This window comes from Nocardia concava NBRC 100430 (assembly GCF_000308815.1).
Taxonomy (GTDB): Bacteria; Actinomycetota; Actinomycetes; order Mycobacteriales; family Mycobacteriaceae; genus Nocardia; species Nocardia concava.
In genome coordinates this window covers 1-56647 of sequence record NZ_BAFX01000002.1, presented here as the reverse complement: position 1 = coordinate 56647, position 56647 = coordinate 1, and the positions used below count along the sequence as shown (strand labels likewise).

Sequence of the window (56647 nt, the reverse complement as noted above, 5' to 3'; positions counted from 1 at the left end):
ACGTGCCCAGGGCACTGACCATCCGCTTTCGGTTGATCAGCTCGTTCACCCGCCCCTGCGATATGTCCAGGGCAGTGGCGAGCCGCTGCTGACTTGCGCCGGTGTGTCTCTGGACGAGCGTGAGCAGGGTCGCGACGTCTCGCTCCCGGAGCGCGACTTGAACCACGTCCTGATTCCAGACCTGCGCGGGAACAACTATCGGAGCGAAGGATTCTCCTCGCATCGGCCCCTCCCCGGTTTGGCCCAGCACTCCACGTACGCCAATCTCACCATGAGATCGGCAGGGCGGCAGGTGGTATCACCACGCTGTAATCGAAATCGGATCCACGCTTCGAGTTAATTGAGGGCATGACCAATCCGTATATCGCTCCCGAGGAGTTTTCGAGGCGGGATCGCGAGGGAAGGAAACTGCCGTTGTGGGCCAGACCTGGTGCGGTGGTGTGGTTTCGGATCACCGGTCGGGCGGCTGTCGAATGCCGGATCGAGGGGGCGAACGATCGGGGGATCAGGTTGTCGAACGGAGAGCGGTTTCTCATTGCTCACCTTCGGCGGGGAAGTTCGGACGACACAAGCTATTTCGAGAAGTATGACGCGATTGGACGTATCACGAGGACGGCGCGACCCATATGAACCGAACGGCCTGACCCGGGGCTCCTCCCCGGGCAGGCCGTTTCGGACGTTATTCGGGCTGGGTGCGGCGGGCGGCCTTTTCGGCGGCTTCGGCGGCGTCCATGGCGTTGGCTTCCTCGAGGGTGGGGGCGCTGCCGCCTAGGCGGGCGGGGACCCAGTAGGCGCCGGGCTCGTGGGGGTAGTCCTTTTGGAGGTCCAGGAGCATGGATTCCATGGTTTTGTGGAGTTGGGCGGTGAGGGCGGAGGCGGGTTCGTAGGGGGCGATGGGCTCGCCTACGGCCATGGAGATGGGGGTGTTGGTGCGGCCCAGGCGTTTCGGGAAGCCCTTGGTCCAGACGCGCTGGGCGCCCCAGATGACGATGGGGATGATGGGGACGTTCGCCTCGATGGCCATGCGGGCGGCGCCGGATTTGAATTCTTTGAGTTCGAAGCTGCGGCTGATGGTGGCCTCGGGGTAGACGCCGACCAGTTCGCCGGCCTTCAGGCGCTTGACGGCCTCGTGGTAGGACTCGGCGCCCGCGGACCGGTCGACCGGAATGTGCTTGAGCGCGCGCATGATCGGGCCGGAGATGGAGTTGTCGAAGACTTCCTTCTTGGCCATGAAGCGGATGTAGCGCTTCGTGGTGCGCGCGGGCAGACCCGCGTAGGTGAAGTCCATATAACCGGTGTGGTTGATCGCGATCACCGCACCACCGGTCGCCGGAATGTTTTCGTCACCCTTGACGGTGAACTTCAGGCCCTGCAGCGCGAAAATCGTGCGGGCCAGCCCGATGACGGGGTAGTAGACGGGTTCCACAAGTCCGCTAGCGTAGTCGCTGCCCGCGCGGCATCCAGTGATCCAGGCAACACCTTTCGAATTGATGTGACTTACAGACACTGAAAGAGGTTCGCAGGAGTGGAAAACGACCGGACAGCGCTGCGTGAACACCTCCGCAAGGGGCTGCTCGGGACACTGATATTCGGCGCGGCATGCCTGGGCGCGGGCTGCGATTCGAGGGTCGGCATCGAGGGCACCGATTGGCAGGCCGACTCCGGCAATCCGGCGGAGACCAGCGCGGATACGCAGACAACCACGGCCGCGACCACCGATGGCGTCGGTGCGGTGCCCGGCAAACCCGAGGCCGCGGTGGCCGTCGCGCGGTGGGCGGCCGACCTGCGCGGCAGGGGGCTCGACGAAATCGCGGACCGGTGCTGGACCATGGCGCCGCGCAATGTGCGCAGCATGTACGCCGACCCGCAGCCCATTCTCGACGCGCTCGCGGGGACCGGCGCGCACAACGGCAGCGCCGCCGTCTGGCAGAACGCGGCGGTCACGGTGACCGCACAGGATCGGGACATCGCGACCGGATACGCCTGCCCGCACGTCGTCGCGACCGGCGGCGAGGGCGGATTCAATGACGCGGACGCGCGACACACGGTGCGACGCTTCCTATCCCGTGCGATCGGCAAGCCCCTGGACCCCACCGACCGCGAGGACGCGTACCCGCTGGTCTGCGCCGCGGGCCGCACCTGGGATCCGGAGGGAACCGGGAAACCGGCCAATGTGCCGCTGGCGGTGAACCCGTCGAAGCCGGGCACGGTAAAGACCTTCGTGGACGAGTCCATCAAGTCCGAGTGGCCGCGCGGCGGATACATCACCGTGTCGGTGCCGGTCACCACCGGAACGGGTAATCAGACAAAGCAGATATACACCTTGAAGTCGGGCTCCGAGGGTTACTGCATCGGCGACGTCTCGGGCTAGTCGGTACTCTGGGTGGCTGGTAACGGTCAGGGAGGAATGAAGCTCGTGCAGATCACCAGCGTCGGACACGCCGGATTCCACATCCGAACCGCGGCCGGGACGATCCTCTGCGATCCCTGGGTCAACCCCGCGTATTTCGCCTCGTGGTTCCCCTTCCCCGACAACACCCAGCTGGACTGGGACGAGCTCGGCAACTGCGATTTCCTCTACGTCTCGCATCTGCACCGCGACCACTGGGACGCCAAGCACCTGGCCGACAAGGTGAACAAGGACGCCACCGTCCTGCTCCCCGACTACCCGGTGCCGGACCTCAAGCGGGAGCTGGAGAAACTCGGCTTCACCAAGTTCGTGGAGACCGAGGACTCGGTCAAGACCACGATCACCGGCCCGGGCGGCGACCTGGACATCATGATCATCGCGTTGCGCGCCCCCGCCGACGGCCCGATCGGCGACTCCGCCCTGGTCGTGTCCGACGGGGAAACCGTGTGCTTCAACATGAACGACGCGCGCCCGGTCGACATGGATGTGCTGCACGACAACTTCGGGCATGTGGACATCCACCTGCTGCAGTACTCGGGCGCCATCTGGTACCCGATGGTCTACGACATCCCGACCAAGACCAAGGCCAACTTCGGCAAGCAGAAGCGCCAGCGCGGCATGGACCGCTGCCGCTCCTACATCGAGCAGGTCGGGGCCACCTGGGTGGTGCCGTCGGCCGGCCCGCCGGTCTTCCTCGACGACGAGCTGCGCTACCTCAACGACGATCACGGCGACGAGGGCAATATCTTCCCCGACCAGATCGTGTTCCTGGATCAGATGAAGATCCACGGCAACGAGGGCGGGCTGCTCATGATCCCGGGCTCGACCGCGGATCTGCGTGGCAAGGAACTGAATTCGCTCACCCACCCGGTCGATCCGGACACCATCTACGGCGACAAGGCCGCCTATATCGAGGCCATGGCGCAGCGGATGGCCCCGGTGCTGGCCGCCGAGAAGGCGACCTGGGCCCCGGCCGAGGGCGAGCCGCTGCTGCCCGCGCTCAAGGCCAAGTTCGAGCCGATCATGGCGCAGAGCGACCTCATCTGCGACGGCATCGGCTACCCGGTCGGCCTGGTCATGGGCGACGAGACCGTGGTGCTCGACTTCCCCAAGCGCGTGGTGCGCGCGCCCATCGAGGGAGAGGGCAAGTACCGCTACGGCTTCCGCATCGCGCCGGAACTGGTGCGCACCGTGCTCCGCGACGACGAGCCGGACTGGGTGAACACCATCTTCCTGTCGACGCGCTTCACCACCTGGCGTATCGGCGGCTACAACGAATTCCTCTACACCTTCTTCAAGTGCCTCACCGATGAGCGCATCGCCTACGCGGACGGCTGGTTCGCCGAGGCGCACGACGATTCCGCCTCCACCGAGCTCGACGGCTGGGAAGTCCAGCGCCGCTGCCCGCACCTGAAGGCGGACCTGTCGAAATTCGGTGTGGTGGAAGGCAATACGCTCACCTGCAACCTGCACGGCTGGCAGTGGGATCTGGAGTCGGGCCGGTGCAAGACCTCCAAGGGCCACGAGCTGCGCTCGAAGAAACTGGTCTGACGCCGCGAGTGCGGCCGGTACCCGGGTATCGGCCGCAACCACGCAATTACCTCAGCCCATCCCGACTTCGGACGGCTGCAGCTCGCGGGTGAGCCGCGACGACCACGGACACCAGAAGCAACCGGGCAGGAACGCGCCGCACGCCTCGTCGAGATGTTCCTCGACGTACTCGGTGCTGGCGTCGCAGACTTCGATGGCCACGGTGAAGAACGTGATCGTGTCCGGGTCGAGGTGGAAATCCCAGCCCGGGTTGTACGGCGTCTTCTGCTTCCGAATCCTGCCCATCACGTGGGTGGACATCGTCTCCTCGCCCGACAGGATGCGGCGCGCTTCCTCGATGCGCTGTTGATTCCTGACCTCGAAGACGAATTCCTTGCCGGAGTAATCGGTAAAAGCGAAGTAGGCCATGATTTTTCCCTTCGGCGGAGCGATCGGGGGAGGCAGGACCTGCCTTTCGATGGTAAGGCTCACAAACCGAGTGAATTGCCCAATTCGATTGCTTACCAATAGGTTTAGAGGACCGCCCCGTTTGTTTCCGGTTTCGACTTCCTACCGGTCCGCTTCGCCTGAACAATCAAGTCCCGCACCGCCATCGCTCCGCGTGCCACCGGAGCCGCCACCCGGCCCTGCTCATTGATCAATACCCCCGACGGCGTACCGCGCACCCGATACCGCAGCGCCGCCTCGTTTCCCTGCTGGACCAGTACCGGAATCTCACCCAGCCCCTGCTCCTCGCCCCATTTCGCATGCTCGCCCACATCGCCGTTGCCCAGCACCGCGATGGTCAGCGCATCGCTCGAACGGGCCTGCCAACGCGGCAGCTCACGGGCCAGCGCGGCGCACATCTCGCAGCCGGGATGCACGAAGACCAGCAGCAATGACTTTCCCGGCGACAGCAATTCGTCCAAACCGGTCCGTCCGCCCGCGGTCTTCAGGACCTCGAATTCCGGTGCGATCGCACCCGGCGGCAGCCCCTCCGCACCCAGGGTCGAGAGCACCTGCTCGTCCAGCCGCCGCCGCAATGCCCGCAGCTCACCCCACAGCGAGACCAGCACCGCGCCGAAGCCCGCCGCCACCGCCATGGCGACCGCGTGATCGAGCGGCAGCACGCCCGGCACCTGCGGATCCGCGAGCGTCGCGACGACCGTCAGACCCGCCAGCAGGATCAGCATCACATTGCGCAGCACCGTGCCCCGGCCGATCGGCGCGGCACTGCCCGCCCCGAAACACGAACAGGCCGGCCGCCTTCCTTGCCGCAGCAGCCGCACCACCGCCCCGGTGAACATGCCCAGCAGCAGAATCGCGACCAGCGCCGCCGCGGCCGCGGTCCACGGCGGCAACAGCGCGGCCGCCACCACCGCCTCCACCGCGGGTAGTCCCCACGCCACCGCGGGCACCCAGGCCAGTGGAATACCGAACTCCCCCACCGCCTTCCGAGTGCCGGACCCATCGGCGAATTTCCCCCACGCCGAGATCCCGAAGACGACGGCAAGCACCAGACGCGCGACCCACACCACGTAGTCGATAGCCATGACCGCACCATCGCACACTCATATGGACAGCGAATTACGAATCAGCCGAACAGTTTTCACCGCACGCAGCCGGGTATAAGAGGCGACCGGTCGCTACGCCCCGAAAGGCGGGACCGGGCGCTCAGCCGCGGGAGCGGGCGGCCACCGCGACCGCTACGAAGGTCAGCGCGCAGCCGACCAACGTGGCCGCCGAGACTCGGAAACCGCTCGGTGCGACGGCATCCAGTAGCAGCGACGCGAGCAGCTGGCCGGCCACCGAGGTCAGGCCGAGCAGCAGCACGCCGATCCATCGCACCACCACGACGGCCAGGGCGACGAACGAAATGCCGATCAGGCCACCGAGATACAACCACGGTTCGGTGGGCGGCGGCCCGAATCCGCCATGCCTGATCACCACGATCGTCTCGATGACGACCAGTGCCGCGGTGCCCGTCGCGAAGTTGGCCAGCGTCGCCGACAGCGGTCCGCCGACCACACCCACCCGGCCGTTCACCGCCTGCTGCCAGGCCACCAGCACGCCCGCCACCAGCGGCAGCACCACCAACAGCACCGAGGCCGAGGAAGACCCGGCGAGCCCGGAGCCGCCACCGTTGCGGCCCGCCACTGCGAGCAGCACGGCCACCAGGCCCAAACCCGCGGCACCGATCCGCCACGCCGTCACCCGGGTGCGCCCGCCCGGCCCCCAGCCCAGCCGGTCCACCACCAGACTGCTCGCCAGCTGACCGGCCACCGTCGCCACCGTGAACGCCGTGACCCCGATGGTCGCCACGGTAAGCCCCTGGCAGGCAACGAAATACCCACCCGACAGCCCGCCCAGCAGCTGCCACCACCGCAGCTCCCCCGCGGCCAGCGCGGCCCACACCCGCCCGACCCCGGCCCGCAGGCGAGCGCTCGCCGCGAACACCACGGCGAGCAGCACCAGTCCGCTGCCGAAACTGATGGTCGCCGCCGCGATCCCATCGTCCAGCCGCGCCCCCAGCTCCCCATTGATCCGCGATTGGACGGCAATGGCCGCGCCGATGGAACCCCCGAACACCAACCCCAGCCACCGCCGCACCGCCACCGCCCGATTGTCCACGGCCGCCACCGGCACTCCCAACCGACTGGCCGGATCGCCTACCCGCGTTGCCCGGCGGTCAGCGCGAGCCCGCCTCCGGGGCCGAGGGTTCGCTCACGGGGTCCGGGTCCGGCGCGGGCCGGGGCAGCCAGGTCGGCACCAGTCCCGCGGCGAGCAGCAGCGGAATACCCAGCAGGGCAACCATTACCGGGATGGCGAGCCAGGCCGAGGCCACCGCCGCGACGGCGAAGACCAACAGGGCCATCACCTCGGTGAGGAAACCGGAGACCGAGGTCACGGTGGCCCGGGCCGGACCCGCGATCGCGTCCTGCAGTCGAGCCGAGGCGATCACGTCGGCGTTGTAGTCGATGCCGTAGGCGATGCCCACCGCCGAAAAGCCCACGGCCGTCAGCGCATACAGCGCGGCCGGATGGTGTGCGGCCGATCCGGCCACCAGGGCACCGCCGATGAACAGCACACCGGCCACCGTCAGTGCCACCGCCATGGTCACGGTCCGCATGCCCGCGGTGCGGCCCGCCAGCAGCGAACCCGCCAGCGCGCCCGCCACCGTGACGCCGACCAGAATCGCCGCCAGGGCCGGACCGGCACCGGCGTGGTCGGCCAGCAGGGCGAAGTACTCGTCGAAGGCGGTCATACCGTTCAGCAGGGCGACCACCACCACGCCGCGGCGAATCACGCGGACGCGCATGGCTTCTCGCAGTCCAGCCCGGAGCATGTCGAGGTAGCCGAGCGAATCCGGCTGTGGCGCAGGTGGTTCCGCATCGGCGTCGGCCTCCTCCAAATCCTCGACCTCCGCCGCGGAGACGGATTTCGGGGCACTCGGCAACAGGACAGCCGCGAGCGTGTGCAGCGCCGCCATACCCACACTCGACCAGGCGACGAGGGCGTACCCACCCCAGGCGTACAGCGGTGCCGCGGCGAGAATGCCCGCGAGCGCGGCGGATTCGGAGGCGGCACGGGTGTAGCCCATCAGGCGCGGGTAGGTGCGAGTCGCGGCGCGAGCGGTTAGGTCGTCGTAGATCAGTGCCTCGAACGTGCCGGAACGCAGCGAGCCCGAAGTGCCCCACAGGATGAAGCCCGCGGCGAAGCCCAGGTAGGACGGGTACAGCGTCCAGGCCAGGAACCCGGCCGCCAGCAGCGCACCCGACAGGATCAGCAAGCCTCGTCGCGAAACCGTGTCGGCCCACGCGCCCGACGGGATCTCCAGCACGAACGAGGTCGCGGACCAGATGGCGAACAACGACGAAATCTGCGCCGCATTCAATCCGTGCGCGGCGAAAAGCAGCGCGTAGAGGGCATAGAACGGAATCAGATCCGCGGTGAACGCGAACAGCACCGCCGAAGCGGTGAGCGCACGCGTCGAGCCCGCACTGACGGGGCGGGCTCGGGAGACTCCCCTACGGAGTACGAATCAATAGGCGTAAACGAGCAGACGCATGCGATCAACTCTGCGCGCCGGGCGCACCACCGTCAAGCGGATTATCCAGCGGGATCCAGCCATTGGTGGAGGGCTCGCGCTCCGAGAGCGCCGCGCCGACCAGCCCGTGCCGGTCATTGAGGTCGTTGATGAGCTCGGACACCGGATGCGAATCGCTGTAGTGGTAGCCCTGCGCCAGCGCGAAGCCGAGCTCGGTGAGCACGGCCGCCTGGTACTCGGTCTCCACACCCTCGGCGATGACCTGCAGATCGAGCGACTTGCTCAGCGCCGCGATGACGCCCAGCAGCGGCGGGGCGGGCGAATCGGAGCGGATGGCCGCCACGAAGGACTGATCCACCTTGAGGATGTCCGACGGCAGGGTGGCCAGGCGCGACAGCGAGGAGTAGCCGGTGCCGAAATCGTCGATGGCGATGCGGACGCCGCGCTCGCGCAGCTTGTGCAGGTTCGCGATGGCGGTCTCGGATTCGGCGGCCAGCTCGGACTCGGTCACCTCGAGCACGAGTTGTTCGGCGGGCCAGCCGGTTTCGGTGAGAATGCCGGAAACCCGGTCGGCGTACTCGGTTTCGGCCAGCTCCAGGCCGCTGACATTCACGTTCAGCGTCAGATCCAGCTGGGCGAAAGTCTCCTGCAGCCGGGCGGCGTCGGCGCAGGCGCGGCGCAACACCAGCTCGTCCAGATCGGAGATGAGGTCGTATTCCTCGGCGACGCGGATCAGGCCCTCGGTGGTCACATCCGGTTGCGCGTGAGAAGACCAGCGCAGCAAGGCTTCCACGCCGACCGCGCGGGTCGCGCCGTCGGAGAGCGAGACGATCGGCTGGTACTGCACGTCCAGCGTGCCGCGGTCGATGGCCTCGCGCAGCTCCACCGCCAGCGGCAGCTGCCGCGAGGACTCCAGCACCGTGCGATTGCGGCCCGCCTGCTTGGCCCGATACAGGCCCACATCCGCGCGCGACACCAGCAGCGACCCGGATTCGCCCGGCTGCCAGGACGTCACACCCGCCGAGCAGCCGGTGGTGACGGCGGCGCGCAGCTCCTCGGTCAGCAGGATGGCGGCCTGCTCGGTGGTGCCGGGCAGCAGCAGCGCGAAGGCGTCACCGCCGTAGCGGGCCAGCCGCTGCTCCGGCGCAAGCAGTTTCGACCAGGTGTCGGCCACTCGCTGCAGCACGGCGTCGCCCGCCCGGTGGCCGAGGTGATCGTTGATCTTCTGGAAGCGGTCCAGGTCCACCAGCACCAGGGCCAGACCCTGGCCGGTGCGGGTGGCGTGCGCGATGGCATTACTCAGCGCCCGGTCGAAACCGCGCCGATTCAGCAGACCGGTCAGCACGTCGATATCGGCGTCCGACGCCATGCGCGTCAAAATGCCGACCACGATGCCGATTCCGAAGGTGATACCGGCCGGGATGATGCCCGACCACCACGGCAGCCCGCGCGAGGGCACCACCCACAGGCACATGGCGATGGCGAACGCCAGATGCGCGCCCAGCCAGCGCCAGGAGAAGAAGATGGCGGCATCACAGGCCACGAACACGTAGAACGCCGCCAGGCTGATCGCGCCCACCGTGTTCGGAAACCAGTGCACCGCAACGGTCACCAGCACGGTCGCGGTCGCCACATAGGCGTGATGCACCGAATGCGGCAGGCGCGGACCCCAGATGAGCAGGCTGATACCCAGCAGCAGCGCCACGAACGCCGCCGCGCCCACCAGCGGCCGATTGCCCTCATCCCCCGGGGCGACCGCCGTCAGGATCAAGCCCAGCAGCCCACCCATGACGTAGAACGCCCCGGTGGTCCGAGCCATGACCATTGCCGTCGCCAGCGCCGATGCCGCCCGCACCCGGGTTCGGGTATCGCCGCGAGACCCGATTCCTCGCACGGTGCCTAGCCTAGACATAACCCCTGCCAGCGGTAGACACAACCGAAGGAATAAGCCACGCCGAGTAGCGAATACTCAGCGAGGCTTCAGCACGTCGGTGCCGACGAAAGGCACCAGCGCAGCGGGCACCCGCACCGAACCGTCGGCTTGCTGATGGTTTTCCAGCAACGCGACAATCCACCGGGTTGTCGCCAAAGTGCCGTTCAGCGTGGCGGCGATCTGCGGCTTGCCGTTCTCGTCGCGGTACCGGACATTGAGCCGACGCGCCTGGAAGGTGGTGCAATTCGAGGTCGAGGTGAGTTCGCGGTAGGTCTGCTGCGTGGGAACCCAAGCCTCACAATCGAATTTGCGCGCCGCCGAGGAGCCCAGATCGCCCGCGGCCACATCGATGACGCGGTAGGGCACCTCGATGGCGGCCAGCATGTCCTGCTCCCAGGCCAGCAGCCGCTTGTGCTCGGCATCGGCCTGCTCCGGCGTGGTGTAGACGAACATCTCCACCTTGTCGAACTGGTGCACGCGAATGATGCCGCGGGTGTCCTTGCCGTAGCTGCCCGCCTCGCGGCGGAAGCACGACGACCAGCCCGCGTAGCGCTTGGGGCCCGCGCTCAGATCCAGGATCTCGCCCGAGTGATAGCCCGCCAGCGGCACCTCCGAGGTGCCGACCAGGTACAGGTCGTCCTCCTCCAGGTGATAGACCTCGGCGGCGTGCTGGCCCAGGAAGCCGGTGCCCTGCATGACCTCCGGGCGCACCAGCACCGGCGGGATCATCATGGTGAAGCCGTTGGCGGTGGCCTTCTGCGCGGCCAACTGCAACAGGCCCAGCTGCAGCAGCGCGCCGTAGCCGGTCAGGAAGTAGAAGCGCGAACCCGAGACCTTCGCGCCGCGTTCCATATCGATCAGGGCCAGCGACTCACCCAGGTCCAGGTGGTCCTTGGGCTCGAAGTCGAATTCGCGCGGGGTGCCGACATGCTCGAGCACGATGTAGTCGTCCTCGCCGCCCGCGGGCGCGCCCTCCTGCACGACATTCGACAGCGCGCGCTGGGCGGCGACCATATCGGCGTCGGCGGTGCTCTCGGCGGCCTCGGCCTCCTTCACCTTCGCCGAGAGCTCCTGGCCCTGCTTCAGCAGTTCCGCGCGCTCCTCCGGGGAAGCCTTGCCGACCTTCTTGCCCAGCGCCTTCTGCTCGGCGCGCAGATTGTCGGCCGTCGCGACCGCGGCGCGACGGGCGGCATCCGCCTCGAGCAGGGTGTCCACCAGAGACGGGTCCTCACCGCGAGCACGCTGCGACGCACGAACCGCTTCCGGGTTTTCCCGCAGGAATCGAAGGTCGATCATGCAGCTCAGCCTATCCGGCGGCCGCTACCCGATTTCGGATAGGTCCGGCCATCCGCCCCACGACCGGGCGATTTCCAACCTAGGGTTAGCCGCATGGGACGGCAGGGAGTCCGGCAGCGGCTCCGCCGTGGTCTTTGACGAGGAGTCACCATGCCCCAATACACCCCGCACACGGCCGATTTCATTGTCATCGGAGCCGGATCGGCGGGGGCCGCAGTGGCCGCACGCTTGAGCGAGAGGCCCGGCGTCAGTGTCGTGGTCCTGGAGGCGGGCGGTGAGGACAAGGACAAGTTCGCGCACATCCCGGCCGCGTTCAACCAGCTCTTCCAGGGCCCCAACGACTGGAACTACCGCACCGAACCGCAGCCCGAGCTCAGCGACCGCAAGGTGTACTGGCCGCGCGGCAAGATGCTCGGCGGCTCCTCCTCCATGAACGCCATGATGTGGGTGCGCGGCTTCGCCGCCGACTACGACGAGTGGAGCCGCTACGCCGGACCGGAATGGTCCTTCGAGCAGGTGCTGCCCTACTTCCAGAAGATGGAGGCCGTCGAGGAGACGACCGAACCCGGCGAGGGCCGCAAGGGGCCGCTGCACATCTCCCGCCAGCGCAGCCCGCGCCCGCTCACCCACACCTACCTGCAGGCCGCCGCCGAGGCCGGGTACCCGGTGGAGCGCGCGAATCAGGACCGGCCGCAAGGCTTCTCGCAGACCATGGTGAATCAGAAGCGCGGCGCGCGCTGGAGCACCGCCGACGCCTACCTGCGGCCCGCGCGGCAGGCCGGGCGCAATATCAGCGTCATCACCGACGCCCACGCCACCAAGATCCTGTTCGAGGGCAAGCGGGCGATCGGGGTGGAATTCCGGATCGGCGGGGAGACCAAGCAGATCACCGCCAAGCGGGAGATCGTGCTGTCCGGCGGGGCCATCAACAGCCCGCAGCTGCTGATGCTCTCGGGCATCGGCGACGGACATCGGCTGCAGGAGCTCGGCATTCCGGTGGTGCAGGATCTGCCGGAGGTCGGCCGCGGCCTGCGCGACCATCTGGCCGCGCCCATCGTCTACCGCACCCGCGCGGGCAGCCTCTTCGGCGCGGACAAGAACCTGCTCGAACTCGCCAACTACCTGGTGTTGCGGCGCGGGCAGCTGACCTCGAACATCGGTGAGGCGTACGGATTCACGCGCAGCCGTGAGGAGCTCGAGCTGCCCGACCTCGAACTCATCTTCGGGCCCGCGCCGTATATCGCGGAGGGCCTGGGCGATCCGGACGGGCACGCGCTGACCTTCGCGGCGGTGCTGCTCAAACCGGAATCGATCGGCAGCATCACCCTCACCTCCCCCGACCCGTTCACCGCGCCGCGCATCAACCCGCGCTACTGCGCCGAACCCGCCGACCGCGCAGCCCTGCTCGCGGGCCTGCGCCAGTGTGTCGAACTGGCGCACCAGCCTTCGATGAAGGAGCACATCGGCGAACTCATGCAGCCCGCCGTCCCGTCGGACACCCCGATGGAGGAGGTGCTCCGGCGCTGCCTCGAGGACCATTCGCACACGCTGTACCACCCGGTCGGCACCTGTGCCATGGGCAAGGACGAGACCAGCGTGGTGGATCCGCAACTGCGCGTACGCGGTATCGAAGGGTTGCGCGTCGCCGACACCTCGGTCATGCCGGTGATCACCCGCGGCCACACCCACGCACCCGCGGTGCTGATCGGCGAGAAGGCGGCGGATCTGATCGCCTCGTAAGCGCAGCACCACTCGTCATCCCGGCATGCTTTTGGCCGGGATCCACAGCGGCCAGGGTGGATTCCGGCCAAAAGCGCGCCGGAATGACGGGGGTGGGGGGTGCGAAGATCGGCTGGAAGGGTGGTTGTTCATGGCGGGGGTGGGTGGGCGCTGCAATGATGGACCGCGATGCCTGAGCAAAAGATGCCTCCGCAGTGGCCCGCGCAACCGTCTCCGTCGCGCTCCGGGCCGCCCAACCGTCGCAAGCCGACGGCGCTGGATCGATTGCTGACACCGTTCCGCGCGGTGGAATCCAAGCTGGACCGCAGCGGTCCGCTCTCGGCGTCCACCGTGCGGTGGGGTCTGCTGGCGATGGCGGTCGGCGTCACGCTGGCCGTGCTCATCACCATGTTCGTCTCCAACGGCTTCGACTCCAATCGGGTGAAGGCGCACGCACCGGGGGCCGCACAGCCCACCGGCGCGGTCGCGGGCGCGGCCTTCGGCACCGCCAAGGAGGGCGACTGCCTGAGCTGGTCCAAGGCCAATGCCAGCGACCTCACCAAGGTCGACTGCGCCAGCAAGCACCTGTTCGAGGTCACCGCGGACATCGACCTGAGCAAGTACCCGGGCAAGGAGTTCGGGCCGGGCTCCCGCTTCCCGGATTCGCTGCGCTTCTCCGAACTGCGCGACGAGCACTGCGTCAGCGCGGCCCAGGAATACCTCGGCGGCCGCCTGGACCCGCGCGGCAAATTCGTTGTCGGCCTGATCAATCCGGGTGAGGCGGGCTGGAAGGCGGGCGAGCGCACGCTGCGCTGCGGCCTGCAGGTCTCCGGCAGCCAGGGCATCGCCACCAAACCGATCACCGGCAGCGTGCGCGACATCAACCAGTCGAAGGTCTACGACATCGGCACCTGCATCGGCATCAAGTCGAACCTGCCGACCGATCCGGTCGACTGCACCCAGCCGCACGCCTTCGAGATCGTCTCCACCGTGGACCTGGCCTCGCACTTCAACGGCGGCCCGCCGTCGAAGGACGATCAGGACAAGTTCATGGAAGACCAGTGCGCCAAGGACGCCGCCGACTACCTCGGCTCCCCCGACGCGCTGCGCAACAAGACCCTCACCCTGTTCTGGGACGCCCTCGACACCCGCAGCTGGCTGGCCGGTTCCCGCAGCCTCAACTGCATGGTCGGCAAGGGCGCGGATCAGGAGGGCTTCGCCACCATCACCGGATCGGCCAAGGGCGACATCCAGATCGACGGCCAGGCCCCGGTGCCGCCGCCCAACAGCGGCCGCTACACCCCGCCGCCGCTGCCCGGCGCGAACCCTCCGGCTATCCCCCAGCCACGCTGAGTCGGCGATAGCGAACACACATGTCCGTCTCCATGTCCGATGAGCGCTTCGAGGAACTGGTCGGGGATGCCCTCGACCTGATTCCGCCGAAGTTGTCACAGGCGATCGACAATGTGGTGATTCTCATCGAGCCGCGCAGCGACGAGGATCCTCACCTGCTCGGTCTCTATCACGGCATCGCCCTCACCGATCGGGACTTCAGCCACTACGGGGGCGCATTACCCGACACGATCACCATCTATCGCGAGGCCATCCTCGAGATGTGCCACAGCGAAGAAGAGGTGGTCGAAGAGGTTTCAATCACAGTCGTTCACGAGATCGCGCACTATTTCGGGATTGACGACGACCGCCTCCATCAGCTGGGATGGGGCTGAACAGCGGCGCTGGGAACCGATCAGCAAACCTCTGCGTCCAATCTTCATAACCGGGGTGGAACGTAGAAGGGAGCCCGATCAATGGTTGGCCATGTCCTGGTGCAGCCCGAGGTGATCCTCGCGGCCGCCCTCGAACTCGACCTGCTCGCCGAACGCCTGGCCGCCGCCGCGAGCGCGACCGCCGCGGCGACCCACGTGCTCCCCTCCGGCACCGAAGAGGTGTCCTTCCTGGCCGCAGCGCATTTCAACAACGCGGCCTTCACCCACGACCACTCCGTCGCCCAGGGCATTCTCGAGCTGCATCACGCCGCCGCCACCCTGCGCAGCCAGCTGGCGCAATACCTGGCCCAGGACGCCTTGCGCGCCGCCGGTATCGCCGCCATCCAGGTGTAGAAGGGGAACGCACGCATGACGCTGGGAATCACCGGGGTGTTCTGGCTGCCCCGCATGGCCGAACTGAATTCCGTCTCGCTCAATGCCGGCACGCACGCCATTCCGCTGATGGCCGCCAACACCGCCTGGAGCGCGCTCACCGCCTCCTGGGTCGACGCCACCACCACGGTCGCGCGGGTGATGGCCGAGATCGGCGTCGGGCTCGAGGGCCTGAACGGTCTCAATGTGCTGGCCCGCCTCGGCGTCTTCACCGGCTGGGCCGAACAACAGGCCGTCATGGCCGGCGTGATGGCGGGCAAGGCCGCCGCCAACGCCACCGCCTACACCGTGGCGTCGATCGCCATGCCGAGCCTGCCCGAGATCGCGGCCGTCGACGCCGCGCGCGTGGCGGCCTACTCCACCGGCGGCGCGCTCAACGGCACCGCGGAGGCGGCCGAGGCCGCCAAGGTCGCGCTCGACATCCGGGCCGCCCTGGTGATGGAAACCTATGAGGCCGCAACGAGTTTGATGGTGATGACGCCCGGCCAGTTCCTCATGCCGCCCGCCATCGCCATGGGCGCGGGGTCGGCCAACGCGGGCGGCGACGCCTTCGGCAACAGCAGCGATCCGATTCAGGCGGCGCTCGGCGCGGCCGCGGCACTCGCCCAGAACCCGGCCGTCACCAGTGCCCTCTCGCAGGTCGCGCAGGTGGCGGGGACCGTGGTCACCAGCGGTGTCTCCAGTGCGGGAAACGTTGCGAGCACGGCGGTTACGGCCATCGCGAACGCGGTCACCCAGGCTCCGGCCCTGTCCGGTGCGGGCATGCCGGTGGCGGCGGGCGCGGGCGCCGCGGCCTTCGGCGCGGGCGGTGCGGCGCTGGCCACCCAGGCCGTGTCCTACAACGGCGTCGGCACCTCCGTGAACATCGGCAATGGCGGCGGCACGCTGCGGCTGCCGGACGGCTGGGGCGCGGGTCTCGGAAGTGTCGGAAACGCCGGTGGCGCAACGGCTCCCGTCGCACCCGTGGCCGAACCGGTGACCGTGGCCACCGCTCCCGCCTCCACCAGCCCGGTCCGCTCCTCGGGCACCAGCCCGCTGCTCGGCAGCCAGGGCAGCGACGAGGAGGAGACCCATCGCGGCGCCGATTACGGCCTCTCGGCCGAGGTGTTCGCGGACGGCCGGGTCATCGCACCCGCCGTCATCGGCGGCGATCCGCTGGCCGACCGGTGACCGTCCTCGGCGCGGGGCGCGGGCCCTCGCTGCTGCGTTCGGTGACGCTGTCGCTGGACGAAATGCAGTATCTCCAGGAGACATTGGAGATCGACGAGCTGCCCACCGTGTTGAATGCCATGGGCCGCTACGACACTGCCGCCGAGCACGACGCCGCCATGGCCGCCGCGGCGACGGCGCTGACCGAACGCGAACTGCTCACCGACGATCAGGTGCATCCGGAACTGGCCGAACGGCTTCGGGTGCTCTACCGGCCGCACTGGGTGCTGGCCGTGCGCTGGTATGTCGGGGGCCAGGTCAACCGGTTCTGCCTGGCCAAGGGCGACGACTTCGAAGTGGTGGCGCTGCGCGGCCCGGCCTCCTATGTGATCGACGAGGCGAGCCATGACCTCGCGGGCACCGTGCTGGCCGCGCTGGGTCCGGCCGAACCGCTGGAACTGGCCGGAATGAACGCGCCCACCGAGGATCTGGTCCCGATCTTCGACGATGCGGGCGATGCCGCGACCACGGCCGCGCGGCTGACCAAGGTGTGCAGTCCGGCCCGCGACGCGCAGGCCATCGCCTCCGCTCTGGTGCAGGTGGATTCGCACGCGGAGATCGTCGGCGTGCTCTACGGGGACGGCTCCCGCGACGTCGCCGACAACCATATCGCCGTGTACAACACCCGGCACGGCCGCTTCCTGGCCATCACCACCCGCGCCGACGACGGCACCAGGTGGACGTCGTTCGCGAGCGGCACCCCGGCCCGCTTCCGTTCGGCCCTGCAGCACCTGTTCGAATCCCTGCCGCAGCGAACGGAATTCCCGAATTCCTGATCAGCCCATGGGGTCGTCGCCGGTTGGCTCGATCTCACCGGCGAAGGGCGGGAGATAGCGACCCCAGCGGGTGCACTCCCAGAGATCGTTCTCGAACGGCAGCAACTCGATGGTCTCGGTATTGTCCAAGTGATTGTTGGCCGCGAAAAGCCTTGGCACACCGGTCAGTTCACGCGACACCAGGCGCATGGCGGCGCCGTGGCTGACCAGGATGACATCACCGGCATCCGGATCGGTCAGGTACTCGTCGCGAATGCGGCGCAGCGCGGGGATGTAGCGGGCGAGCACGTCCTCGCCCGATTCCCCGCCCGGCACGCGCAGGTTCAGTTCACCGAAATGCCATGCGTGATAGACCTTCTGGAATTCCTCGTGCGCGGCCTTGGTGTTCAGGCCCTCGAGATCGCCGAGCTGGACCTCCTGCAGGTCCTCGAGCACCTCGAGCGGCGTGCCGGTGGCGGCCTCGATATAGCCGCCCGTCTGTCTCGCACGTAGCGCCGCCGAGGAGAACAACTTCCGCGGGGGCGCGATCAGGTTCGCGCCGAAGGTCTTCGCCTGCGCCGCACCGCGTTCGGTGAGCGGCAGGCCCGGTAGGCGCGTGTCCAGGATCTTGGCGACATTGCCTTCGGTCTCGCCGTGCCGGACCAGGATGAGTTTGCCGGTCACAGGTCGGCCACCCCCTTCTTCAGATCGGCCAGCCAGGCCGCGGCGGGTGCGTCCGGCGGCGGCGGTGTTCCGGTGGCCGAGGTCGCCGGCCAGGAACCGAGGAAGCGGATCCGGGCGGCGGTGCGGTGCAATGCCTTCAGGGCCTCGGCCACCGCGGTGTCGTCGACGTGTCCGACGCAGTCCAGGTAGAAACGGTAGGTGCCCATGCCGGTTCGGGTCGGGCGGGACTCGATGCGGGTGAGATCGATACCGCGGGTGGCGAATTCGGCGAAGGCGCGCATGAGCGAGCCGGGCTCGTTGGCGAGCTCGAGCACGATGGAGGTGCGGTCGGTCCCGGTGCGGGCGGGCGCGGGGCCCGGCGTGGTGACCAGCACGAACCGGGTCACCGCCTGATCCACGTCGGCCACGCCGTCGGCCAGGGTGGCCAGACCGAGGCGCTGCCCCGCCAGCGAGGTGGAGACGGCGGCCTCGGCATGCCCGGCCACGACATCCTCCGCGGCGGCGGCGTTCGAGGTCGAGGTGTACATCTCGGCCAGCGGCATGTTGACCGCCAGCCACATGCGCACCTGCGCGGCCGCGATCGGATACGCCGCGATGCGCCGGACCTCCTCGAGCGCGATGCCGGGGCGGCCCACGATCGTGAAGGCCACATCCAGATCGGTCTCGGCCACGATCTGCAGCCGCGGGCCGATGGCCAGCGCGTCCAGGGTCGGCGCGATCGAGCCCTCGACCGAGCTCTCGATCGGCACCACCGCGCCCTCGGCCTTACCGGCACGCACCAGTTCGATGGCCGCGCCCTGGCTCGGGGCCGGGACACGCTCGACCGGCCCATCGAATACTCCGGTGGGCTCCAGCTTGGCGAGGGCCATCTCAGTGAACGTTCCCGACGGCCCCATGTAGGCGATGCGCGGCACGATTACGACATTACTTGCGTGCGCGCGGTCACCCCCCGCTTTGGCCAACTCCCGGGTAACTTCGCGCCCCCGACCGGGCGATCAACCGCCGAGCACCGCCAGCGCCGCGGTGATCGCCGCGGGGTCCTGGGTTTCGATGGCCAGCAGCACATCTCGGAAGGCCTCGACCGCGGGCGGCTTCAGACCGGTGAGGAACGCGAGATCCGGGGTGGCGAGCGCGGCCCGGATGTCGTCGCCGATCAGCGCGGCGACGGTCGCGGCGATCGCGGCCAGGGCACGGTCACCGGACTCGGCGCGGGCCACGAAACCGCTGTCGCCGTGCACGATTCGCACCAGGAACTCGGAAATGGCCTCGTCGTCGATGCCCATGTCCAGCACCTCGACCCCCGGATCGGCGGTGGCCGGGCGGACCAGGCCCTCGGCGAGGCCGCGCGCCGGGCGCGGCGGAACGGACAGGGTGAGCGCGACCGGCTCGGGCGCGGGGGACGAATCGTGCGGCACGCCTTCACGGTAGCGATCGGCGCGGCGGCTCCCGACCGGCACCCGCGTAGCGCTTGCGCAAGCGATCCCCGTCACTTAGCTTAGGTTTACCTAATTCCAATTCCGGAGGTGTGTATGCCACCCGCGGCCCAGGTCGTCGCACCCACAACCGCCGAACGCGTGCACAGCGCCTGCGCGCACGCCGAGAGCGCGATGCTGGCGCTGCCCGGCCTCGACCCCGTGCCCACCTCGGTGCATCTGCTGCGGCAGTGCGGCGACATCGTGGTCGCGGTGCCGATGAACTCCACCGCTGCCGGACTCGTCCTCGGCTGCGGCACCAACGGATCCCCCGCGGTGCTGGAACTCACCGACCAGGCCCCGCTGAACCTGCGCGAACGCGTCCGCGCCCTGGTCTGGCTGCGCGGCTGGGCACACACCGTCCCCTCACACGCCCAGCGCGCACTGGCCGGCGCGGTCGCCGCGGACCACCCGCACCCGGCGCTGCTCGACGTCGGCCACACCGCGACCCTGCTGCGCCTGGTCATCGACTCCGCGGTGGTCGCCGACACCTCCGGGGCCGACGCGGTCGACCGTGACCGGCTGCGCGACGCCCGGCCCGACCCGTTCTGCGCCATGGAAGCGGGCTGGCTGCAACACCTTCAGGCCGACCACGCCGACGTGGTGGACCGGCTGGCCCGCCGCCTGCCGCACGCGCTGCGCCGCGGCGCGCTCATCCATCCGCTGGCCATCGACCGCTACGGCGTCACCCTCCGGGTCGAGGCCATCGACGCCGACCACGACGTCCGCATCCCCTTCGAGCACCCCGCCGACGACCTCGAATCCCTCAGCCGCGCCGTGCACGCCCTGGCGGGCAATCCCTTCCGCGGTGGCGTGCACCGCATCTGACGAATCTCCGCACGCCCCGCCTAGATTGGCGGGCATGGTTTCGGCTGATCCCGCGCCCGTGTGGCCCGCGCCCGAATCGTCCGAGCGGGGACGACGGGCGATCAAACTCGAGATCGCGGTGGTGCTGGTCGTCACCTTCGGGCTGAGCGGGGCCAATGCCGCGCTGTCCCTGCTGGAGAGCGCGCTCTCGCCCGGCGGCGTGGGCGGGCAGACGGTCGCGCTGAACCCCTCGCGGGCCGCGCAGTCGACCATCGACCTGCTGTTCCAGCTGCTGGGTGTGGCCCGGCTGCTCGGATGGGCGGCGCTGGGGCTGTATCTGTTGTGGCGCAGCGGGATCGGGCCCGCGGCGATCGGGCTGGTGCGGCGGCTGCGGTGGCGCGCCGACGTGCTGCCGGGCCTGGTGCTCGCCGCGGTGATCGGAATCCCCGGGCTCGGACTGTATTTGGTCGCCCACGCGCTGGGGGTCAGCGTCACCATCGTGCCGGCTTCGCTGCAGCACTGGTGGCGACTACCGGTGCTGGTGCTGTCCGCGTGGGCCAACTCGGCGGCGGAGGAGATCCTGGTCGTCGCCTATCTCATCACCCGGCTGCGGGCGCTGGGCTGGACCGAGAATCGCTCGCTGCTGGCCTCGGCGCTGCTGCGTGGCAGCTATCACCTCTACCAGGGTCTGGGCGGCGGGCTCGGAAACCTGGTGATGGGGTTGATCTTCGGCCGGTTCTGGCAGCGCACCAACCGGATCTGGCCGCTGCTGCTGGCGCACGCGCTCATCGACACGATCGCCTACATCGGCTACACCTTCCTGCGCGGACACGTCTCCTGGCTGCCGTAATCCAATCGGAACGAGCCACGCGGACGCTGCGGTCGGTACTGTTTCCCTTGATGAACGGCGACGACCCCCAGCACTTTGCACGGATGCGCCGGGAGCCGCCGCCGGGACGCCCCGGTGAGCCCCCGGCGCACCCGCAGCGACCCATGGCGAATCCCGGGCAACCGCAGAGATCTTCGTCTCACCGGCCGCCCATGGACGGCTCTCCCGTTAACGGCGAGAGACCCGGCGTGGAACCAACCCAGGTGATCCGACGCAATGAATCCGGCGGCCCGGCCCTGGCGTATTCCCAGGTTCCGCCGCCCCGGAACGCCGCGCCGCCGCCTCGGCGACCCGTACCGCCGAATCGGCCGCCGGGCAACCGGGTTCCGCCGCAAGGCAATCGAGTACCGGTCCGGGAACCGGCGGCCGCCGCCATGGGCTACGCGCCCACCCAGGAACCGGAGCCCTTCCACGACGAACCGCCCCGCACTCCCCCGCCGCCGCTGCCTCCGGGTCGGCGCCGGGGCGGCGGTGGCGGTGACCGCCCGCCGCGCGGCTCCCGCCCGCGCAAGAAGCGGCACTGGTTCCGCTGGATCCTGTCGCTGCTGCTGGTGCTGATCCTGCTGCCGATCGCGGCGGCCATCTACGTGGACACCCACCTCACCCGGATCGACGCGCTCGCGAACTATTCGGGCCGGGTCGGCGACACGCCCGGAACGAATTGGCTTCTGGTCGGATCCGACAGCCGCTCCGGACTGTCCAAGGATCAGGAACAGGAGCTGTCCACCGGCGACTCCTCCGATGTCGAGGGCGAGCGCACCGACACCATCATCCTGGTGCACATCCCCAAGTCGGGGCGGCCGACGCTGGTCAGCCTGCCGCGCGACTCCTATGTCAGCATTCCGGGCGTCGGCAAGGACAAGCTCAACGCGGCCTTCGCCAGCGGCGGCCCGCAACTGCTGGTCAAGACCGTGGAGGGCGCGACCGGGCTGCGCATCGACCATTACGCGCAGATCGGATTCGGCGGGTTCGCCAATATCGTCGACGCGGTCGGCGGTATCGAGATGTGCCTGGACACGCCCATGAAGGATCCGCTGGCCGGCATCGACCTGCCCGCGGGTTGCCAGACCCTGACCGGCCCGGAGGCGCTGGGCTTCGTGCGCTCGCGCGCCACCCCGCGCGCCGACCTGGATCGCATGCTCAATCAGCGAAAGTTCCTGAGCGCCTTGCTGAAGAAGGCCGCCAGCCCGGCGACCCTGGCCAACCCGTTCCGGTCCTGGCCGCTGATCCGGGATCTGACCAGCGCGCTCAAGGTCGACGATGGCGCGCACATCTGGAATCTGGTCGGCCTGGGCCGGGCGTTGAACGGCGATCCGATCGCCACCACGGTGCCCATCGGCGGGTTCGAGGATGTCTCCGGCAGCGGCAATGTGCTGCTCTGGGACAAGACCCGCGCGAGCGCGTTCTTCGAGACACTGGCCAAGGATCAACAGCTGCCGCAGGACTTGATCACGACCGTCGGAAGTTAGCTCGAAAGTTGGTCAGGAATTAGGCAATACTTGCCTCAATTAGGCTGTGCTCAATAAGGTTGCACTTGGATGACACGCGGTATGACCAGGATTAATGTCTTCCGCATGTCCACCCGAACCCAGACCAAGCGCAGCAAGTTTCAGGCCCTGCTGCAGGATCAGATCCGCAACGAATTCAGTGCCGAACATCAGTACATCGCGGTGGCGATGTGGTTCGACAATGCCGATCTTCCGGTCCTGGCCAAGTATTTCTACAAGCAGGCCGTCGAAGAGCGCAATCACGCGATGATGATCGCGCAGTATCTGATCGATCAGGACATCGCCGTCGAAATGCCCGGGATCGAGGCCGCCACTTCGCAATTCGCGAACGCCAAGGAGCCCATCGCGCTGGCACTCGCGCAGGAGCAGGCGGTCACCGAGCAGATCATCCAGCTCGCCAAGACCGCCCGGGAAGAGGGCGACTACCAGGGCGAGCAGTTCGTGCAGTGGTTCCTCAAGGAGCAGGTCGAAGAGGTCGCGACCATGAAGACGCTGCTCACCGTCGCCGAGCGGGCGAGCGCGAACCTGTTCGATCTGGAGAATTTCGTGCAGCGCGAAATGAGCGGCCCCAAGGACGCCTCGGGCGCCCCGCACGCCGCGGGTGGCTCGCTCTAAAAGCGATCACGAAAGGCCCGGTCCCTTGCGCTGGACCGGGCCTTTCGCATGTGCTCGGTGTGTTGTCTACCCGCCTTTCCCTTACTTCACCGGCACGTCGAGGTGGCCGGTGGAGTTCGCGGAAATGCTGGCGGACAACGTGCTGAACATCGACTTCACCAGGGACAGAATGGCATCCAAGGTAATTCTCCTCATCTGAACTTCAGGATGAGGAGAACGTAACCGAGCACTCAGACTGAAACAGTCGTTTTCCAGAAAATTCGGGCCGGGAAGTTTCCCGGCCCGATGCTCAGCGCAGGGTGACCTGGCGCGAGCGCAGACCGTCGCGCGAGCGCCGCTCCTCGGAGGTCAGCGGGGCGTCGGTCTTCAGCGCCGCGGCCAGCTTCGCGCCGAATTCGCGTGCGGGAGTCTCCCATTCGCTGGCGTGCTTCTCCGGGTCCAGGTCGAAGACCGGCACCAGCAGGCCGTGCGTGCGGAACGAGCCCGCGAACCGCGAACCCTCGCCCAGGTTCAGGTCACCGGCCGCGTGCAGGCGCGCCAGCGCCAGCATCAGCTGATCCTCGTCCTCGGGCCGCACCCAGCGGATGTGCGCCTTCTCGCCGGCGTCCACCCACCAGGCCGCGCCGATGGCGTCCGCGCCCAGCTCCAGCCGCGCCGACGGCATGATCGCCTGGTTGGCCTGCTCGATGGTCGCGGCCACCTGCGGGTCCGGGGTGACGCCCTCCGGCACCCACCAGTTGAAGTCCTGGTGGACGGTCAGGTCCAGGGCGGCGCCCGGGTCCAGCACCTCCGAAAGTCGCGGCGCGCCTTCGGTCTCCGCGCTGTTCAGCGATTCGCCCGGCGCGGCGGCCTGGGTCCACAGAATGGCGGCGGCCAGATCGGCGGCCGGATCGGCGGACTGGAACTGCACCTGCGTGCCGACGAAGCCGACCGGCTCGTCACCGGCCCGCACCAGCGCGGCGACCGCGCCCGGCAGCACCGTGGCGAGGGTGACCGCGCGCTCGGCGGCGACATTCGGCGACAGCTTCAGCGTCGCGGTCGCCGACGGCACGAACTCCCGCAGCGCGACCAGATCGCATTCGGCGGCCAGGCCCTCGAAGGGCCGCGTCACGGCCTGCGCGGCCGCCTGCTGGGCCTCGCGGCGGGCGGCCAGCTTCTGCGCCCGATTGCTGTCCGGCTTGGGACTGTTGCGCTTGCTCTTACCCATGAGTGGAAAACCTACAGGGTGCGCGATGGCGGCCCGCGACGGCGCGGGGGATTTACGCCGTGGTGAGAACGGCTTTGGTGCGGGCCGGGTAGTTGGTGGCGACCCAGTCCACCCCGAGGTCGGCGCAGAGCTGGACGTCCTCGGGATCGTCGCAGGTCCAGACGTAGGTGGCGCGGCCCGCGGCGGCGGCCTTGTCGACCAGGTCCGGATGCTCGCGCAGGGTGCGGACCGAGGGACCGATGGCGGTCGCGCCGACCGTGCCGGCCGCGCCGCCGGAGAGGTAGAGCGAGGATTCGCCCAGCAGCACCGTGGGCAGCAGCGGGGCCGCGCGGCGGATGCGCCAGACCGCGGTCGCCGCGAACGACATGACCACCGCGCGTGAATGATCCGCCGAGGCGGGCGCGCCGATGCCGAAGCGATTGAGCTCCTCCAGCAGCGCGGCCTCCACCTGCGCGCCGTAGCGGACCGGATGCTTGGTCTCGATGAAGAGCTTGGTGGGACGGCTCTTCCAGTCCAGCACCAGCTCGATGAGCTCGGCCAGGGTGAGCACGCCCTCGGGCTCGGCGTCGGTGCCGAAGTTCAGCGCCTTCAGCTCCTCGAGGGTCAGTTCGCTGACCGCGCCCGTACCGCTCGAGGTGCGGTCCACGGTGCGGTCGTGCACGCAGACCAGCTGCCCGTCGCGGGTCAGGCGGATATCGCATTCGACGCCGTCCGCACCCTCCTGCAGGGCGAGATCGTATGCGGCGAGCGTGTGTTCGGGTCGCGCCGCCGACGCCCCCCGGTGCGCGACCACGAACGGCGCACGACTGGCCCGGCTCACTTCGCCAATACCTCCTGTTGCTCTGCCTCCGGCGTCCCGCCGGGCGCGGTGACCTCATCATTGCCGACCGCGGCCACCGGCGCGCGCTCGGCAGACTGCGCGGTCTGCGGCCGCACCGGCTCGATCACCGGGTGCGCGGGCGCGGTGGCGATCACCCAGCGCCGCATCGGCTTCGGACGGCCCAGCGCGTCCAGGCCCGCGAACGCGCGCACCAGGACCAGCGAGGCGACCGCGACGGCCGCCGCCACCAGATCCGTCCACAGGCTCACCAGCACCCCGTCGGCCTGCACCTGCAGCGAGGACGCGAACCGGTAGCACACCGACACCACCACCAGGACGGCGTCGAGCAGCCAAGCGCCCCACCAGATCCGGACCGCGCGCAGCAGCCGCGGATCCGCGCCCGCCGCGATGCGCAGCCGGGCCGCCTCGGTCAGGAACACCCCGGGCCACACCAGATTCACCACCGGCACAACACAACCCAGCACCAGCGCGCGCAGCGACCGCGGATCGGTCTCCCCCAGGTCCGCGTACGCGGCGCGGCGGGTCTCGGTCAGCCAGCCGACCAGCGCCACCGCGGCCACCAGCGCCAGCGCCATGGCGACGATCGTCGAAACGGTCACGGCGGCATCGGAAATCCACAGCAGCCACGGCTGGATCAGCCGGGTGCGATTGCGTAGCAGGATGCCGTAGCGGCCCAGTTCGGTGAGAGCGGCCAGCACGAAGACACCGGCGGTGCCGAGCAGCAGTACCGAGACCCGATCGCTGAGCGCGGCCAGCGGGCGGCGCGGCGCGGCGGCCTCGACCGGCGGCCGATCGTGCAGGCCCCACTGCGGAATCTGGTGGTAGCGCGGCGTTTCGGCGGGCGGCCGCCGGACGGGCTGCTGCGCGGCAGCCGATTTCCGGCCGGGCGGGCGGGCCACCCAGCGATAGTTGCGGCGGTCGGCGGGCGCGTCGACGGGCGCGGGCGAGAGCAGCACGCCGTGGCAGCGCGGGCACCAGTGCAGCGGTTTGCCCTGGACCGCCCAGCGCGCGCCGCAGCGGGCGCACGGCTGCACGACGGTGGATCGCGATCGCACCTGTCCCCCGTTCATCGCTCCACCTCTCCGCGCCTAGTAGATCTTCGCCTCGGGACCGTCACCGGTGAGCGGCCGTCCGGTCTGCTGCCAGGCCACCATGCCACCCGAGACATTGACGGCCTCGTAGCCGATCTGGTTCAGGTACTGCACCACCGTGATGGATCGGCCGCCCTGCCGGCAGATCACGTAGATCTCGGCGTCGATATCCAATTCGTCGAGCCGGGCGGGCACCTCGGTGATGGGGATGTGCAGGGCGCCGGGCGCGCGGCCGAGCTGCCATTCGTCGTCCTCGCGGACGTCGAGGAGCTGGGCGGGCGCGGGCGCGGTCGAACCCCAGCCGTCCGCGGCGTCGAATTCCGCCGGCACCGCGTCGATCGGCACCGAGGGCACATCGGGGTTGCTCACGGTTTCGATCCTGCCACGCGCGCGCGAGGGCGGTGGAGTTCCGTACCTGCGCAGGGTTGGTTTCGGGAGTTATCCACATAATCCACAACCTGATCCACAGGTTGACAGCCGACCGGTTCGACCGATTTTTCATCCGGTCGGCCGTTCCGGAAGTCCCCTCCCCGTTCCGGAGCGGCCGACCGAGGCCCTCTGTCCCAGAAGGCCCTTACAGTGTGACGCCGCAGGTGAGCCCGCGGTTCCGTTCGGATCGGAAAAAAACGACAACACTACCGAAAAAGGGAAATCCTGGGCTCGGCCAGGCAAGATCGGTAGCCTGGCGCTATGACTGTGAGCAGGGGGCTACTCGACGGCCTGGACATCAAGGGACTCAACCTCGCGCTGTCGGAGGCGACCTGCCTCGGCATCGACGTCGACACGGCGGCCGGCACGCTACGGCTGGAACTCGACGTGCTGACCCTGCCCGAGGACGGTCCGCCACCCGAGGACTGCGACATCTACCTGACCCTCACCGGGGTCAGCCGGGTCGCGTGCTCGCTGCGCCGCCAGCGCTGGGACGACCTCGAGCCGGTTGTGCTGCCGCTCACCCTGGACGGCCTGCACGACGCGGTCAGCAGCTTCGGCGGCGGCGCGCTGCACGGCTGGGACTTCCTCGACCTGAGCGACAGCTCCTGGAGCCAGTGGCGCAAACTGCTCAGCTTCGACACCGAGCTGAGCGACGTCCCCGGCGAGCACATGATGGAGTTCTCCCAGGAGGAGGGCATCGACCCGCGCGAACTCGATGTGCGCGTGTGGTTCAACGGCGTCGAGGTGACCGACAAACAGGGCAATCCGATTCCGTTGCAGCAGTTCATCGACGGCGGTGTCCGCTGGTGGCAGGCGCACGACGCGGGCGACCCGCGCACCCAGCGTCCGGATGTGGTGCCGCCGCTGTAGCGGTCGGCTGACGGCAAGAAGGGGTTCGGGGACTTTGTCCCGGAACCCCTTTCGAATGCGGTGATCGAAGGACCTACGCGCCCAAACCGATCGGGCAGCTGACTCCGGTTCCGTGGTCCGGGCAGTAGCCGCCGGGGTTCTTGGCCAGGTACTGCTGGTGGTAACCCTCGGCGTAGAAGAACGCGGAAAGGTCGGGCAGCGGGGCGATCTCGGTGGTGATCGCACCGAATCCGGCCGCGGTCAACCGTTCCTGGTAGATGCCACGGGTCTCCTCGGCGACCTTCAGCTGCTCGTCGTCGAAGGTGTAGACGGCCGACCGGTATTGCGTGCCGCGGTCGTTGCCCTGTCGCATGCCCTGGGTCGGATCGTGGTTCTCCCAGAACTGCTTCAGGACTCCGGGATAGTCGATGACCTGTGGATCGAAAACCACCAGCACGGATTCGGTGTGCCCGGTGCGGCCCGAGCAGGTTTCCTCGTAGGTCGGATTCGGGGTGTATCCGCCCGCGTAGCCGACCGCGGTGCTGTACACGCCGTCGAGGTCCCAGTACCCCTTCTCCGCGCCCCAGAAGCAGCCCATGGCCACCACCGCGAGCCGCATACCGTCGGGGAACGGCGGTTTGAGGGGATGCCCGTTGAGGTAGTGCTGCTCGGGGACCACCAGGGGCTCGGAGCGGCCGGGCAGGGCTTGCTCGGCGGTCACCATGGTCGGTTCCGGTAGTCGCAAACGTCCAACGAACTCGTCGTACCACGACATGACTCGATGCTACGGGACCCGGCGGAAGCGGCGGCGATGTTGCGATCGCCGGGATTCCAAAGGTTGGGAAAGATATACATCCGCCGGAATGTGGGGGCGCGCAGCCCGGTTGCAGACGAGCGGGTGTACGAATGATGGTTGGGTGCGCCTCGGACCATGCCGAGGGCACACGGCCCCGACACTGAAAGGGACATCGTGGCTGTTTACACGCTGCCTGAACTCGATTACGACTACTCGGCCCTGGAGCCCTTCATCTCCGGGCAGATCAACGAGATCCACCACACCAAGCACCACGCCGCCTACGTGGCCGGCGTCAACGCCGCCCTCGAGAAGCTGGAGGAGGCGCGCGCCAAGGACGACCACGCCGCCATCTTCCTGAACGAGAAGAACCTCGCGTTCCACCTCGGCGGCCACGTCAACCACTCCATCTGGTGGAAGAGCCTGTCCAAGGACGGCGGCGACAAGCCGGTCGGCGACCTGGCCTCGGCCATCGACGAGGAGTTCGGCTCCTTCGACAAGTTCGTCGCGCAGTTCTCGGCGGCCGCCAACGGCCTGCAGGGCTCGGGCTGGGCGTGGCTGGGCTACGACACCCTGGGCAACAAGCTGCTCACCTTCCAGCTGACCGATCAGCAGGGCAACGTGCCGCTGGGCATCATCCCGCTGCTGGGCCTGGACATGTGGGAGCACGCCTTCTACCTGCAGTACAAGAACGTCAAGGCGGACTACGTCAAGGCTTTCTGGAACGTGGTCAACTGGGCCGAAATCCAGGACCGCTACGGCAAGGCCGTCAACCAGGGCAAGGGCCTGATCTTCGGCTGATGCCGGTGGGGGCCGTGCCCCCACGACCCCGAAGGGGGATTCGGGGACGCAGCCCCCGAACCCCCGATCGCCGGGGTCCGTACGCCTGAGACCCGCGAACCGAATGGTTCGCGGGTCTTTCGCATTTCGGCAGGGCGGGTGCTAGCAGTCATTGGTACTTGTGTGCCAGTTCAGTTCTGGTACAACCTGGGTATCCCAACAGCAGCACGGGCACAGCCGCCCCCGGTTCGAGTTCGGGAGGGCACATCATGGGTGGTCAGATCGGTGTCATGCCGTTCCACGCGCGCGGTTCGCTGCAGGGATTCGTGATCTCCGGGCGATGGCCGGAGTCGACCAAGGAATGGGCACAGGTGCTGGTGCTCGCGGTACGGGTGGCGAGCATGCCCGGGCTGTTGCCGACGTCCACGGTGTTCGGGGCGCGGGAGGAACTCCCCGATGATCCTGATCCGGCGATGGTGGGGCTGGTGATCGCGGAGGGCACTGTGCTGGGCTCGGAAGGCTTGCAGCCCGGCATGTTTGCCGGACATGTGCCACCGGCGTTGCTCATGCTGCATCCGCCGCGCGAGACGCAACCCTCGCTACCCGAGTGCGCGGGCGCGGCCTCGGGCTGCCTGCTGCTGCCGGGGCTGCCGCACCTGGGACTCGAACATCGGGCGGCGTGGGTGGAAACCGACAGCGACGGGACGGTGACCTCCATGGTTTCGCGGGTCGGGGTGGATCCGATCAGTGATCCCGACACCGCGGTTCTGGCCATGCTGCTGGCCGCGTAAGGGTAACCGAAACCTTTCGGCAGCTTCGCCAAACTTATTGCGCGCATTGCGATTTGGGCGACAGTCGTTTGCACGCGCCCGGTTTGCCGGAGTAGAGTGGCCCCGAGCGAAGGGGAGTAGCCCCCAATCACGCCGTCGACATACTGATCCTTCCCGGGTCCGGCGCGTGAACCGGAAGACCTCCGGTGGGCGAGACCTTCGGCCGATACGAACCAAACCGATTACCGGTGCGGTGTCGGCTGAAGCGCACCCCCGCATTCAGTCGGCAGGCCGGAGACCTGGGAGCTGACGATTCATGATCGCCACGATATTGCTGAGCTTCGGCGTGCTCTTTCTCGCCGAACTGGGCGATAAATCGCAACTCATGGCGCTGACCTTCGCGCTGCGCTACCGCTGGTGGGTGGTGCTGTCCGCCATCACCGTCGCGAGCGTGCTGGTCAATCTCATCGCCGTCGGCGTCGGCCACTTCCTCGGCGCGGCCCTGCCGACCGGAGTCATTTCCCTCTGCGCCGCCGCCACTCTCATCGGTGTGGGTCTGTGGACGCTGCGCGAGACCTTACCGTCGAACGCCACCGACGGCGCGGAAGAGATTGCGCCGCAGTCCAAGTCCCGTAATGCGTTCCTGGTGGTGCTGTCGGCGTTCCTGCTGGCCGAGCTGGGCGACCGCACCATGTTCGCCACCATGGCCCTGGCCACCGAGAAGAGCTGGGTCGCGGTGTGGATCGGGTCGGTCGCGGGCATGGTGGCCGCGGGCGGGCTGGCCATCCTGATCGGCGTGACCATCGGCAAGCACATTCCGGAGCGGCTCATCGCCGTCTGCTCGGGCCTGCTGTTCCTGTACTTCGGCGCGCTGACCCTGCTCGAGGCCTTCGCGCACGGCCTGAGCACCCCGGTCGCGGCCGTGGTGTCGCTGGCGCTGCCCGCGCTCGCCGGAGCGGTGCTGCTGGTGCTGCGCCGCCGGGCCGAGGTACAGCCGTCAGTCGCCGAGCACGGTGTTGCCGAACAGTTCTCCGCTGCGCCGCACGAGGTCCAGTAGCGGCTCCCGCAATTCCCGCAGGCCGTCCAGGTCACCGACCGCGATGCGCGCGGTGACCATGGCGCTCAGGGCCGCGACCAGGGTCTGACAGGCGAAGCGCTGCGGTTCGGTTTCGGCACCGAGCACATCGGCGACCATGGCCACGAAGGTCTCCTGCAACTGCGTGCGCCGCGCGATCGCCTCCGGGCCGACCGCGTAGACCTCGACGAGAAACAAACGGGCGTAGGCGGGTTGGCCGGCCAGCGCCTCCAGGTACGCGCCGAGCACGCGTTCGATGCGCTCGGTGCGGGTCTCGCCGTCGAACTCCGCGCCGGTGGCGGTCAGGATGCCGGTCAGCATGAGTTCCGCGGCGCGCTCGTAGGCGGCCTCGAAACAGTCCTCCTTGGAACGGAATTGCTCGTAGAAGGTCTCGCGGGAGACGCCGGCCCGCTTGATGACCGCGGCCACCGGCGTTCCGACATAACCGTTCTCGGCCATCGACTCGGCCATGGCGAGCAGGATGCGGTCGCGCTGGGCGGCGACCACGGTCTCACGGGGCAGGCCGTGGCGGCCGCGGGGCAGTTGGCGGGTTGCCGAATCGGTCATGTGCGGGACTCCGTTGGCCGGTGCGTTCAGGCGAGGTTTCTCATTCTGCTGGGTCGAGCCGGTTGATCGGTGGTGAAGCCGGTCGGTTCGGTGCGGGCGATCTCCAATCCACCGGCCACCCCGCGGCGTAGCGAGTAGTCGACCAGGCGTTGCGCGAGCGGGCGACACCACAGCACCATGCTGACCCAGTACGGCGAGACGATGCGACGGGAGCGGCGGGCCAGGGCGCGTTCGCAGGCGTCGATGGCCGGGCCCAGCGGGGCGATGCCGGAAATCGTGGAGCGGCCCAGGATGCTGCGCGCGGCCTCGGTGCCGAAGCCGCGACCGGTCATCTCGGTGTCGAGTTCGGCGAAGTAGGCCATGCCGACCTTGGCTCCGGTGTGGCGCAGTTCGATGCGCAGGGTGTCGCCGAGCGCCTCGACGGCGGCCTTGGAGGCGCTGTAGGCCCCGGCCAGGGGTAGGTGGATGGCCGCGGCCAGCGAGGAGATGAGCAGGACGTAGCCGTCGCGGTGGGCGAGATGGGGTCCGGCGGCGCGCAGCGTGTAGTAGACGCCGAGGACATTGACCGCCAGGGTCTCCTCGAGCACGGTCGGGTCGCCGCCGACCAGCGAGAGTTGCCGGGCGATACCGGCATTGCAGACCACGGCGTCCAGGCTGCCCAGTTCCGCGGTGAGTGAGTTGACCACCCGCTCGACCTGGGCCGGATCACCGATGTCGCAGTAGCGCCAGGGCGCGTCGCCGCACTCGGCCGCGACCTGGGACAACAGCGACTCCTCGATGCCGAGCAGTGCCACGTGTGCGCCGTGCTGATGCAGCTGACGGGCCAGGGCGGCACCGATGCCGCGCGCCGCGCCGGTGATCAGGATGCGTTTACCGGCCACACCTGCGTTCATGTATGCGAAGTTACCACTTAGACGAACAACAGTGTTCGCAAATTTGCGAGCAGTGCCCGCAACGAAGGCCGGGCTTTGCGAAGTGCACAACCGCGGATTCCTCGAAGCAGCACTGTGCCGGGGTGGAAAACGCCCAAACCCGACCCCGCGCGGGGCCCGCACCCGCCCCGGCTATCGTGCCTATTGACGGAGGGCCAGTGAGAGGGCCTTCCACCGTCGAGAGGACCATTCACCGTGGAGATTTCGGGCTCCGCCGCCATTGTCACCGGAGGTGCGTCCGGGCTGGGTGCGGCCACCGCCAAGCGCTTCGCCGACGCGGGCGCGACCGTGTTCGGCCTGGATCTGGCTCAGTCCATCGAGCGCGCGGGCGACAGCGTCCCCGCCGGTGTCACCCTGATCCCGACCGACGTCACCAGCGGTGACGAGGTGGCCGCCGCGGTCGCCAAGGTCGTGGAATCCGGTGTGCCGCTGCGCATCGTCGTCAACTGCGCCGGTGTGGGCTGGGCGGGACGCATCCTGTCCAAGAACGGCCCGCACGATCTGGAGCTGTTCCGCACGGTGATCACCGTGAACCTGCTCGGCTCCTTCAATGTGATGCGCCTGGCCGCCGACGCCATCGCCAAGACCGATCCGGTCGACGAGTACGGCTCGCGCGGCGTCATCATCAACACCGCCTCGGTCGCGGCGTTCGAGGGCCAGATCGGGCAGATCGCCTACTCCGCCTCCAAGGGCGGCGTGGCCGGCATGACCATCCCGGCCGCGCGTGACCTGGCGCAGTTCGGCATTCGCGTGAACACCATCGCGCCCGGCATCATCGACACCCCGATGCTGGCCGGTGTCACCGAGGAGTACCGCAAGGGCCTGGAGTCCGGCGTGCCGTTCCCGTCGCGCCTGGGCCGCCCGGACGAGTACGCGCAGCTCGCGCAGTACATCACCGAGCACGACTACCTCAACGGCGAGACCATCCGCATGGACGGCGCTCTCCGCATGGCTCCGCGCTGACGCTGGGCCTTGGGGTTCACCCCAACCCCGGGGAGATTGTGGGGCCGGCCCCCACACCCCCAAAGAGAGGCCGGGACCCGTATCCCAAAGGCAACAAGGCCCGCACCGGATTCCGGTGCGGGCCTTGTGTTTTAGGCTTTGAGGCTCGGAGCCTCAGCAACTCACCTTAGTGAGGGCGGACCGCAGCAGCCTGCGGGCCCTTCTTGCCCTCGGTGATCTCGAAGGAGACCGCCTGGCCCTCCTCGAGCTGACGGTAGCCGTTGCCCTCGATCTCCGAGTAGTGGACGAAAACGTCGGGGCCGTCTTCGCGGGCGATGAAGCCGTAGCCCTTCTCCGCGTTGAACCACTTGACGGTGCCCTGAACCATTACCTTCTCCTGACGAGGTGTTTCTTTTATTGCGTGGGTGCCGCGGCAGCGGTACCCGGGGTCGATCAGAAGGCGGCTTACAACTTGCCTGGCAAGGTGAAGCAACGCCCGCACACTGTTCCGCGCGAGCATGTTGAACACGAACACGAAAAACTTACGACCAAGACGTACAACGTACGCGCTCGCGTGAAGTTCCCGAAATTGCCAGAGGATGCCGATCGTCACATTTGCGCCAAACCGGGCATGACCGATTCCCGCTCGCTATAGGTCGGGCTCCTGCGGCTTTGCCACAGGAGCCCGATCCGAACGCGAATCTCAGAGCGTGCGGGTCAACCGGTCGGCGAGGATTCGCGCGAAGTGCGCGGGATCCTTGAGCTCGCCGCCCTCGGCGAGAACCGCGGTGCCGTAGAGCAATTCGGCGGTCTCGGTGAGCGCCTCCGGCTTCTCGGCCTCGTCCTTCACCGTCGCGTACGCGTCACGCAGGCCGGTGACCAGCGCGTGCGAGGGGTTCAGTTCGAGAATGCGCTTGCTGTGCGGGAGCTCCTGGCCGGAGGCGCGGTACATGCGTTCCAGCATCGGAGTGAAATCGAACACATCACCAACGATGCAGGCCGGGGAGGTGGTGAGCCGGTTGGTCAGGCGCACCTCCTTCACATCCGCGTCGAGGGTCTCCTGCAGCCACTTCAGGACATCGGAGAAGTCCTTCTCCTGCTGTTCGCGCAGCTGCTCGGAGGCCTTTTTCTCGTCCTCGGTCTCCAGATCCACCTCGCCCTTGGCGATGGAGACGATGGGTTTGCCCTCGAACTCGGTGACCGAGCCGACCCACATCTCGTCGACCGGATCGGTCAGTACCAGCACCTCGAGGCCCTTGGCCTTGAACGCCTCGATGTGCGGGGAGTTCTCGATCTGCGCCCGGGTCTCGCCGGTCATGTAGTAGATGGCCGACTGGGTTTCCGGCATGCGCTCGACGTAGTCGGCAAGGGAGGTCAGCTCGGTCTCGGAATGCGTGGAGGCGAAAGACGAGACGCCCAGGATGGTTTCGCGGTTGTCGGCATCCGACAGCAGGCCCTCCTTGAGGACGCGGCCGAATTCCTTCCAGAACTCCTGGTACTTGGTCTTGTCCTCGGCATTGCGCAGGTCCTTGACCGTGGACAGCACCTTCTTGACCAGGCGCTTGCGGATCATCTGGATCTGGCGGTCCTGCTGCAGGATCTCGCGGGAGACATTGAGCGACAGGTCCTGCGCGTCCACCACGCCCTTGACGAAGCGCAGGTACTCCGGCATCAGCTCTTCGCAGTTGTCCATGATGAACACCCGGCGCACATAGAGCTGCACGCCGCGCTTGTGCTCACGGGTGAACAGGTCGAAGGGCGCGTGCGACGGAATGAACAGCAGCGCCTGGTATTCGAAGGTGCCCTCGGCCTTCATCGGGATGATCTCGAGCGGATCGTCCCAGGCGTGCGCGACATGCTTGTAGAACTCGGTGTACTCCTCGTCGGAGACCTCGCTGCGCGGACGCGTCCACAGCGCCTTCTGCGAGTTCAGCGTCTGGGTCTCGACCAGGGTCTTCTCGGTCTTGTCCTCGCCCTCACCGTCCATGACGGTGCGCTCGACATCCATGCGGATGGGCCAGGCAATGAAATCCGAGTACTTCTTGACGATTTCGCGGAGCTTCCACTCCTGCGTGTAGTCGAAGAGGTGGTCCTCGTCGTCGGAGGGCTTGAGGTGCAACGACACCGAGGTGCCCTGCGGGGCGTCGGCCAGCTCCTCGATCGAGTAGGTCGGGCTGCCCGCCTCGGATTCCCAACGGGTGCCGGTGGACTCGCCCGCCTTGCGGGTGGTCAGGGTGACCTTGTCGGCCACCATGAAGGTCGAGTAGAAGCCGATGCCGAACTGGCCGATCAGCTCCTCCGCCTGCTGATCGTCCGGCTTGGCCTCCAGCAGCTGCTTGCGCAGCGCGGCCGTGCCCGACTTGGCGAGGGTGCCGATCAGATCCACCACCTCGGCCCGTGACATGCCGATGCCGTTGTCGCGCACCGTGAGTACGCGGTTGTCGCGATCGACCTCGAGCTCGATGTGCAGATCGGAGGTGTCGGCTTGCAGGTCCTTGTCGCGGAAGGTCTCCAGGCGCAGCTTGTCCAGCGCGTCGGAGGCATTGGAGACCAGCTCCCGCAGGAAGGTGTCCTTGTTCGAATACACCGAGTGAATCATCAGCTCCAGCAGCTGATGGGTCTCGGCCTGAAACTCCAGGTGTTCGATGTGTTCGGTCACGACGCGATATTACGACGGGAGAAGTCGGCGATGGAGGGAACCTCCGCGTCCGCCCGATCGGTCATCCAGTCCCGCAGCACCTTCGTGGCCTGCACATCGTCCTCGTTGTACTCGAGGATGCGGGTGCGCTGGGACAGGTCCGGCTCGCCGCCCTCGTAGGCGACGGCCAGGCGATACCAGGACATGGAGGCCTCGCCGCCGGCTTCGGCGTCGCGCCAATGGAATCCGGCCACCGGCGCGATCTTCTTGAGGCCCTTGCCGTTCGGGCAGATGAACTGCTCGGACACGGCCTGGAACATGTCGACCCACTGCGGGCCGTCCACGAACTGCTGGATCTCGCGCTCAGTCGGAATGCCGGGGCGACCGGCGAACCGGCGCGCCGACTCGTAGAGCCACTTGTCCTCGGCGGTGCGCGAATAGCAGTAGGCGGCAAACGTTTTGCCGTCCGCCGCGGCCTGGGCGCGCACGCTCATGAGCCAGGCCCAGAACTCGGCGAAGGAGCGGCCCTCGTCCTCGGTGGGCAGCGGATCCCAGGTGACGAACGGGCGGTAGACGCCGTCGAGCAGCGTGCCCCACAGGTAGGCGCCGTGCTCCTGGTAGCTCTCCAGGTCCACGTCCACCTCGACGTCGGCGCGGGTGACGCGCACCCGCTCGACCCGGCGGACCAGCGGCGCGCCGGTGGCCCAGGCGCGGGCGGTGACCACGGTCTCGGTGAACGGCTCGTACTGCCAGTCGTCGGGTTCGTCGCCGCTCCAGGCGGCCAGATCGTCGATGGTCTCGACGCCGTGGCGGCGCAGCACCTCCGCGCGCGAACCCGGCGCCACCAGGCTCACATCGCGATGCTCGGACAGCCACTGCTCACAGCTGCGGCCGCCCTCCTCGGGCGCGCGGCTCCACCACGGGCACTGGCGGCACTCGGGGACTTTCGAAGGGACCGTGGGCAGTTCGCCGCGCACCACCGCGATGCGGTCGGCGTAGCGGACGTCGTAGTCGTCCAGGATCGGACCCAGGTCGTGCACCAGGATCCGGTCGAAGTGGTAGCCGATCGCGCCGCCCACCAGGGCCGGGCTGGCCAGGCCGTGACGCTGCAGCATGCGGTAGAGGTGGGCCAGGCGCTGCTGGTCGCGCGGCTGCGGGCGGGTGCGAACGTGCCTGTCGGGCCGCGGGTTCCAGGCGAACAGCTCGCTGGTCGTGGGGTGGTAGTCGGCCGGATCGGGCTGGCGCGGATCGCTCACCTTGTGATTGACCACGATGACCGGGATGTAGCCGCCGCGATCGGTATCGCGCCAAAGGATTTCGCAGCCGCCGCGGCGGCCGGTGTCGGGCTCCTGCGGCAGCAGGCCGCCCCAGATGCGTTCGGCCCCCGACTCCATGGCGGCCATGGTGGCGGCGGCCCGCAGGTGCGCGGGCTGCTGCGGATCGATGACCGTCCAGAGTTCGGGCGCCGCGCCGACCAGCGTGTCCCGCACATGCAATCGATGCGCCGCGGCGGCCTCCCGCCGCTGCTGCACGCCGGCGTCCTCGGCAACTCCGGTCAACACGCCCGGATGGCTGGCGTCCAGATGAAGCCGGTGCCGACATCCGATCAACGAACGCGCGTCCAAGAACGCAGCCCGCTCGCCATGGTCACCGATGCCCGAATACACGCCAGTCAGTATGGCCCGAACCCCCGACATTCCTACGAACTGGCACCGAAACCGCCCGGCGCTCGCTGCGCGCCGAGCCCACCCGTTAGGGTGATTCGCAAACTGTGTTTCATGGGCGGACAGGCAATTCCCCCGGCCCTGTGCTGCCATGGCGAACCAGCATGACGGAGGCCATCTATGGGGTTGTTCGGCAAGCGCAAGAAGCGGGTCAGCCGCCGGGCCGAGGCGAAAGCCCTCAAGCACAAGGCCGGTATGGAGGCCAAGCTCGGGGCGCGCAACGAGCGCAAGAAGAATCGCGCCGAGATGCGCACGCAGAAGCAGGTCGCGAAGGCGGAGATCGCCAAGCTGCAGGCCGAGGAGAAGGCGGCCAACAAGCTGGCCGCCCGCGCCGAACGGGATCCGTTCAGCGCGGCCTCGATCCGCAAGTACCTCGGCGTGGCGCGCATCCTGGTGCCGGTGCTGGCGCCGCTGGCCTATCGTGGCGCGACCTTCGTGCGCGGGCAGCTCGACAATCGTCGCGCCCAGCAACTGGGCGTCGGGCTCGATCAGCTCGGCGATTTCGCGGGACCCGGCGCCAAGCTGCAGGCCCGCATCGCGAGCACCGAATCCACGCTCTCCGATATCGAGGCGAAGAGCTCCGACGCCGAGACCAAGAAGTTCGTGGCCGCCGGCCGCGACCGCCTGGACAGCCTGTCCGCGGCCGTGCGCACCGCGGCCCAGATGCCGGTGCAGCGCCGCCGCGCCGTGCACGCCTCCATCTCCAACGAGCTCTCCGGCCTGGAGGCCGATGTGCTCGCCCGGCTCGGCGTGAAGTGAACTGAGTAAACCCATGAACCCGATGCGCGGCGGACTCGCGGGAGTCGCCATGGCGGCCCTGGCGGTCGGCGCGCACGGGTTCGCGGGCGGCGGCTACCCCGGCTCCTCGGGGCTGATGATGCTGGTGCTGGTGACGGCCGCGCTGGGCGCGCTGGCCGCCGCCCTCCGGCCGCGCGCCGCACTGCCCGTCCTCATGGTGGCGGGCCAGCCGCTGTGCCATCTCGCGCTGAGCGGGCTGGTGCAGCACGGACATGCCGCGCACGCAATGGAATTCGCGGACCACGGACCGATGGTGGCCGCGCACACTATCGCGGCGGTGGGCTGCGCCTTCCTCATCCTGGTCGCCGAGCGGTTGTACGGACTGGTCTCACACACGGTCCGGGTGGTGTCCACCCGGCCCCGAGCCGATGCGGTGCGGGTCGCGTACCCGCGGCCGCCGCGCTCGATCCCGACCCCGAAAACCCTTCTCGCACTGGGCGCGAGCGGACCGCGCGCGCCCCCGGTTACGGCGTAACCCCGTTCCCTAACTCCCCGTAACCATTGTCAGAGAAGGCAATTCCGTCATGAACACCTCTCTTTCGCGCGCCCTCGTCGCGTCCGCCGCCGTCGGCGGTCTCACGCTGATCGGCACCGGCGTCGCCGCCGCGCACGTCCACGTGGACGCCCCCGGCGCGAGCCAGGGCGGCTACACGGTCGCCACCTTCCGAGTGCCGGACGAATCCGATACGGCCTCCACCACCAAGCTCACCGTGACGCTGCCCGCAGTGAAGAGCGCTCGCACCGAACCGCTGCTGGGCTGGACCGCCAAGGTCGAGAAGAACGCCCAGGGTGACGCCGTCGCGGTCACCTGGACCGCCGATCCCGGCAATGCGGGCATCGCCCCGGGCCAGTTCCAGCGCTTCGCGGTCTCGCTCGGCCCGCTGCCCAAGCAGGACAAGGTCACCTTCGACACCGCGCAGACCTACAGCGACGGCAAGGTGGTGAACTGGAACCAGCCGATGAACGCCGACGGCAGTGAGCCCGAGAACCCCGCGCCCACGCTGAATCTCAGCGCCGCCGGTGGCGATGACGACCACACCGAGGCGGCCGCGGACACCAAGTCCGCCGACAACACCGCCCGCTGGCTCGGCGGCATCGGCCTGGTCCTGGGCGCGCTCGGCGCGGCCCTCGGCCTGGGCAGCGTCCTGCGGGGACGGAAGTCATGAGCCGCAAACTGCTGGCCGGTCTGGTGACCGGCCTGCTGGTCACCGGATTCGCGCTGCTGGGCGGCGGTGTCGCGAACGCGCACTCCGCGCCCATCGGGTCCAGCCCGGACAACGGCGCGCAGGTCGACGCCTCCCCCGGCACGGTCAGCATCACCTTCAACGAGAACCTGCAGCCCGCCTACCCGTCCATGACGGTCACCGGGCCGGACAAGAACCTCTGGTCCAAGGGGCAGCCGAAGGTGGACGGGCCGACCATCAGCATCGAGGTCGGGGAGCTGGGTCCGGTCGGCGAGTACACCATCGCCTACCGGGTCACCTCCGCGGACGGCCACCCCGTCAGCGGCAAGCGGACCTTCACACTCACCAAGCCCGGCAACGGAACTCCCGGACCCAAGTCCGACTCGACCGCCAAGTCCGGCGGCTCGGACAGCGGCGGTGTCCCGCTGTGGGTGTTCGTGGTGGGCGCGATCGTGCTGTTCGGCGGCGGCCTGGCCTTCGCCCTGTTCGGCGGGCGGGGTAAGAAGCGTCCGTGAACCGGCCCGACCGCACCGATCGCCGCGGCCCCGCGATGACCGGTAGCAAATCTCCGAAATGGCTACTGCTGCTGGTCATCCCGGTCGCCTGGGACGGTGCGGCGCTGGCCTGGCTGCTCGCCTCCGGCGATCCGGTCCAGGCCGAGGCGCCGGTGCGGGTGCTGGCCGACTGCGCGGGCGCGACCGTGCTCGGGCTGGCCGCGCTGCCGCGGCTGTCGGACCGGCTCAGCCCGCGCTGGCGGCTGCTCACCATCCTCGCCGCGGTCTGGGCGGCAATGGAATTCGCCATGCTGGTGCTGGAAGCCGCGGAGGTGCAAGGGGTTCCGGCGCGGCAGCTGAGCGCCGCGCAGTTCGGCGACTATCTCACGCACGTGAGCGGCGGGCAGATCGGTATCGCGCTGCTCGTGGGCAGCGGTGCGGTCGCGGTCTACAGCGCCTTCGGTTTCCGCAATCCGGACCGCGCCACCGCGGATCTGGTGCTGGTGTTCACGGCCGTCACGCTGGCGCTGCGGCCGATCACCGGGCACATGTCGCAGCAAACGCTCGGCTCGGTGCTGGCGGCGGTGCACGCGCTGGCCGCCGCGGCCTGGTTCGGGATGCTGCTGGCGCTGGCGCTGACCGTGCGCTCCCGGGGCGAGTGGGCGGTGCTACTGCCGCGGTACTCGAATTGGGCGCTGCCGCTGGTGATCACGGTGACCCTCACCGGAGTGATCAACGGGCTGGTCCGGATCGGCGGCGTGACGCCGCTGGTGACCAGCGGCTACGGGCGCATTCTGGTGGCCAAGACGGTGCTGGTGTGCGTGCTGCTCGCCATGGGGTGGTGGTGGCGGAGAAGCTGGGTGCCGAAGGTCGCCGATCACCGCATGGAGGCGGATGCGTCACTGCGGCGCGCGATCGTGGAGGTGCTGGTGATGGCGCTGGTGTTCGGACTGGCCGGAACGCTGGCCGTCACCGCGTGAGGAGCCCGGCCCGAATTCGCGTGGGCCGCCTCATAGATGGCATGCATCACAAGATCTGCGGGTCAAACTGCAACAAGTTACTGTGGCCCGCATGACCGAAGTCAAGATCGTCGCGGACTGCGCCGCCTCGGCCGAATCGGCCTTCGCCTATGTCAACGACTACCGGCACCTGCCGAAGTTCATCAATGAGATCAGCGCCTTCACCCCGCTGACCGAACAGGTCGAGGGCGTGGACGCCACCTTCGACGGCACCATTCAGCTCGGCCCGATCACGCTGCACTCCACCATCAAGATCGTGCGCCACGAGCCCGGCTACGCCATCGGGGTGAAGTCCATCAAGGGATTCGAGATCGAATCCACCTTCCTCTTCCACGACAAGGGCGAGGAATCCTGCACCATCGACGCCATCGTCGACTACCGGGTCCCGGGCGGCCTCGCGGGCAAGATCCTCGGCAAGACCATCGAGCCCTTCGTGAAACTCGCGGTGAAGAGCTCCACCCACAACCTGGTGACGCAGGTCGCCGAATTCCACACCGCCAACGCCTGAGGAAGCCCAACTCTCGGGACTCTCAGGGGCTTCGCCCCCGAACCCCCAAAAGCAGCCACAAGGCTGATCCACCCAGGGTCGTCAGTGTCGCCGACCCCCTGCGGTTGTTCCGCACTCCCCCACCAGGGATCCTGGGCATATGCCCGAACGCACCACTCCGACTCCGCTGCAGCGCCTCGGCTACATCTGCGGCCGAACGCTTCCGCCTTCCATGTCGGATTGGGTGCTCGAGGATCTGACCGGACCCGGCGCCACGCGGCGCTATCTGCTGCGGATTCTGATTCCGATCATTCCGGTGCTGTGCCTGTTCCTGCTGATTCCCGGCCCGCTCTGGATGGGCCTGGCCATGATGGCGCTGCTGTACCTGCCGCTCATCTACTTCACGGTGGCCCTCACCTACGTGTTCCGCCGCAACAAGCTCATCAAGCACGGCTTCGATCCCGAACTGGCCGATGCCGGTCGCCGCGCCCGCGCGGCCGCCGACCGCGCCGCCTACGAACAGCGCCACGGCCGCGCCTGATTCGTGTGTCCCCGGTCTCGATTCGAGTTCGGCGGCGGGGCGGAGGAATACGCTCGATTCCAGAGTTATTCGGCTTCGGGTTCGATGGAGAACCAGATGGAACCACACTGGGCGGGCGGGTATTTCCTGGCGAGTGACGCCGATCGGGACCGCGCGATCGAGACGCTGAACCAGAATTTTCAGGCCGGGCGGCTCACCGTCGAAGAGCTGTCCGAGCGAATAGGCCGGGCCCTGAACTCCCGGACCTGCGCGGAACTCGATGTGGTCATGACCGGATTGCCGTGGCAGCGCGCGAGTTTGCCGGTGTACCCGAATATGCCGGGGTACCCGAATACGCCCGGATATCGGCCGTACTACGCGCCCGCCGGACCGCGCTCCAAGGGGATGGGGATCACCTCGTTCGTGCTCGGGGTGTTCGGCTTCATCTGCGGCCTGACCGCGGTGCCGGCGGTGATCCTCGGATTGGTGGCGCTGACCGTCGACGCGGAGCGCCGCGACGACAAGGGCTTCGCCATCGCCGGGCTGGCGGTGGGCCTCCTGTGGATGACGATCTTCGCCTGGATTTTCTTCCGTTGAGCGCCTGACTATTTCGATACCGCGCGCTCGAACGCGCGTAGATCCGCCTCGGTCTGGCGGAACAGCCAATAGTCGCCGAGGAATCCGAGCACGCCCAGGACGCAGAGGCCGTAGATGGGAATCAGTACCAGCGAAACCTCTTCGGCGTTCAGGAAGATCAGGCTGGAGATCACACCGACCAGCGGAATCGCCACCGCCACCGCGAGATAACGCGTGCAACGCCGGCTCAGGGCGCGCAACGCGTCCCGATCCCGCGCCGTCTCGCCGTGGGTGAGCAGCCGCGGATAGAAGCAGCGCACCACGAAGAAGGTGACCACGAAGAACGGGTAGGCGACCGAGATGGCTCCCGAAACCAGCATTGTCGCCACGAGATTCACGAGGTGGCCGGGCGGCAGGCCGGTGAACACCACCAGCCCGATGGCCGATACCGCGGCGGCCAGCACCCACCAGGCGAAGGCCACCAGGGCCACCCGGTCGCCGTCGATCAAGGTGTCCCGGCGGGCCCGGGACAGGGCCACCGGATCGTAGACCCGGCCGCGCCGCAATCCGCGCCACACGATGAACGCGCGTCTGCACAGATAGTTGGTGACCACGACGGCCGCCGGAGTCACGGTCAGCGCCAGGAGATTACCGATCACCTGGAGCCGCAGCCGCTCCCCCGGCGAGAACCAGAGCGCCCACAGCCCGTGATTGTGCAGGTTCACGTAGGCCATGCCGAGAAAGTCGCCGAGGAAGGTGGCCAGCGTGATCAACGCCAGCAGCGACCACGGTCCGACCCGGGCCCGCCAGCTGTTCGCGGGCGGATCGACCAGATCGCGGGCGCGCTGATCCAGGCACAGCTCCAGCTGCTGGGCCAGCGCCGCGCCGGTGGGCCAGCGGTCCTCGCGGTCGGGCGCAAGACATTTCAGCAGGACGCGCCGCAGCGTCGCCGGGCAGTCGGGCGGCAGCTCCTCGGTGAAACGCGGCTCGATGGCATGGCTGCGCAGCCGCAGCATGCGCTCCAGTGAGGACTCCGAATCGCCCGCGCGGTTCTCGTCGTCGAAGGGGCGGCGGCCGGTGAGCAGTTCCCACAGCACCACGCCGAGTGCGTAGATGTCGCTGCGGCCGTCCAATTCCTCTGCGGTGCGCGGCAATTGGGGATGACAGGCCGCCAGCTGTTCGGGCGACATGTACGCCAGCGAGCCGCCGAAATAGGCCAGCGGGCTGGTGCCCGCCACGTGCAGGCTGAAGCTGATGTTGAAATCCGCGAGCTTCGGGCTGCCGTCGGCGGTGAGCAGGACATTGGCGGGCTTGATATCCCGGTGCAGGACGCCGTTGCCGCTGGCGTAGTCGAGCGCGCGGGCCAGCCCCGCGCCCAGCCAGGCCACCGTCTCGGGCCAGCTGCGCTCGGGCATGGCGGCGCGGGTGGGTGATTCGCCGGGCACCAGGCCGCCCTTGTCGCGCATGGCCGCGTCGACCGCCTCCAGCAGCAGCCCGCCGTCCCGCTCCTCGGCGGGGCGGGAACGCACCAGCGCCAGCACCTTCGACAGCGTGCCGCCCGGAAGGTACTGCATGTAGAGCAGTTTCAGCTCCCGCTCGGCCAGCAGCCGCTGATCGAAGACGCGCACGATGTGCTCGTGGTCGAGCTGGGCCAGGGTCTCGGATTCGGTGCCGTGGTTCTGCGAGATCTTCACCGCGACCAGGCGCTGCATGGACCGCTGCCGGGCCAGGAAGACGCGGGCGAACGCGCCGCTGCCCAGTTCCACCAGCAGATCGAAATCGTCCACCCGGTCGCCGACCTCTATGCCCTCCAGGGCGTGCTGGGCCTGCGGCCGGGCCAGCAGGGTGCTGCGGTAGTCGCGTTCGGCCCAGTCGGCGAATTCGGTGGCGGCGGCCTCGGTCGGATAGCAGCTGACGTCGAGGGCGAAGCCGGAGCGGCGCAGCGCGTGGAATTCCTCGTAGGCCAGATCCGGCGGCAAGGGGCCGGACCGCAATTCGTCGAATTCGGCGCGGTACTCGGCCAGGCGCTTGGGGAAGTCGTAGCGGATCCAGCGGTACTCCAGATCCACCTTGATCAGCTCGATCAAGGTCAGCCGCCGCAATTCCGGTGCGCGCGGCAGGAATTCGGTCAATCGCGGCGGTGCACCGGCCGCCTCCCAGGCGGCCGTGAATCTCGCGATCGCCGACGCCAGCAGGGTGCGAGTCTCGTCGACGGCACCCGAGTCGATCGCCGGTTCCACCTTCATTGCCTCCCCCGACCTGGACTCCCGGGTGCCGCCAGTATGCGCCCGCGAATCCGACTGCTCGGTTGATTCGCTCTTGTGAGTAGATCGCCGAGCAAGCGCGGAGCGCATCGCGGACCACTAGAGTCGCGGTATGAGTGAGCAGTTTCCGGAACGGATCTGGGGTTCCCGCACCAACTTCCTGTCCCGTGTGGCCAGCCCGTTCGCCGCCACCAAGCTCGGCTCGCTGGTCATCCGCAAGCTGACCCCGCTGGATCGCAAGGTGCTCGAGCGGACTGCGGGCAAGTACACGGTGCTGGGCCCGATCGGCGCCCCCGTCATCCTGCTCACCACCGTCGGGCGCAAGTCCGGGGAACCGCGCACCACTCCCCTGCTCTACGTCCACGACGGGGACACGCTCTATGTGATCGGCTCCAATTTCGGTCAGGCGCACCATCCCGCGTGGACCGGGAACCTGCTGGCGAATCCGGCCGCCGAGGTCGCCATTGCCGGACAACACATTCCGGTCACCGCCACCCTGGTCACCGACGAGGACCGCAAGCAGGCGATCTTCGAGCGCTTCGAGGAAACCACCGAGGCGTACACCGCCTACCGCAACCGCACCGCCCGTGACTTGCGGATTTTCGCCCTGACAAGATAGATCACGTGACCGAATCCGCAGACACCATCGCCACTGCCGACCTGGCCGACGAGATCGGCCCCGAGATCCGCAGCTGCGACACCCAGTTCCTTCAGTTCGGCGGCCACCAGGCGTTTTCCGGCCGCATCGTGACCATCAAGACCTTCCAGGACAACCTGCTGGTCAAGCAGACCCTCGGCGAGCCCGGCGAGGGCCGCGTGCTGGTCGTGGACGGCGGCGGCAGCGTGCACACCGCGCTGGTCGGCGACATCATCGCGGGCCGCGGCGTGGACAACGGCTGGGCCGGCGTCATCGTCAACGGCGCGGTGCGCGACTCCGCCATGCTGCGCACCATGCCCATCGGCATCAAGGCGCTCGGCACCAACCCGCGCAAGAGCACCCAGAAGGAAGGGAACGCCGAGAAGGACGTCGTGGTCGAATTCGGCGGCGTCAGCTTCGTTCCCGGCGACATGCTCTACAGCGACCACGACGGTGTCGTCGTCCGCAGCGAGGACTGAGCCGACTCCCGGGAAGTTCTCAGCGGCTGAGGGCCGGAAACCCCGAGAATGGGAATCCGTGTGCCTTCAGCCGCTGGTGACCCGCGCCTTGTGCCCGGCCAACGCCACCACATCCCCGGCGTGTAGCTGCCGCCCGCGGCGCAGCTCCACCTCGTCGTTGACACGTACCAGGCCCTGGGCGATAACCGTCTTGGCTTCCGAACCGGAATCGATGAGGTTCGCCAGCTTCAGGAACTGGCCGAGTCGAATGACATCGTCCTCGATCGGGACATCGACTGGATCCGACATGGGGTACATCCTTACCCGGCGCCGCCGCGAGACCAAACCCCGCCCCCACATGCCGCACCGACCGGGCGGCCACGAGACACGAAGCGGGTTCTGAGTGCACATGGGCACGGGCAACATTCACACTGGTGCGGTGACTTCGACGCAGGACCGGCCGCACCACGACTCCGACCAGAGGCCGGAGCCGCGGTCACCGGAGGTGCCGCACCGCGGGCACGGCCGCTTGCGCGAGGTCCCGCACCTCGCCGGCACCGCGCTCGGCGTGTTCTCGGTCCTCTGCTTCGCCTGGAGCATCTCCCCCGGCCTACGCTTCCTGACCTCGCACCTACGCCGCTTCATCGACACCTACTACTTCGACGCCCCCGACACCTCGCTGGTGTGGGCGCTGGTCGTGGGCCTGCTCGCGGGCGCGACCGCCAGCCGCAAACGCATCGCCTGGTGGCTGCTGGTCGGCTACATGGCCGCCTACACGCTCGCCAATGCCCTGGACTTCGCCGCCGAGGGCGATATCAACGCGCTGGTCGCGATGATCATCCACGTCGTGGTGATCGGCGGGCTCATCGCCTCCTGGTCCGAGTTCTACACCCACGTGCAGAGCGGCGCGGTGTGGCGGGCGCTCGGCGTGCTGGCGGGCGGGCTGGCGCTGGGCTGCCTGGTCGGCTGGGGACTGGTCGAACTCTTCCCGGGCACCCTGCCCGACCACACCGAACGCGCGCTCTGGGCGGTGTCCCGGGTGACCGGCGCGATCCTGGTCTCCAACGAGGACTTCGACGGGCATCCGCCGCATCCGGTGAACCTGCTGCTCGGCCTGTTCGGCGCCATCGCGCTGCTGGCCGCGGTGATCACGCTGTTCCGCTCGCAGCGCTCCTCCAACGCGCTCACCGGGCTCGACGAATCCGCGTTGCGCGGACTGCTGGAACGCTCCGATGTCGAGGATTCGCTGGGCTACTTCGCCACCCGCCGCGACAAGGCGGTCGTGTTCGCGCCCAGCGGCAAGGCGGCCGTCACCTACCGCGTGGAACTCGGCGTCTGCCTGGCCTCGGGCGATCCCATCGGCAGCAAGGAGGCCTGGGGGCAGGCCATCGACGCCTGGCTGGAGCTGGCCGACCAATACGGTTGGGCCCCAGCGGTCATGGGCGCTAGCGAACTCGGCGCGACCGCCTACCGCCGGGCCGGGCTGTCCGCACTGCGCCTGGGCGACGAGGCCATTCTCGAGACCCGCACCTTCTCCCTGGCCGGACCGGACATGAAGCAGGTCCGGCAGGCCGCCAACCGACTCAGCAAGCAGGGCATCACCGTTCGCGTGCGACGGCACAAGGAGATCTCCCCCGAGGAGATGCAGGACGTCATGCGCCGCGCCGCCGCCTGGCGCGACACCGAGACCGAACGCGGCTTCTCCATGGCCCTGGACCGGCTCGGCGATCCGCTCGACGGCGACTGCCTGCTGGTCGAGGCCGTCGCCCCGAACGGGGCCGTGCTCGGCATGCTGTCACTGGTGCCGTGGGGCCGCACCGGCGTCTCGCTGGACCTCATGCGCCGCGACCGCACCGGCCCCAACGGGCTCATGGAACTCATGATCTCGCGGCTGGCCCTGAACTCCGAGCAGTACGGCATCACCCGAATCTCGTTGAACTTCGCGGTCTTCCGCGCGGTCTTCGAGGAGGGCGGCCGCATCGGCGCGGGCCCGGTGCTGCGCATGTGGCGCGGCGTGCTCATGTTCTTCTCCCGCTGGTACCAGCTCGAGGCGCTCTACCGCTCCAATGTGAAATACCAGCCCGAATGGGTGCCGCGGTTCTCGCTCTTCGAGGAACGCCGCCACCTGCTGCGGGTGGCCGTGGCCAGCGCACTGGCCGAGGGCTTCCTGCCCCGCCTGGGCCGCGACCCCGACGCCTCCGCGCACACCGGTCTGCGACCGTCGGTGCCGCCCTCCATGACCGGGCTGCACGCCGACGGCAGCGCGCCCGACCTGCCGCCCGAGGAGCTCGAGGAAAACGGCCCGCGCCGCCCCGAACAGGTGCGGGTGCGCATGGACAAGCTGGCCAAACTGCAGGAATCCGGCGTCGAGGCCTACCCGGTCGCCTATCCGCCCACTCACACCGTGGCCGCCGCGCGCAACTGCCCGCAGGGCACCACGGTGCGAGTCTGCGGGCGGCTCTTGCGGATTCGCGATTACGGCGGCGTCATCTTCGCCGTGCTGCGCGACTGGTCCGGCGACATCCAGCTGCTGATCGACCGCGGCCGGGTGGGGGCGGACCGCAGCCAGGACTTCACCGCCTACTTCGACCTCGGCGACCTCATCGAGGTGAGCGGACAGATCGGCCGCAGCCGCCGCGGCGAACTGTCGCTGCTGGCGCAGGACTGGCGGATGATCGGCAAATGCCTGCACCCGCTGCCGGACAAGTGGAAGGGCCTGTCCGACCCGGAAGCCCGGGTGCGCCAACGCTATGTCGACATGGCCATCAACGCCGATGTGCGCGAGGTGATGGCCAAGCGCAGCGCCGTGGTGCGCTCACTGCGGGACACCCTGCACGGCTGGGGATTCCTGGAGGTCGAGACCCCGGTGCTGCAGCAGGTGCACGGCGGCGCCAACGCCACCCCGTTCACCACCCACATCAATGCCTACGACCTCGACCTGTACCTGCGCATCGCCCCCGAGCTGTACCTCAAGCGGCTGTGCGTGGGCGGCATGGAGAAGGTCTTCGAACTCGGCCGCGTCTTCCGCAACGAGGGCGTCGACTACAGCCACAATCCCGAGTTCACCATCCTGGAAGCCTATGAGGCGCACAGCGATTACGAGCGCATGATGCACGCCTGCCGCCAGCTCATCCAGGAGGCCGCGCTGGCCGCCAACGGCAAGATGGTCGCGCTGCGGCCCGGGGACGACGGCACGCTCACCGAGGTGGACATCTCCGGCGACTGGCCGGTCAAGACCGTGCACGGGGCGGTTTCCGACGCCATCGGCGAGACCATCAGCCCCGAGACCGACGCCGAACGGCTGCGGCTGCTCTGCGAGAAGGCGGGCGTGCCCTTCCAATTGGGCTGGGACGCCGGGCAACTCGTGCTCGAGATGTACGAGCACCTGGTGGAATCCGCCACCCAGGAGCCCACCTTCTACATCGACTTCCCCACCTCCGTATCCCCGCTCACCCGCGCGCACCGCCACATTCCGGGCGTCACCGAGCGCTGGGACCTGGTGGCCTGGGGCGTCGAATTGGCCACCGCCTACAGCGAATTGACCGATCCGGTGGAGCAGCGCCGCCGCCTCACCGAACAGTCCATGCTGGCCGCCGGCGGCGATCCGGAGGCGATGGAACTCGACGAGGACTTCCTGCAGGCCCTCGAGCACGCCATGCCGCCCACCGGTGGCCTCGGCGTCGGTGTGGACCGGGTGGTCATGCTGCTGATCGGCCGCAGCATCCGCGAAACCCTGCCGTTCCCATTGGTGAAACCGCGCAATGCCTGATTCCCGGGTGAGACCGCGAAGCGTGATTCTCGGTGAGACCGGGGAAAACCCTGATTGCCGGGACCGAATCGCCAGCTAATCTGAGATTCGGCCCGGCGACGGGCACACCGGACCGATCGGGGGTTTCCCATGCACTACCTGGATCTCATGACCCAGTCGACCCTGCTGGACCACCATGTGTGGACCAACCCTGACACCTGGACCGCCGCATTGGAGAACTCCGCGGCCAAGCGCAGCAGCCGCCGCCGCGGCGGTAGCTTCTGGATCTTCGCGGCGGTCTGCTGCATCGGCATCATCGCGCTGGTGCTCGGCATCGTCTATCTGATGACCAACCGCAAGAAGAACCAGTAGTCACCCGGCCGCCGAACTGAGGGCGGGGTACGGCAGAGTGGGGATGTGCAGTTGATCCTCGTCCGCCATGCCCAGCCCGAACGCCTGCTGGGATCCACCGGCCCGGCCGACCCGGATCTCACCGCCCTCGGCGTCGAGCAGGCGGCCCGGGTTCCGGCCGCACTGACCCATCACTCGATCGCGCGCGTGGTGAGCAGCCCGCAGCTGCGGGCGCGCGAGACGGCCCGGCCCACCGCGGAGAAACTCGGCCTCGAGGTCGAAATCCTCGACGGGCTCGCCGAATACGATCGCGACCTGCCGATGTACATCCCGATCGAGGACGCCCAGCAGGAATTCCGCGAGACCTACGAGCGCATCAAGTCGGGATATCTGCCCGAGCAGATCGACGGCGACGCCTTCATCTCCCGTGTGCGCGAGAGCATCTCGGGCATCGTCGCGGCCGCCGACCACACCGAGACCGTGGTCGTCTTCGCGCACGGCGGCGTCATCAACGTGCTGCTGCAGGACGTGCTGGGCCTGGCCCGCCCGCTCACCTTCCCCATCGACTACTGCTCGATCACCCGAATCCTGTACTCGCGCACCGGTGGTCGCACCGCGGCCACGATCAACGAGAACGGGCACGTCTGGGATCTGTTGCCTCGCATGCAGCGACCGACTGCCTGACGCTCAGCACCTACGAAAAGGCCGCTCCTGCCCTGAACGGCCCGCTCCCGAATCCTTGGACTACTTCTCACTTCTCGCACCGAGGGCCGCTCCCGACAGGGAGCGGCCCTCGAGATCAAGAGTCCCTACGCGTTCTGCATGATCCAGCCGTGCATCCAGGTGATGGCGGTCTGGCCGCCGCCGACCCCGTAGCTGCCGTAGCTGGTGTGCGTGCCGCTGCGGTAGAACTGCTCGAGCTGGTGCGCGTACTCGCTGTCGGGCCCCTCGGCCAGCTGCGCCTGCAGCGTCGGCAGACCGCCCTGGGCCATCAGATCGTTGATGATCGACCCGAGCTGGAGCTGGGTCTGCCAGGGGTTGAAGTTGTTCGGGTTGCTGGCCTGGGCCAGGAAACCGGCGAAGCGGGTGACGAAGTCGGTCTGCTCGGTGGAGCAGTACAGATCGCCGATGGCGCACACGGTGCGCACCTTGTCGCTGACCCAGCCGAAGCCGCCCACGCGCGCGCCGCCCGCACCCGCACCGGGAGCGATCGGACCGACCTGGGCGTCCGACGGCGAGCGGCTCGGATCGGAGATCAGCGCCACGGCCGCGATGCGATCCGGCGGCACCACACCGTGGCCCGTGCCGATCTCGGCGGCCAGATCGCCGGCCGCGTCCGCGCCCTGGCTGTAGCCGGTGATGGCGATCTTGGTGCCCGGGCAGCGCGCGCCCATGGCCGCGATCAGACCGCGGCCGTTGTCGACGGCTTCCTTCTTGGAAGCGGCGTAGACGTCGCCCTCCCACGGGAAGGCGGTGGCCGCGTAGGTGACGTAGTCGACCTCGCCGGGCAATCCGTTGGTTACCCCGGACAGCATGCCGGGCTTGGGGTCCTTGTCATGACCGGTCTCCCACGTGCCCGGGACGGCCACCGTGTAGAGGGTCGGGCATCCGGCTCCCGGGTCGGCTGTAACAGGGCCGCTGCCCAGCACGATTCCCGTCATGAGCACGCTCGCTGCTGCCCCCGCAGCCGCGACAACATTCTTCAACCGCATACTGCTCCAGTTCACGCTTACTGCCGGGACCTCTTGCCCGTCCCGATTCCCGATCATGGTGCGGTCGCCGGATGACAGTCCGGTGCACTTCGGGTTAACCCAAGTAACCGCCCCGTATGACTTGGCCGAAACAGACCGCGTGACGAGATCGGCGACACAGCCGACAAGCATAAAGGGGCCTTTGCAGCTCTGCCAGGCGAGTTCGCGAACACGTCCGATTTCCGGCTCGATCGATCAAATCGACGGCGGCACAGGTCAACCCCGCAACGCCGACTCCAGCAGCGGCCAGGAGCGGTGCAGCGCATCCTCCCAGTAGCGCCAGGAATGCGTGCCCGACGGCCGGAACTCGATCTGCGCCGGAATCCCCAGCGTGCCCAGGCGATCGGCGAGCGCGTGCGTGCACCCGTTTGTCGCCGCCTCGATCAGGCCGCCCAGGATGATCTGATTGGCCAGCGTGGCCGGGCGACCGGCGATCGAAGGAGAGTCCAGGGTGTCCAGCGGACCGGGCAGACCGGTCGAGCTCGAGATGAACAGCGCCTTCCCGCGCAACGCCTCGGCATTGAGCACCGCGTCGTGGCGGGCCCAGTCCGGGTCACCGGGGGCGCCCCACATATTCGCGGCGTCGGCATTGCCGCGGTCCAGCACCATCTGGATGTATTTGCGGCTGTTGGCGTCCGCGGTGGAGGCGCAGCCGCTGTAGGCCGCCACGGCTCGGTACCGATCGGGGGCGGCGATGGCCAGGTTCAGCGCGGAAGTCGCGGACATGGAGACGCCCGCGATCGCGTTCACGCCGGAGGTCCCGAGCGCCTTGTCGATAATGGGCGGCAGTTCCGCGGAAAGGAACGTCTCCCATTTCTGACGGCCCAGGGTCGGGTCGTCCTGTTGCCAGTCGGTGTAATACGAGAATTTCCCGCCGACCGGCGATACCACATTCACGTTCTTGTCGGAGAAGAATTGCACGACATCGGTTTGCCGATACCAGGTCGCCGAATCCTCGCCGCCGCCCGCGCCATTCAGGAGATACAGCGTCGGTCGCGGCACGCTGTTGTCCGCGGCGGTGAGCACCTGGACCGGGATCACCCGATCCATGGCGGCCGAATAGACCTGGAACTCCTCCTGCCGTTGTCCGGGCCGATCGATCGAAACCAGGTGTGCGCCCGCGTCTTCCGCGGGCGCGGCCGAGGCCGTACCGATGGCCTCCGGCGTCAGCGAGAGGGCCAGCGACAACGCCAGGCCCGCGATCGCGGTGAGTGCCGGTGATTTACGCGTGCGCATCGGTACGAGCATTCCTATCGACGAATCGGCCCGGTCGGAATCAGCTGCCGATGTACTTCTTGATCGCGTCCGCGATGATGTCGCTGATCGAACCGGTCGAGCTGGTCTGACCGTCCGACGAGCCGAGGCCGTTGTTGTTCAGGCTGCCCAGCGCGGACTCACCGACGGTGTTCGGGCGGGCGGTGAAGCACGCGGTCAGGTTGGGCAGGTTGTTGCTGACGCCCACGGTGCCGGCGACGCCGATGCCACCGCTGGTGACCTGCTGCCCGCCGGAGAGGTTGGTGGGCACCCGGTAGGTGATGGTGTAGGTGACCGGGTTGCCGGAGTTCACGAACCAGCCCGGGCTGGTCACCTTCCAGCCGCCGGCGTTGGGCTCCGGGGTGACATCCTCACTGCGCTGGCCGGTGCCCAGGTGGTAGGCGGTGACGCTGGCGCTGAGCGGGGTGCCGAAACCGGCCGGCGGGTAGTCGGTGATGGTGTTGACGTACGGGTTCCCGATGCCGGTGGTGCCGACGACGATCTTGTAGGTCGCGGTGGTGCCGACGCCGATCGAATCGCCGTTGACCGACTTGTCGTAGGTCATGGTGATGCCGACCGTGCTGATGTCGTTCTTCTCGGCGTGCGAGGTCTGGCTGCAGGTCGCGGCGGAGGCGACCGAGCTTTCCAGGGTGATGACGCTCAGGCCGGCGGAAACCATTGCGGCGGCACTGACGATCGCGGCCGCGCGGCGATTACGGAACATACTTCTCCTCCAAGTGTCCCGATGGCGTTCCGGGACCGATCCAGGCTTACCGAGTGCTGCGGGCGACTCGGAGGCGGATTCCACACGGGGAGTAAGTAAACAGGTGTAACTGGTCTTCCGTCCAGGGTTTGCGAAAATTGCCCGAAACTACTGACTAGTACACATTTCACATGCGTTTTCGGTATGAAAAAAGCACCCCCGGACCGAAGTCCGGGGGTGCTTTTCCAGCTTTCGCGGATCAGCGCTGGGCAACCATGGTCGGGGTGATCGGGGACGGCAGCGCCGTCTCACCCTCCAGGTACTTGTCCACCGCGGCGGCCGCGGCGCGGCCCTCGGCGATGGCCCACACGATCAGCGACTGGCCGCGGCCCATGTCACCGGCGACGAAGACGCCGGGAACCGTGGTGGCCCAATCCTTGTCGCGCATGACATTGCCGCGCTGGTCGTAGCCCACGCCCAGCGCCTCGAGCAGGCCGTGCTTCTGCGGGCCGACGAAGCCCATGGCCAGCAGCACCAGATCGGCCTCGAGGGTGAAGTCGGTGCCCTCGACCTTCTCGAAGCGGCCGTTGACCATCTTCACCTCGTGCGCCTGCAGCCCGGTGACCTTGCCGTCCGCGCCGATGAAACGCTCGGTGTTGACGGAGAACACGCGCTCGCCGCCCTCCTCGTGAGCCGAGGAGACGCGGTACATGAGCGGGTAGGTCGGCCACGGGGTGGAGGAGGCACGCTCCTCCGGCGGACGCGGCATGATCTCGAACTGGTGGACCGACTCCGCACCCTGACGGTGCGAGGTGCCCAGGCAGTCCGCGCCGGTGTCGCCGCCGCCGATGATGATGACCTTCTTGCCGCGCGCGTTGATGCGCGGCAGTCCGTTCTCGTCGGTGATCGGGTCGCCCAGCTGCACGCGGTTGGCCAGCGGCAGGAACTCCATGGCCTGGTGGATGCCGTCCAGATCGCGGCCCGGGATGGGCAGGTCACGCGCGATGGTCGCGCCACCGGACAGCACGACCGCGTCGAACTGCTCGCGCAGCTGCTCGGCGGTGATGTCCACGCCCACGTTCACACCGGTCTTGAAGATGGTGCCCTCACCCTCCATCTGCGCCATGCGGCGGTCGATGAAGCGCTTTTCCATCTTGAATTCCGGGATGCCGTAGCGCAGCAGGCCGCCGATGCGGTCGTCGCGCTCGAACACGGTCACGGTGTGGCCGGCCCGGGTCAGCTGCTGGGCGGCGGCCAGGCCCGCGGGGCCGGAGCCGACCACCGCGACGCGCTTACCGGTGAGCCGGGTCGGGTAGACCGGGGTCACCCAGCCCTCGTCGAAACCGTTCTCGATGATCTCGACCTCGACCTGCTTGATGGTCACCGGATCCTGGTTGATGCCCAGGACGCAGGACGCCTCGCACGGAGCCGGGCACAGGCGGCCGGTGAACTCCGGGAAGTTGTTGGTCGCGTGCAGCCGGTCGAAGGATTCCTTCCAGGAACCCTTGTACACCAGGTCGTTCCACTCGGGAATCAGGTTCCCCAGCGGGCAGCCGTTGTGGCAGAACGGAATACCGCAGTCCATACAGCGGCTGGCCTGGCGCTGCAGGGTCTCGTGGGAGAACTTCTCCTCGTAGACCTCTTTCCAGTCCATCAAGCGAAGCGGAACCGGACGGCGCTTGGGCAGTTCCCGGCTGGTGTGCTTCAGGAAGCCTTGTGCGTCACCCATTTACGAACTCCTGACTACAGCGCTGTGCGCGCGGAAAAACAGAGGTGCCGCAGTGCACCGAGTAGGTGAGGTCAGCCACGAGCCGCCTCCATGATGGCCTCGTCCACGTTCCGGCCGGCCTTCTCGGCCTCGGAGATGGCGAGCAGGACCTTCTTGTAGTCGCGCGGCATGACCTTGACGAACTTGGTCACCTGCTGCGCCCAGTCGCCCAGGATGCGTTCCGCCACAGCCGAACCGGTCTCGGCGCGGTGCTGCTCGACGATGTCCTTGAGCGTCTGCGCGTCCTCGGCCGAGAGCTGCTCGAGGTCGACCAGCTCGGTGTTGAGGTTGGCCTCGAAGGTGCCGTTCGGGTTGTAGACGTAGGCGATACCGCCCGACATGCCGGCGCCGAAGTTGCGGCCGGTCTCGCCGAGCACGACCACGCGGCCGCCGGTCATGTACTCGCAGGCGTGGTCGCCCACACCCTCGACCACCGCGGTGGCGCCCGAGTTGCGGACACCGAAGCGCTCGCCCGCGACACCGCGGATGAAGGCCTGGCCGCTGGTGGCGCCGAACAGGATCACGTTGCCCGCGATGATGTTCTGCTCCGCCACGAACTCGGCGGGCGCGTCGGCCGACGGGCGCACGATGATGCGGCCGCCCGAAAGGCCCTTGCCCACATAGTCGTTGGCGTCGCCGGAGACCCGCAGGGTGATACCGGCCGGGACGAACGCACCGAACGAGTTACCGGCGGAACCGGTGAACGTGATGTCGATGGTGTTGTCCGGCAGGCCGACTCCGCCGTAGAGCTTGGTGACCTCGTGGCCGAGCATGGTGCCGACCGTGCGGTTCACGTTGGTGATCTTGGTTTCGATCTTGACCGGCTTGCCCCGCTCCAGCGCATCCGCGGCCTGCGCGATGAGCTGGTTGTCCAGCGCCTTGTCCAGGCCGTGGTCCTGGTCCTTGGTGCGGCGGCGGTCCTGGAACATGAACGCGGTCTCGACGTCGTCCAGGATCGGC

At 68.2% G+C, this 56647-nt stretch carries 58 protein-coding genes (1 of these 58 cut by a window edge); 30 read left to right on the top strand and 28 right to left on the bottom strand.

Annotated elements, in window-relative coordinates; all coding sequences use genetic code 11:
* Positions 1–223, bottom strand: the 5' end (the start) of a protein-coding gene (locus tag ON43_RS00460; RefSeq protein ID WP_040802344.1) for a helix-turn-helix domain-containing protein. It extends 605 nt beyond the left edge of the window; 223 of the gene's 828 nt are visible here — the first part of the coding sequence; its start codon is at positions 221–223; its stop codon lies beyond the left edge, outside the window.
* Positions 224–679: 456 nt separating this feature from the next.
* Complete coding sequence (locus ON43_RS00455; RefSeq protein ID WP_040802300.1) at positions 680–1426, bottom strand: lysophospholipid acyltransferase family protein; 747 nt, start codon at positions 1424–1426, stop codon at positions 680–682.
* Positions 1427–1525: 99 nt separating this feature from the next.
* On the opposite strand from ON43_RS00455, the gene ON43_RS00450 reads away from it, so the two are divergent.
* Together ON43_RS00450 and ON43_RS00445 are read left to right on the top strand one after the other, a co-directional pair.
* Positions 1526–2371, top strand: a complete 846-nt coding sequence (locus ON43_RS00450; RefSeq protein ID WP_051177684.1) for a hypothetical protein — start codon at positions 1526–1528, stop codon at positions 2369–2371.
* Positions 2372–2416: 45 nt separating this feature from the next.
* On the top strand, positions 2417–3961 hold the full coding sequence (locus ON43_RS00445) for a Rieske 2Fe-2S domain-containing protein (protein ID WP_040802342.1): 1545 nt from the start codon (positions 2417–2419) through the stop codon (positions 3959–3961).
* Between the two features lie 51 nt (positions 3962–4012).
* Here ON43_RS00445 and ON43_RS00440 read toward each other — a convergent pair whose 3' ends face one another.
* The 6 genes from ON43_RS00440 to serS form a co-directional block, all read right to left on the bottom strand.
* On the bottom strand, positions 4013–4432 hold the full coding sequence (locus tag ON43_RS00440; protein WP_245568417.1) for a BP74-related protein: 420 nt from the start codon (positions 4430–4432) through the stop codon (positions 4013–4015).
* A 41-nt stretch (positions 4433–4473) separates the two neighbouring features.
* A complete protein-coding gene (locus ON43_RS00435; RefSeq protein ID WP_040802298.1) occupies positions 4474–5493 on the bottom strand; it encodes a MauE/DoxX family redox-associated membrane protein in 1020 nt (339 codons plus the stop codon).
* A gap of 121 nt (positions 5494–5614) precedes the next feature.
* The gene (locus ON43_RS00430) at positions 5615–6580 is read right to left on the bottom strand and encodes a DMT family transporter (RefSeq protein WP_040802341.1); all 966 of its coding nucleotides are present in this window, start codon (positions 6578–6580) and stop codon (positions 5615–5617) included.
* A gap of 49 nt (positions 6581–6629) precedes the next feature.
* Positions 6630–7907, bottom strand: coding sequence for an MFS transporter (locus tag ON43_RS00425; RefSeq protein WP_051177683.1), 1278 nt, complete (start codon positions 7905–7907; stop codon positions 6630–6632).
* Between the two features lie 106 nt (positions 7908–8013).
* Positions 8014–9882, bottom strand: coding sequence for a putative bifunctional diguanylate cyclase/phosphodiesterase (locus ON43_RS00420; RefSeq protein ID WP_245568416.1), 1869 nt, complete (start codon positions 9880–9882; stop codon positions 8014–8016).
* A gap of 75 nt (positions 9883–9957) precedes the next feature.
* On the bottom strand, positions 9958–11217 hold the full coding sequence (gene serS, locus ON43_RS00415; protein ID WP_040802297.1) for a serine--tRNA ligase: 1260 nt from the start codon (positions 11215–11217) through the stop codon (positions 9958–9960).
* Between the two features lie 150 nt (positions 11218–11367).
* Here serS and ON43_RS00410 point away from each other — a divergent pair, with 150 nt between their 5' ends.
* From ON43_RS00410 to ON43_RS00385, 6 genes are all read left to right on the top strand, one after another.
* Positions 11368–12957 (top strand): GMC family oxidoreductase, encoded by a 1590-nt coding sequence (locus tag ON43_RS00410; RefSeq protein ID WP_040802296.1) that lies wholly within the window; start codon positions 11368–11370, stop codon positions 12955–12957.
* 168 nt (positions 12958–13125) lie between these two features.
* Positions 13126–14289, top strand: coding sequence for a septum formation family protein (locus tag ON43_RS00405; protein ID WP_245568415.1), 1164 nt, complete (start codon positions 13126–13128; stop codon positions 14287–14289).
* 20 nt (positions 14290–14309) lie between these two features.
* Positions 14310–14663 (top strand): metallopeptidase family protein, encoded by a 354-nt coding sequence (locus tag ON43_RS00400; RefSeq protein WP_040802294.1) that lies wholly within the window; start codon positions 14310–14312, stop codon positions 14661–14663.
* 81 nt (positions 14664–14744) lie between these two features.
* A complete protein-coding gene (locus ON43_RS00395) occupies positions 14745–15056 on the top strand; it encodes a PE domain-containing protein (protein ID WP_040802293.1) in 312 nt (103 codons plus the stop codon).
* Positions 15057–15071: 15 nt separating this feature from the next.
* Positions 15072–16265: a PPE domain-containing protein gene (locus ON43_RS00390; protein WP_040802292.1), complete on the top strand. Its 1194-nt coding sequence runs from the start codon at positions 15072–15074 to the stop codon at positions 16263–16265.
* Positions 16262–17080, top strand: coding sequence for an ESX secretion-associated protein EspG (locus ON43_RS00385; RefSeq protein ID WP_051177677.1), 819 nt, complete (start codon positions 16262–16264; stop codon positions 17078–17080). Before ON43_RS00390 ends, ON43_RS00385 begins: the two co-directional genes overlap by 4 nt.
* On the opposite strand, the gene ON43_RS00380 is transcribed toward ON43_RS00385, so the two are convergent.
* The 3 genes from ON43_RS00380 to ON43_RS00370 all read right to left on the bottom strand — a co-directional run bounded on the left by ON43_RS00380 (position 17081) and on the right by ON43_RS00370 (position 19158).
* Positions 17081–17743: a histidine phosphatase family protein gene (locus ON43_RS00380; protein WP_040802291.1), complete on the bottom strand. Its 663-nt coding sequence runs from the start codon at positions 17741–17743 to the stop codon at positions 17081–17083.
* The gene (pheA, locus tag ON43_RS00375; protein ID WP_040802290.1) at positions 17740–18657 is read right to left on the bottom strand and encodes a prephenate dehydratase; all 918 of its coding nucleotides are present in this window, start codon (positions 18655–18657) and stop codon (positions 17740–17742) included. Before pheA ends, ON43_RS00380 begins: the two co-directional genes overlap by 4 nt.
* An 81-nt stretch (positions 18658–18738) precedes the next feature.
* Positions 18739–19158 carry a hypothetical protein gene (locus tag ON43_RS00370; protein WP_040802337.1) on the bottom strand — a complete coding sequence of 140 codons (420 nt, stop codon included), beginning with the start codon at positions 19156–19158 and terminating at the stop codon, positions 18739–18741.
* Positions 19159–19272: 114 nt separating this feature from the next.
* Between ON43_RS00370 and ON43_RS00365 the strand changes: the two genes are divergently transcribed.
* The 4 genes from ON43_RS00365 to ON43_RS00350 all read left to right on the top strand — a co-directional run bounded on the left by ON43_RS00365 (position 19273) and on the right by ON43_RS00350 (position 23034).
* The gene (locus tag ON43_RS00365) at positions 19273–20043 is read left to right on the top strand and encodes a DUF2470 domain-containing protein (RefSeq protein WP_040802289.1); all 771 of its coding nucleotides are present in this window, start codon (positions 19273–19275) and stop codon (positions 20041–20043) included.
* 34 nt (positions 20044–20077) lie between these two features.
* Entirely contained in the window at positions 20078–20872 is a 795-nt protein-coding gene (locus tag ON43_RS00360) for a CPBP family intramembrane glutamic endopeptidase (protein ID WP_040802288.1), read from the top strand.
* A gap of 242 nt (positions 20873–21114) precedes the next feature.
* Positions 21115–22380, top strand: a complete 1266-nt coding sequence (locus tag ON43_RS00355) for an LCP family protein (protein ID WP_373283365.1) — start codon at positions 21115–21117, stop codon at positions 22378–22380.
* A gap of 105 nt (positions 22381–22485) precedes the next feature.
* A complete protein-coding gene (locus tag ON43_RS00350; RefSeq protein ID WP_040802286.1) occupies positions 22486–23034 on the top strand; it encodes a ferritin in 549 nt (182 codons plus the stop codon).
* Positions 23035–23323: 289 nt separating this feature from the next.
* On the opposite strand, the gene ON43_RS00345 is transcribed toward ON43_RS00350, so the two are convergent.
* From ON43_RS00345 to ON43_RS00330, 4 genes are read right to left on the bottom strand one after another with little or no spacing between them, the layout of a single operon-like run.
* Positions 23324–24241 carry a DUF5926 family protein gene (locus tag ON43_RS00345; protein WP_040802285.1) on the bottom strand — a complete coding sequence of 306 codons (918 nt, stop codon included), beginning with the start codon at positions 24239–24241 and terminating at the stop codon, positions 23324–23326.
* A gap of 52 nt (positions 24242–24293) precedes the next feature.
* Positions 24294–25061 (bottom strand): glycerophosphodiester phosphodiesterase, encoded by a 768-nt coding sequence (locus tag ON43_RS00340; RefSeq protein ID WP_040802284.1) that lies wholly within the window; start codon positions 25059–25061, stop codon positions 24294–24296.
* The gene (locus tag ON43_RS00335) at positions 25058–26152 is read right to left on the bottom strand and encodes a DUF4328 domain-containing protein (protein ID WP_040802283.1); all 1095 of its coding nucleotides are present in this window, start codon (positions 26150–26152) and stop codon (positions 25058–25060) included. The genes ON43_RS00340 and ON43_RS00335 overlap by 4 nt, the downstream gene beginning before the upstream one ends.
* 18 nt (positions 26153–26170) lie before the next feature.
* Entirely contained in the window at positions 26171–26542 is a 372-nt protein-coding gene (locus tag ON43_RS00330; RefSeq protein ID WP_040802282.1) for a rhodanese-like domain-containing protein, read from the bottom strand.
* Positions 26543–26863: 321 nt separating this feature from the next.
* Here ON43_RS00330 and ON43_RS00325 point away from each other — a divergent pair, with 321 nt between their 5' ends.
* Positions 26864–27475 carry a hypothetical protein gene (locus ON43_RS00325; protein ID WP_040802281.1) on the top strand — a complete coding sequence of 204 codons (612 nt, stop codon included), beginning with the start codon at positions 26864–26866 and terminating at the stop codon, positions 27473–27475.
* Between the two features lie 73 nt (positions 27476–27548).
* Here ON43_RS00325 and msrA read toward each other — a convergent pair whose 3' ends face one another.
* Positions 27549–28229: a peptide-methionine (S)-S-oxide reductase MsrA gene (msrA, locus tag ON43_RS00320; RefSeq protein WP_040802279.1), complete on the bottom strand. Its 681-nt coding sequence runs from the start codon at positions 28227–28229 to the stop codon at positions 27549–27551.
* A gap of 195 nt (positions 28230–28424) precedes the next feature.
* Here msrA and ON43_RS00315 point away from each other — a divergent pair, with 195 nt between their 5' ends.
* From ON43_RS00315 to ON43_RS00305, 3 genes are all read left to right on the top strand, one after another.
* A complete protein-coding gene (locus ON43_RS00315; RefSeq protein WP_040802278.1) occupies positions 28425–29048 on the top strand; it encodes a superoxide dismutase in 624 nt (207 codons plus the stop codon).
* A gap of 248 nt (positions 29049–29296) precedes the next feature.
* Complete coding sequence (locus ON43_RS00310) at positions 29297–29818, top strand: hypothetical protein (protein ID WP_040802276.1); 522 nt, start codon at positions 29297–29299, stop codon at positions 29816–29818.
* A gap of 295 nt (positions 29819–30113) precedes the next feature.
* A complete protein-coding gene (locus ON43_RS00305) occupies positions 30114–30854 on the top strand; it encodes a TMEM165/GDT1 family protein (protein ID WP_040802274.1) in 741 nt (246 codons plus the stop codon).
* Here the strand turns inward: ON43_RS00305 and ON43_RS00300 are convergent.
* Positions 30795–31439, bottom strand: coding sequence for a TetR/AcrR family transcriptional regulator (locus ON43_RS00300; protein ID WP_040802273.1), 645 nt, complete (start codon positions 31437–31439; stop codon positions 30795–30797). The two genes, ON43_RS00305 and ON43_RS00300, sit on opposite strands and share 60 nt — an antisense overlap.
* A 26-nt stretch (positions 31440–31465) precedes the next feature.
* Positions 31466–32332, bottom strand: a complete 867-nt coding sequence (locus ON43_RS00295; RefSeq protein ID WP_040802272.1) for an SDR family NAD(P)-dependent oxidoreductase — start codon at positions 32330–32332, stop codon at positions 31466–31468.
* A gap of 234 nt (positions 32333–32566) precedes the next feature.
* On the opposite strand from ON43_RS00295, the gene ON43_RS00290 reads away from it, so the two are divergent.
* Positions 32567–33334, top strand: coding sequence for an SDR family NAD(P)-dependent oxidoreductase (locus ON43_RS00290; RefSeq protein ID WP_040802270.1), 768 nt, complete (start codon positions 32567–32569; stop codon positions 33332–33334).
* Positions 33335–33500: 166 nt separating this feature from the next.
* On the opposite strand, the gene ON43_RS00285 is transcribed toward ON43_RS00290, so the two are convergent.
* From ON43_RS00285 to ON43_RS00275, 3 genes are all read right to left on the bottom strand, one after another.
* Positions 33501–33701, bottom strand: coding sequence for a cold-shock protein (locus ON43_RS00285; protein ID WP_033085228.1), 201 nt, complete (start codon positions 33699–33701; stop codon positions 33501–33503).
* Between the two features lie 315 nt (positions 33702–34016).
* Positions 34017–35972 (bottom strand): molecular chaperone HtpG, encoded by a 1956-nt coding sequence (htpG, locus tag ON43_RS00280; protein ID WP_040802269.1) that lies wholly within the window; start codon positions 35970–35972, stop codon positions 34017–34019.
* The gene (locus ON43_RS00275) at positions 35969–37648 is read right to left on the bottom strand and encodes a TM0106 family RecB-like putative nuclease (RefSeq protein WP_083913047.1); all 1680 of its coding nucleotides are present in this window, start codon (positions 37646–37648) and stop codon (positions 35969–35971) included. The genes htpG and ON43_RS00275 overlap by 4 nt, the downstream gene beginning before the upstream one ends.
* A 147-nt stretch (positions 37649–37795) precedes the next feature.
* Between ON43_RS00275 and ON43_RS00270 the strand changes: the two genes are divergently transcribed.
* The 8 genes from ON43_RS00270 (at position 37796) to ON43_RS42050 (ending at position 42774) form a co-directional block, all read left to right on the top strand.
* Positions 37796–38434 (top strand): DUF6474 family protein, encoded by a 639-nt coding sequence (locus tag ON43_RS00270; RefSeq protein WP_040802268.1) that lies wholly within the window; start codon positions 37796–37798, stop codon positions 38432–38434.
* Positions 38435–38447: 13 nt separating this feature from the next.
* Entirely contained in the window at positions 38448–38948 is a 501-nt protein-coding gene (locus ON43_RS00265) for a hypothetical protein (protein WP_051177675.1), read from the top strand.
* Between the two features lie 49 nt (positions 38949–38997).
* Positions 38998–39639, top strand: coding sequence for a YcnI family copper-binding membrane protein (locus ON43_RS00260; protein ID WP_040802267.1), 642 nt, complete (start codon positions 38998–39000; stop codon positions 39637–39639).
* Positions 39636–40172, top strand: coding sequence for a copper resistance CopC family protein (locus tag ON43_RS00255; protein WP_040802266.1), 537 nt, complete (start codon positions 39636–39638; stop codon positions 40170–40172). Before ON43_RS00260 ends, ON43_RS00255 begins: the two co-directional genes overlap by 4 nt.
* Positions 40169–41131, top strand: coding sequence for a CopD family protein (locus tag ON43_RS00250; protein ID WP_245568414.1), 963 nt, complete (start codon positions 40169–40171; stop codon positions 41129–41131). Before ON43_RS00255 ends, ON43_RS00250 begins: the two co-directional genes overlap by 4 nt.
* Before the next feature lie 91 nt (positions 41132–41222).
* On the top strand, positions 41223–41678 hold the full coding sequence (locus ON43_RS00245) for an SRPBCC family protein (RefSeq protein WP_040802265.1): 456 nt from the start codon (positions 41223–41225) through the stop codon (positions 41676–41678).
* Between the two features lie 139 nt (positions 41679–41817).
* Positions 41818–42198 (top strand): DUF5313 family protein, encoded by a 381-nt coding sequence (locus ON43_RS00240; protein WP_040802264.1) that lies wholly within the window; start codon positions 41818–41820, stop codon positions 42196–42198.
* 96 nt (positions 42199–42294) lie between these two features.
* Positions 42295–42774 (top strand): DUF1707 and DUF4190 domain-containing protein, encoded by a 480-nt coding sequence (locus ON43_RS42050; RefSeq protein ID WP_167333402.1) that lies wholly within the window; start codon positions 42295–42297, stop codon positions 42772–42774.
* Positions 42775–42782: 8 nt separating this feature from the next.
* Here the strand turns inward: ON43_RS42050 and ON43_RS00230 are convergent, their stop codons facing one another.
* Entirely contained in the window at positions 42783–44999 is a 2217-nt protein-coding gene (locus ON43_RS00230; RefSeq protein ID WP_051177673.1) for a serine/threonine-protein kinase, read from the bottom strand.
* A 130-nt stretch (positions 45000–45129) separates the two neighbouring features.
* Between ON43_RS00230 and ON43_RS00225 the strand changes: the two genes are divergently transcribed.
* Positions 45130–45636 carry a nitroreductase family deazaflavin-dependent oxidoreductase gene (locus ON43_RS00225; protein WP_040802263.1) on the top strand — a complete coding sequence of 169 codons (507 nt, stop codon included), beginning with the start codon at positions 45130–45132 and terminating at the stop codon, positions 45634–45636.
* 5 nt (positions 45637–45641) lie between these two features.
* Positions 45642–46133: a ribonuclease E activity regulator RraA gene (gene rraA, locus ON43_RS00220; protein WP_040802262.1), complete on the top strand. Its 492-nt coding sequence runs from the start codon at positions 45642–45644 to the stop codon at positions 46131–46133.
* Positions 46134–46199: 66 nt separating this feature from the next.
* On the opposite strand, the gene ON43_RS00215 is transcribed toward rraA, so the two are convergent.
* The gene (locus ON43_RS00215) at positions 46200–46421 is read right to left on the bottom strand and encodes an RNA-binding S4 domain-containing protein (RefSeq protein WP_040802261.1); all 222 of its coding nucleotides are present in this window, start codon (positions 46419–46421) and stop codon (positions 46200–46202) included.
* 100 nt (positions 46422–46521) lie between these two features.
* Between ON43_RS00215 and lysX the strand changes: the two genes are divergently transcribed.
* The 3 genes from lysX to ON43_RS00200 all read left to right on the top strand — a co-directional run bounded on the left by lysX (position 46522) and on the right by ON43_RS00200 (position 50895).
* Positions 46522–49881, top strand: a complete 3360-nt coding sequence (gene lysX, locus ON43_RS00210; RefSeq protein ID WP_083913055.1) for a bifunctional lysylphosphatidylglycerol synthetase/lysine--tRNA ligase LysX — start codon at positions 46522–46524, stop codon at positions 49879–49881.
* Between the two features lie 129 nt (positions 49882–50010).
* Complete coding sequence (locus tag ON43_RS00205) at positions 50011–50232, top strand: hypothetical protein (protein ID WP_040802260.1); 222 nt, start codon at positions 50011–50013, stop codon at positions 50230–50232.
* 45 nt (positions 50233–50277) lie between these two features.
* Positions 50278–50895 carry a histidine phosphatase family protein gene (locus ON43_RS00200; RefSeq protein ID WP_040802259.1) on the top strand — a complete coding sequence of 206 codons (618 nt, stop codon included), beginning with the start codon at positions 50278–50280 and terminating at the stop codon, positions 50893–50895.
* 125 nt (positions 50896–51020) lie between these two features.
* On the opposite strand, the gene ON43_RS00195 is transcribed toward ON43_RS00200, so the two are convergent.
* The 5 genes from ON43_RS00195 to ON43_RS00175 all read right to left on the bottom strand — a co-directional run.
* Entirely contained in the window at positions 51021–51872 is an 852-nt protein-coding gene (locus tag ON43_RS00195) for a cutinase family protein (protein ID WP_245568413.1), read from the bottom strand.
* A gap of 306 nt (positions 51873–52178) precedes the next feature.
* Positions 52179–53198 carry an alpha/beta hydrolase gene (locus ON43_RS00190; RefSeq protein WP_051177697.1) on the bottom strand — a complete coding sequence of 340 codons (1020 nt, stop codon included), beginning with the start codon at positions 53196–53198 and terminating at the stop codon, positions 52179–52181.
* Positions 53199–53238: 40 nt separating this feature from the next.
* Positions 53239–53940, bottom strand: coding sequence for a hypothetical protein (locus ON43_RS00185; RefSeq protein WP_040802257.1), 702 nt, complete (start codon positions 53938–53940; stop codon positions 53239–53241).
* Between the two features lie 238 nt (positions 53941–54178).
* The gene (locus tag ON43_RS00180) at positions 54179–55648 is read right to left on the bottom strand and encodes a glutamate synthase subunit beta (protein ID WP_040802256.1); all 1470 of its coding nucleotides are present in this window, start codon (positions 55646–55648) and stop codon (positions 54179–54181) included.
* A gap of 71 nt (positions 55649–55719) precedes the next feature.
* On the bottom strand, positions 55720–56647 hold a 928-nt coding region (locus tag ON43_RS00175), incomplete at its 5' end, for a GltB/FmdC/FwdC-like GXGXG domain-containing protein (protein WP_040802255.1).

Excerpts from the sequence above, each read along its gene's own strand:
- ON43_RS00435 (WP_040802298.1), bottom strand. The coding sequence starts at position 5,493 with ATGGCTATCGACTACGTGGTGTGGGTCGCGCGTCTGGTGCTTGCCGTC.
- serS (WP_040802297.1), bottom strand. The coding sequence starts at position 11,217 with ATGATCGACCTTCGATTCCTGCGGGAAAACCCGGAAGCGGTTCGTGCG.
- ON43_RS00410 (WP_040802296.1), top strand. The coding sequence starts at position 11,368 with ATGCCCCAATACACCCCGCACACGGCCGATTTCATTGTCATCGGAGCC.
- ON43_RS00405 (WP_245568415.1), top strand. The coding sequence starts at position 13,126 with ATGCCTGAGCAAAAGATGCCTCCGCAGTGGCCCGCGCAACCGTCTCCG.
- ON43_RS00400 (WP_040802294.1), top strand. The coding sequence starts at position 14,310 with ATGTCCGTCTCCATGTCCGATGAGCGCTTCGAGGAACTGGTCGGGGAT.
- ON43_RS00395 (WP_040802293.1), top strand. The coding sequence starts at position 14,745 with ATGGTTGGCCATGTCCTGGTGCAGCCCGAGGTGATCCTCGCGGCCGCC.
- ON43_RS00390 (WP_040802292.1), top strand. The coding sequence starts at position 15,072 with ATGACGCTGGGAATCACCGGGGTGTTCTGGCTGCCCCGCATGGCCGAA.
- ON43_RS00365 (WP_040802289.1), top strand. The coding sequence starts at position 19,273 with ATGCCACCCGCGGCCCAGGTCGTCGCACCCACAACCGCCGAACGCGTG.
- ON43_RS00360 (WP_040802288.1), top strand. The coding sequence starts at position 20,078 with ATGGTTTCGGCTGATCCCGCGCCCGTGTGGCCCGCGCCCGAATCGTCC.
- ON43_RS00350 (WP_040802286.1), top strand. The coding sequence starts at position 22,486 with ATGTCCACCCGAACCCAGACCAAGCGCAGCAAGTTTCAGGCCCTGCTG.
- ON43_RS00345 (WP_040802285.1), bottom strand. The coding sequence starts at position 24,241 with ATGGGTAAGAGCAAGCGCAACAGTCCCAAGCCGGACAGCAATCGGGCG.
- ON43_RS00335 (WP_040802283.1), bottom strand. The coding sequence starts at position 26,152 with ATGAACGGGGGACAGGTGCGATCGCGATCCACCGTCGTGCAGCCGTGC.
- ON43_RS00325 (WP_040802281.1), top strand. The coding sequence starts at position 26,864 with ATGACTGTGAGCAGGGGGCTACTCGACGGCCTGGACATCAAGGGACTC.
- msrA (WP_040802279.1), bottom strand. The coding sequence starts at position 28,229 with ATGTCGTGGTACGACGAGTTCGTTGGACGTTTGCGACTACCGGAACCG.
- ON43_RS00310 (WP_040802276.1), top strand. The coding sequence starts at position 29,297 with ATGGGTGGTCAGATCGGTGTCATGCCGTTCCACGCGCGCGGTTCGCTG.
- ON43_RS00305 (WP_040802274.1), top strand. The coding sequence starts at position 30,114 with ATGATCGCCACGATATTGCTGAGCTTCGGCGTGCTCTTTCTCGCCGAA.
- ON43_RS00300 (WP_040802273.1), bottom strand. The coding sequence starts at position 31,439 with ATGACCGATTCGGCAACCCGCCAACTGCCCCGCGGCCGCCACGGCCTG.
- ON43_RS00295 (WP_040802272.1), bottom strand. The coding sequence starts at position 32,332 with ATGAACGCAGGTGTGGCCGGTAAACGCATCCTGATCACCGGCGCGGCG.
- ON43_RS00285 (WP_033085228.1), bottom strand. The coding sequence starts at position 33,701 with ATGGTTCAGGGCACCGTCAAGTGGTTCAACGCGGAGAAGGGCTACGGC.
- ON43_RS00275 (WP_083913047.1), bottom strand. The coding sequence starts at position 37,648 with ATGTCGGGGGTTCGGGCCATACTGACTGGCGTGTATTCGGGCATCGGT.
- ON43_RS00270 (WP_040802268.1), top strand. The coding sequence starts at position 37,796 with ATGGGGTTGTTCGGCAAGCGCAAGAAGCGGGTCAGCCGCCGGGCCGAG.
- ON43_RS00265 (WP_051177675.1), top strand. The coding sequence starts at position 38,448 with ATGAACCCGATGCGCGGCGGACTCGCGGGAGTCGCCATGGCGGCCCTG.
- ON43_RS00260 (WP_040802267.1), top strand. The coding sequence starts at position 38,998 with ATGAACACCTCTCTTTCGCGCGCCCTCGTCGCGTCCGCCGCCGTCGGC.
- ON43_RS00255 (WP_040802266.1), top strand. The coding sequence starts at position 39,636 with ATGAGCCGCAAACTGCTGGCCGGTCTGGTGACCGGCCTGCTGGTCACC.
- ON43_RS00245 (WP_040802265.1), top strand. The coding sequence starts at position 41,223 with ATGACCGAAGTCAAGATCGTCGCGGACTGCGCCGCCTCGGCCGAATCG.
- ON43_RS00240 (WP_040802264.1), top strand. The coding sequence starts at position 41,818 with ATGCCCGAACGCACCACTCCGACTCCGCTGCAGCGCCTCGGCTACATC.
- ON43_RS42050 (WP_167333402.1), top strand. The coding sequence starts at position 42,295 with ATGGAACCACACTGGGCGGGCGGGTATTTCCTGGCGAGTGACGCCGAT.
- ON43_RS00230 (WP_051177673.1), bottom strand. The coding sequence starts at position 44,999 with ATGAAGGTGGAACCGGCGATCGACTCGGGTGCCGTCGACGAGACTCGC.
- ON43_RS00225 (WP_040802263.1), top strand. The coding sequence starts at position 45,130 with ATGAGTGAGCAGTTTCCGGAACGGATCTGGGGTTCCCGCACCAACTTC.
- ON43_RS00215 (WP_040802261.1), bottom strand. The coding sequence starts at position 46,421 with ATGTCGGATCCAGTCGATGTCCCGATCGAGGACGATGTCATTCGACTC.
- lysX (WP_083913055.1), top strand. The coding sequence starts at position 46,522 with ATGGGCACGGGCAACATTCACACTGGTGCGGTGACTTCGACGCAGGAC.
- ON43_RS00205 (WP_040802260.1), top strand. The coding sequence starts at position 50,011 with ATGCACTACCTGGATCTCATGACCCAGTCGACCCTGCTGGACCACCAT.
- ON43_RS00195 (WP_245568413.1), bottom strand. The coding sequence starts at position 51,872 with ATGACGGGAATCGTGCTGGGCAGCGGCCCTGTTACAGCCGACCCGGGA.
- ON43_RS00190 (WP_051177697.1), bottom strand. The coding sequence starts at position 53,198 with ATGCGCACGCGTAAATCACCGGCACTCACCGCGATCGCGGGCCTGGCG.
- ON43_RS00185 (WP_040802257.1), bottom strand. The coding sequence starts at position 53,940 with ATGTTCCGTAATCGCCGCGCGGCCGCGATCGTCAGTGCCGCCGCAATG.
- ON43_RS00180 (WP_040802256.1), bottom strand. The coding sequence starts at position 55,648 with ATGGGTGACGCACAAGGCTTCCTGAAGCACACCAGCCGGGAACTGCCC.